This window comes from Roseofilum capinflatum BLCC-M114 (assembly GCF_030068505.1).
Taxonomy (GTDB): domain Bacteria; phylum Cyanobacteriota; class Cyanobacteriia; order Cyanobacteriales; family Desertifilaceae; genus Roseofilum; species Roseofilum capinflatum.
The window spans coordinates 57,672-115,342 of sequence record NZ_JAQOSO010000082.1 but is presented as its reverse complement, the minus strand read 5'-3'; the positions used below and the strand labels follow the sequence as shown (position 1 = coordinate 115,342).

At 42.8% G+C, this 57,671-nt stretch carries 52 protein-coding genes and 3 pseudogenes (1 of these 55 only partly in view); 38 read left to right on the top strand and 17 right to left on the bottom strand.

The genetic code is table 11. The features are described 5' to 3' along the window. The 19 genes from PMG25_RS15010 to PMG25_RS14920 all read left to right on the top strand — a co-directional run. Positions 1-784: the 3' portion of a glycosyltransferase family 61 protein gene (locus PMG25_RS15010; protein WP_283767710.1), read on the top strand. Its footprint begins 389 nt before the window's first position; the window shows 784 of its 1,173 coding nt (coding positions 390-1,173); the start codon falls outside the window, past its left edge; its stop codon occupies positions 782-784. A 77-nt stretch (positions 785-861) separates the two neighbouring features. Continuing rightward, positions 862-1,797 (top strand): FkbM family methyltransferase, encoded by a 936-nt coding sequence (locus PMG25_RS15005; RefSeq protein WP_283767709.1) that lies wholly within the window; start codon positions 862-864, stop codon positions 1,795-1,797. After that, positions 1,794-2,684: a hypothetical protein gene (locus PMG25_RS15000; RefSeq protein WP_283767708.1), complete on the top strand. Its 891-nt coding sequence runs from the start codon at positions 1,794-1,796 to the stop codon at positions 2,682-2,684. Before PMG25_RS15005 ends, PMG25_RS15000 begins: the two co-directional genes overlap by 4 nt. A gap of 290 nt (positions 2,685-2,974) precedes the next feature. Continuing rightward, positions 2,975-4,081: a glycosyltransferase family 4 protein gene (locus tag PMG25_RS14995; protein WP_283767707.1), complete on the top strand. Its 1,107-nt coding sequence runs from the start codon at positions 2,975-2,977 to the stop codon at positions 4,079-4,081. 2 nt (positions 4,082-4,083) lie between these two features. Further along, positions 4,084-5,253 (top strand): glycosyltransferase family 4 protein, encoded by a 1,170-nt coding sequence (locus PMG25_RS14990; RefSeq protein ID WP_283767706.1) that lies wholly within the window; start codon positions 4,084-4,086, stop codon positions 5,251-5,253. 16 nt (positions 5,254-5,269) lie between these two features. After that, a complete protein-coding gene (locus PMG25_RS14985) occupies positions 5,270-6,034 on the top strand; it encodes an FkbM family methyltransferase (RefSeq protein WP_283767705.1) in 765 nt (254 codons plus the stop codon). Beyond that, the gene (locus tag PMG25_RS14980) at positions 6,027-6,914 is read left to right on the top strand and encodes a glycosyltransferase family 2 protein (RefSeq protein WP_283767704.1); all 888 of its coding nucleotides are present in this window, start codon (positions 6,027-6,029) and stop codon (positions 6,912-6,914) included. Before PMG25_RS14985 ends, PMG25_RS14980 begins: the two co-directional genes overlap by 8 nt. Positions 6,915-6,940: 26 nt before the next feature. After that, positions 6,941-7,675: a class I SAM-dependent methyltransferase gene (locus PMG25_RS14975; protein ID WP_283767703.1), complete on the top strand. Its 735-nt coding sequence runs from the start codon at positions 6,941-6,943 to the stop codon at positions 7,673-7,675. A gap of 8 nt (positions 7,676-7,683) precedes the next feature. Further along, complete coding sequence (locus tag PMG25_RS14970; protein WP_283767702.1) at positions 7,684-8,682, top strand: glycosyltransferase family 2 protein; 999 nt, start codon at positions 7,684-7,686, stop codon at positions 8,680-8,682. Then, positions 8,675-9,790, top strand: coding sequence for a glycosyltransferase (locus tag PMG25_RS14965; protein WP_283767701.1), 1,116 nt, complete (start codon positions 8,675-8,677; stop codon positions 9,788-9,790). Before PMG25_RS14970 ends, PMG25_RS14965 begins: the two co-directional genes overlap by 8 nt. Then, positions 9,787-10,995: a glycosyltransferase family 4 protein gene (locus PMG25_RS14960; RefSeq protein ID WP_283767700.1), complete on the top strand. Its 1,209-nt coding sequence runs from the start codon at positions 9,787-9,789 to the stop codon at positions 10,993-10,995. Before PMG25_RS14965 ends, PMG25_RS14960 begins: the two co-directional genes overlap by 4 nt. Positions 10,996-11,204: 209 nt before the next feature. Beyond that, on the top strand, positions 11,205-12,029 hold the full coding sequence (locus tag PMG25_RS14955; RefSeq protein ID WP_283767699.1) for a glycosyltransferase family 4 protein: 825 nt from the start codon (positions 11,205-11,207) through the stop codon (positions 12,027-12,029). Then, positions 12,026-13,447, top strand: a complete 1,422-nt coding sequence (locus PMG25_RS14950; RefSeq protein WP_283767698.1) for a hypothetical protein — start codon at positions 12,026-12,028, stop codon at positions 13,445-13,447. The genes PMG25_RS14955 and PMG25_RS14950 overlap by 4 nt, the downstream gene beginning before the upstream one ends. Further along, positions 13,434-14,660, top strand: a complete 1,227-nt coding sequence (locus PMG25_RS14945; RefSeq protein ID WP_283767697.1) for a glycosyltransferase family 4 protein — start codon at positions 13,434-13,436, stop codon at positions 14,658-14,660. Before PMG25_RS14950 ends, PMG25_RS14945 begins: the two co-directional genes overlap by 14 nt. Then, on the top strand, positions 14,650-15,681 hold the full coding sequence (locus PMG25_RS14940) for a glycosyltransferase (protein WP_283767696.1): 1,032 nt from the start codon (positions 14,650-14,652) through the stop codon (positions 15,679-15,681). Before PMG25_RS14945 ends, PMG25_RS14940 begins: the two co-directional genes overlap by 11 nt. Continuing rightward, complete coding sequence (locus tag PMG25_RS14935) at positions 15,651-16,112, top strand: GtrA family protein (protein ID WP_283767695.1); 462 nt, start codon at positions 15,651-15,653, stop codon at positions 16,110-16,112. The genes PMG25_RS14940 and PMG25_RS14935 overlap by 31 nt, the downstream gene beginning before the upstream one ends. Before the next feature lie 16 nt (positions 16,113-16,128). Next, on the top strand, positions 16,129-17,664 hold the full coding sequence (locus PMG25_RS14930) for a hypothetical protein (RefSeq protein ID WP_283767694.1): 1,536 nt from the start codon (positions 16,129-16,131) through the stop codon (positions 17,662-17,664). Positions 17,665-17,766: 102 nt separating this feature from the next. Continuing rightward, complete coding sequence (locus PMG25_RS14925) at positions 17,767-18,435, top strand: class I SAM-dependent methyltransferase (protein WP_283767693.1); 669 nt, start codon at positions 17,767-17,769, stop codon at positions 18,433-18,435. Positions 18,436-18,493: 58 nt separating this feature from the next. Next, a complete protein-coding gene (locus PMG25_RS14920) occupies positions 18,494-19,963 on the top strand; it encodes a glycosyltransferase (RefSeq protein ID WP_283767692.1) in 1,470 nt (489 codons plus the stop codon). A 14-nt stretch (positions 19,964-19,977) separates the two neighbouring features. Here the strand turns inward: PMG25_RS14920 and PMG25_RS14915 are convergent, their stop codons facing one another. The 4 genes from PMG25_RS14915 to PMG25_RS14900 are packed head-to-tail and all read right to left on the bottom strand — an operon-like array spanning position 19,978 to position 21,223. Further along, the gene (locus tag PMG25_RS14915) at positions 19,978-20,292 is read right to left on the bottom strand and encodes a hypothetical protein (protein WP_283767691.1); all 315 of its coding nucleotides are present in this window, start codon (positions 20,290-20,292) and stop codon (positions 19,978-19,980) included. A gap of 26 nt (positions 20,293-20,318) precedes the next feature. After that, positions 20,319-20,597, bottom strand: coding sequence for a hypothetical protein (locus PMG25_RS14910; protein WP_283767690.1), 279 nt, complete (start codon positions 20,595-20,597; stop codon positions 20,319-20,321). Between the two features lie 24 nt (positions 20,598-20,621). Beyond that, positions 20,622-20,906 carry a ZZ-type zinc finger protein gene (locus PMG25_RS14905; protein ID WP_283767689.1) on the bottom strand — a complete coding sequence of 95 codons (285 nt, stop codon included), beginning with the start codon at positions 20,904-20,906 and terminating at the stop codon, positions 20,622-20,624. A gap of 17 nt (positions 20,907-20,923) precedes the next feature. Next, positions 20,924-21,223: a glycosyltransferase family 61 protein gene (locus PMG25_RS14900; protein WP_283767688.1), complete on the bottom strand. Its 300-nt coding sequence runs from the start codon at positions 21,221-21,223 to the stop codon at positions 20,924-20,926. Between PMG25_RS14900 and PMG25_RS14895 the strand changes: the two are divergent. The 3 genes and pseudogenes from PMG25_RS14895 to PMG25_RS14885 all read left to right on the top strand — a co-directional run. Continuing rightward, a pseudogene (locus tag PMG25_RS14895) lies at positions 21,191-21,856 on the top strand (proton-conducting transporter transmembrane domain-containing protein); the annotation flags it as partial. The gene PMG25_RS14900 and the pseudogene PMG25_RS14895 sit on opposite strands and share 33 nt — an antisense overlap. Before the next feature lie 144 nt (positions 21,857-22,000). Further along, positions 22,001-22,330 (top strand): annotated as a pseudogene (locus PMG25_RS14890) (CO2 hydration protein); the annotation flags it as partial. A gap of 200 nt (positions 22,331-22,530) precedes the next feature. Then, on the top strand, positions 22,531-22,932 hold the full coding sequence (locus tag PMG25_RS14885; RefSeq protein ID WP_283767685.1) for a fasciclin domain-containing protein: 402 nt from the start codon (positions 22,531-22,533) through the stop codon (positions 22,930-22,932). Between the two features lie 37 nt (positions 22,933-22,969). Here the strand turns inward: PMG25_RS14885 and PMG25_RS14880 are convergent, their stop codons facing one another. Continuing rightward, positions 22,970-23,380: a phosphate-starvation-inducible PsiE family protein gene (locus PMG25_RS14880; RefSeq protein ID WP_283767684.1), complete on the bottom strand. Its 411-nt coding sequence runs from the start codon at positions 23,378-23,380 to the stop codon at positions 22,970-22,972. 391 nt (positions 23,381-23,771) lie between these two features. Between PMG25_RS14880 and PMG25_RS14875 the strand changes: the two genes are divergently transcribed. From PMG25_RS14875 to PMG25_RS14855, 5 genes and pseudogenes are all read left to right on the top strand, one after another. Continuing rightward, positions 23,772-26,018 carry a transglycosylase domain-containing protein gene (locus PMG25_RS14875; protein ID WP_283767683.1) on the top strand — a complete coding sequence of 749 codons (2,247 nt, stop codon included), beginning with the start codon at positions 23,772-23,774 and terminating at the stop codon, positions 26,016-26,018. Positions 26,019-26,330: 312 nt separating this feature from the next. Then, complete coding sequence (locus tag PMG25_RS14870; RefSeq protein ID WP_283767682.1) at positions 26,331-27,281, top strand: GNAT family N-acetyltransferase; 951 nt, start codon at positions 26,331-26,333, stop codon at positions 27,279-27,281. A 68-nt stretch (positions 27,282-27,349) separates the two neighbouring features. Beyond that, positions 27,350-27,541, top strand: a pseudogene (locus PMG25_RS14865) (hypothetical protein); the annotation flags it as partial. Positions 27,542-27,782: 241 nt separating this feature from the next. After that, positions 27,783-29,408 (top strand): ShlB/FhaC/HecB family hemolysin secretion/activation protein, encoded by a 1,626-nt coding sequence (locus PMG25_RS14860; RefSeq protein WP_283767680.1) that lies wholly within the window; start codon positions 27,783-27,785, stop codon positions 29,406-29,408. Between the two features lie 272 nt (positions 29,409-29,680). Beyond that, positions 29,681-32,257: a CHAT domain-containing protein gene (locus PMG25_RS14855; protein ID WP_283767679.1), complete on the top strand. Its 2,577-nt coding sequence runs from the start codon at positions 29,681-29,683 to the stop codon at positions 32,255-32,257. Between the two features lie 184 nt (positions 32,258-32,441). On the opposite strand, the gene PMG25_RS14850 is transcribed toward PMG25_RS14855, so the two are convergent. Beyond that, on the bottom strand, positions 32,442-33,098 hold the full coding sequence (locus PMG25_RS14850; protein ID WP_283767678.1) for a DUF928 domain-containing protein: 657 nt from the start codon (positions 33,096-33,098) through the stop codon (positions 32,442-32,444). Positions 33,099-33,147: 49 nt separating this feature from the next. Further along, positions 33,148-35,469 carry a CHASE2 domain-containing protein gene (locus PMG25_RS14845; RefSeq protein WP_283767677.1) on the bottom strand — a complete coding sequence of 774 codons (2,322 nt, stop codon included), beginning with the start codon at positions 35,467-35,469 and terminating at the stop codon, positions 33,148-33,150. 505 nt (positions 35,470-35,974) lie between these two features. On the opposite strand from PMG25_RS14845, the gene PMG25_RS14840 reads away from it, so the two are divergent. Further along, on the top strand, positions 35,975-36,478 hold the full coding sequence (locus PMG25_RS14840) for a hypothetical protein (protein ID WP_283767676.1): 504 nt from the start codon (positions 35,975-35,977) through the stop codon (positions 36,476-36,478). 43 nt (positions 36,479-36,521) lie between these two features. On the opposite strand, the gene PMG25_RS14835 is transcribed toward PMG25_RS14840, so the two are convergent. Next, positions 36,522-36,971, bottom strand: coding sequence for a retropepsin-like aspartic protease family protein (locus PMG25_RS14835; protein ID WP_283767675.1), 450 nt, complete (start codon positions 36,969-36,971; stop codon positions 36,522-36,524). A gap of 379 nt (positions 36,972-37,350) precedes the next feature. Between PMG25_RS14835 and rsgA the strand changes: the two genes are divergently transcribed. The 4 genes from rsgA (at position 37,351) to PMG25_RS24690 (ending at position 39,283) form a co-directional block, all read left to right on the top strand. Beyond that, positions 37,351-38,415, top strand: coding sequence for a ribosome small subunit-dependent GTPase A (gene rsgA, locus PMG25_RS14830; protein ID WP_283767674.1), 1,065 nt, complete (start codon positions 37,351-37,353; stop codon positions 38,413-38,415). A 138-nt stretch (positions 38,416-38,553) separates the two neighbouring features. Beyond that, positions 38,554-38,811: a hypothetical protein gene (locus PMG25_RS14825; protein WP_283767673.1), complete on the top strand. Its 258-nt coding sequence runs from the start codon at positions 38,554-38,556 to the stop codon at positions 38,809-38,811. A 109-nt stretch (positions 38,812-38,920) separates the two neighbouring features. Further along, entirely contained in the window at positions 38,921-39,130 is a 210-nt protein-coding gene (locus tag PMG25_RS14820; RefSeq protein ID WP_283767672.1) for a hypothetical protein, read from the top strand. Between the two features lie 18 nt (positions 39,131-39,148). Next, positions 39,149-39,283 (top strand): NACHT C-terminal alpha/beta 1 domain-containing protein, encoded by a 135-nt coding sequence (locus tag PMG25_RS24690; RefSeq protein ID WP_430540970.1) that lies wholly within the window; start codon positions 39,149-39,151, stop codon positions 39,281-39,283. A gap of 76 nt (positions 39,284-39,359) precedes the next feature. Here the strand turns inward: PMG25_RS24690 and PMG25_RS14815 are convergent, their stop codons facing one another. The 5 genes from PMG25_RS14815 to psbH form a co-directional block, all read right to left on the bottom strand. Beyond that, positions 39,360-40,229, bottom strand: a complete 870-nt coding sequence (locus PMG25_RS14815) for an SDH family Clp fold serine proteinase (RefSeq protein ID WP_283767671.1) — start codon at positions 40,227-40,229, stop codon at positions 39,360-39,362. A gap of 54 nt (positions 40,230-40,283) precedes the next feature. Further along, positions 40,284-40,547, bottom strand: coding sequence for a DUF3146 family protein (locus tag PMG25_RS14810; RefSeq protein WP_283767670.1), 264 nt, complete (start codon positions 40,545-40,547; stop codon positions 40,284-40,286). A gap of 12 nt (positions 40,548-40,559) precedes the next feature. Further along, positions 40,560-41,219: an aminoacyl-tRNA hydrolase gene (pth, locus tag PMG25_RS14805; RefSeq protein WP_283767669.1), complete on the bottom strand. Its 660-nt coding sequence runs from the start codon at positions 41,217-41,219 to the stop codon at positions 40,560-40,562. 9 nt (positions 41,220-41,228) lie between these two features. After that, positions 41,229-41,522: a TatA/E family twin arginine-targeting protein translocase gene (locus PMG25_RS14800; protein ID WP_283767668.1), complete on the bottom strand. Its 294-nt coding sequence runs from the start codon at positions 41,520-41,522 to the stop codon at positions 41,229-41,231. A gap of 138 nt (positions 41,523-41,660) precedes the next feature. Then, on the bottom strand, positions 41,661-41,864 hold the full coding sequence (gene psbH / locus PMG25_RS14795; protein WP_283760581.1) for a photosystem II reaction center phosphoprotein PsbH: 204 nt from the start codon (positions 41,862-41,864) through the stop codon (positions 41,661-41,663). A gap of 156 nt (positions 41,865-42,020) precedes the next feature. Between psbH and psbN the strand changes: the two genes are divergently transcribed. After that, positions 42,021-42,152: a photosystem II reaction center protein PsbN gene (gene psbN, locus PMG25_RS14790; RefSeq protein ID WP_283760580.1), complete on the top strand. Its 132-nt coding sequence runs from the start codon at positions 42,021-42,023 to the stop codon at positions 42,150-42,152. A 72-nt stretch (positions 42,153-42,224) separates the two neighbouring features. Here psbN and PMG25_RS14785 read toward each other — a convergent pair whose 3' ends face one another. From PMG25_RS14785 to PMG25_RS14775, 3 genes are read right to left on the bottom strand one after another with little or no spacing between them, the layout of a single operon-like run. After that, positions 42,225-45,188, bottom strand: coding sequence for an RNaseH domain-containing protein (locus PMG25_RS14785; protein ID WP_283767667.1), 2,964 nt, complete (start codon positions 45,186-45,188; stop codon positions 42,225-42,227). A 30-nt stretch (positions 45,189-45,218) separates the two neighbouring features. Then, positions 45,219-48,800: a pPIWI_RE_Z domain-containing protein gene (locus PMG25_RS14780; protein ID WP_283767666.1), complete on the bottom strand. Its 3,582-nt coding sequence runs from the start codon at positions 48,798-48,800 to the stop codon at positions 45,219-45,221. Further along, complete coding sequence (locus PMG25_RS14775; protein WP_283767665.1) at positions 48,797-49,966, bottom strand: restriction endonuclease-related protein; 1,170 nt, start codon at positions 49,964-49,966, stop codon at positions 48,797-48,799. The genes PMG25_RS14780 and PMG25_RS14775 overlap by 4 nt, the downstream gene beginning before the upstream one ends. Positions 49,967-50,155: 189 nt before the next feature. On the opposite strand from PMG25_RS14775, the gene PMG25_RS14770 reads away from it, so the two are divergent. Beyond that, a complete protein-coding gene (locus tag PMG25_RS14770) occupies positions 50,156-50,533 on the top strand; it encodes a helix-turn-helix domain-containing protein (RefSeq protein WP_283767664.1) in 378 nt (125 codons plus the stop codon). A gap of 3 nt (positions 50,534-50,536) precedes the next feature. Beyond that, positions 50,537-51,085: an ImmA/IrrE family metallo-endopeptidase gene (locus PMG25_RS14765; RefSeq protein ID WP_283767663.1), complete on the top strand. Its 549-nt coding sequence runs from the start codon at positions 50,537-50,539 to the stop codon at positions 51,083-51,085. An 87-nt stretch (positions 51,086-51,172) separates the two neighbouring features. Here the strand turns inward: PMG25_RS14765 and PMG25_RS14760 are convergent, their stop codons facing one another. After that, positions 51,173-52,486: a flavin-containing monooxygenase gene (locus tag PMG25_RS14760; protein ID WP_283767662.1), complete on the bottom strand. Its 1,314-nt coding sequence runs from the start codon at positions 52,484-52,486 to the stop codon at positions 51,173-51,175. A 93-nt stretch (positions 52,487-52,579) separates the two neighbouring features. On the opposite strand from PMG25_RS14760, the gene PMG25_RS14755 reads away from it, so the two are divergent. From PMG25_RS14755 to PMG25_RS14745, 3 genes are read left to right on the top strand one after another with little or no spacing between them, the layout of a single operon-like run. After that, positions 52,580-55,636, top strand: a complete 3,057-nt coding sequence (locus PMG25_RS14755) for a GAF domain-containing protein (protein WP_283767661.1) — start codon at positions 52,580-52,582, stop codon at positions 55,634-55,636. A 52-nt stretch (positions 55,637-55,688) separates the two neighbouring features. Beyond that, a complete protein-coding gene (locus PMG25_RS14750; RefSeq protein ID WP_283767660.1) occupies positions 55,689-56,996 on the top strand; it encodes a sensor histidine kinase in 1,308 nt (435 codons plus the stop codon). 54 nt (positions 56,997-57,050) lie between these two features. Next, positions 57,051-57,668, top strand: a complete 618-nt coding sequence (locus tag PMG25_RS14745; protein ID WP_283767659.1) for a GUN4 domain-containing protein — start codon at positions 57,051-57,053, stop codon at positions 57,666-57,668. Positions 57,669-57,671: the final 3 nt, after the last annotated feature.

The window sequence follows — 57,671 nt, the reverse complement described above, 5'->3', positions numbered from 1 at the left end:
GTTTCCACCATTAAGAAAAATCCCAGGAAAAGTTGCTGTGTTAACAGCTACGGCTGGTCATAACTACTATCATTTTATGTTTGATGTAGTGCCACGAATTCATATTCTCAACTGTGCAGGAGTGGATATAAGTGAGATTGATTATTTTTTAGTAAACACCTTTGAACAGTCTTATCATAAAGAAATGCTATTGATATTAGGAATTCCAGAGAGAAAACTTTTAGAGAGCTATAGGTATCCTCATATAAAAGCTGAAGAACTATTTGTACCGTCTTTAGTGGGAGTAACAGGTAATCCACCTTTATGGGCGTGTGAGTTTTTAAGAAAAGCGTTTTTGAACACAAGCAATGGGAACCGATCGATAAGTTCAAGGCGCATCTACATCAGTCGCGCTAAAGCTAGTTATCGCCAGGTGATTAATGAAGCAGAAGTGATTGAATTTATCAAAAAACTTGGCTTTGAGAGTTTAATTTTAGAAACAATGACCGTATCTGAACAAGTCAGAGTTTTTTCAGACGTTGAAATTGTTGTTAGTCCTCATGGTGCTGGATTGAGTAATATAGTATTTTGTCAAAGGGGATGCAAAATAATTGAATTGTACTCTCCGAATTACGTAAGAGTGTTTTTCTGGACACTGGCAAATCAGGTAGGATTAGAATACTACTACTTAATTGGTAAAGGTGAGAGGCCACCTGAATACCTCGATCCTGATCATGTAAGAGAAGATATTATGGTGGATCTAGAGAGTTTATCAAAGCTTTTGAGTATAGCAAATATAAACTAATAGCAGTCATAAATAGATCGAGATCTCGAATATTTAATAGCTCACTCGAATTTTGAGTAAAACAACAGGAGAAAAAAATGACTATTGGAAAAAAAGGACTATCTATATTGTATTGGATTTGTAGCCAATACCCCAAAGTGGGTAAATTGATTATTACAATTTGGGTCAAAATACACTTAGTGTTTGGGTGGTCGCCACATCCAGGATTGGTCTGGGTTGCAGACAGATTGAATTATCGCTTTCCTATCCAAACCAAATTATTCAATAATATGAGAATAAAAGTGGACTGGAATGATTTAGGAGTTGGCTTTAAAATTTATCACAATGGCGTATATGAGAAAAACACAGTACAGATAATTAGCCAACTGCTAAAACCTGGTGATATTTTTATGGATGCAGGTGCTCATTGTGGACAATATACTTTAATTGCCAGTAGATCTGTAGGTGAAACTGGTCAAGTCCATAGCTTTGAGCCAGATCCTGAAACATTTAAGTTACTTTCGAAAAGTGTTCAACTCAACAATCTTGCCAATGTTTATCTTAACCAACTTGCCTTGTCTAGTCAGGAGGGAATTAGACACTTGTATTTTGCATCAAGTCATTGTACTGGTGCTAGTTCTCTCTCAACCCCCTATACTTACTCAGATGTAAATTGTGAAGTAAAATGTACTACCATTGACTCCTATATCCATCAAAATAAAGTTGAAGAGGTTGATTTTTTAAAAATTGATATTGAGGGTCATGAAATCGATGCATTAAAGGGTGGTAATTTGCTGTTTTCCAGTAAAAATAGTCCAATAATAATTACAGAATTTAACGAGCAAACACAGAACTATTTTGGATCTACCTGCAAAGATTTAGCTGAATTTTTAATTAATAGGAAGTATGAACTTTATATTATTGGAGGGGAATCACCTTTAAATGTTTTAGCTATACCGTATGATAAAAAAACACTGATAAATGATTTGAATGATGAAAACAGTGTACTAAAACCATATTGTTTGGAAACATGAAAAAAGTAATTGTCACTTTAGCAATAGGTCAGTCTTATCTGGAACGCTGGTACAGACTATGCTATACCAATTGGCAAAGATATGCTGAGTTGCAGGGCTACGACCTAATATGTATTAATAGTCCCCTAGATAAATATTCACGTGGAAAGTCGCGCTCTCCTTGCTGGCAAAAATGTTTAATTCTGGGTGATAAAAGAGTCAAAAAGTACGATCGCGTAGTTTGGTTAGACTCAGATATTTTGATCAATCCCAATTCTCCCTGCATAGTAGAGGGGGTTCCAGAAGAAAAAGTAGGTGCGGTCGAAATGTTTTCTAGTCTAAGTGAGTATTTCCCAGGGAGTGAGCCTGGAAAAATAGAAATTCTACAAGATAGAGCCATAGAGTTCTGGGGCTGGAAAAATACTTTTCGATCGAGCCAAGAATTTTACGCCATCTCTGGACTACCAGATCAATTTGATAAGATGATTCAGAGTGGTGTCATGGTATTATCTCCTCAACATCACCAATCTATTTTAGAGGAAGCTTATTACCATCACGAAGATTCAGTAGAACATGGTGGCGAGATGCAACATCTGTCCTATGAAATTGTCAAAAATAATTGTGTACACTGGTTAGATTATAGATTCAATCGATTGTGGTCTGAATGCCTTCTCAAAGATTATCCCTTCCTCCTACCTGCTGAAGCTCCAGACAATAAAGTAATAAGGGCTTGGAAGCGTTTTACAAGAGGAACTTCTATTCTACCACCTAAGAAGATGGCAATAGTTTGTTTAGCAAGTGCATTTATTAATAACTATTTTCTTCATTTTGCTGGGACTTCTGAATATATGCCATGGCTAAATACCAAGATTTTGAGTTGGTCACAGCTCCGTAACTATAGATTGTAATAGATTGTGATTTAGAGCTAATTCCCGAAGTCGCTGAAAGTGCCTAACAGCAAGAGGTTCACTAAAATACTAAGTTGTTCCAATGAAGGCTAAAACCATTGATATATACAGCACTTTCCTCTGCTATGAGGTACAACATCAATCCAGCAGTTCCAGCGATGGCGGGCTGATCGCGTACTTCATGACAGCGCGAAGCGCTGTAAGGATTCCAGTCTTTTTAAGATTTCCTTTAGGAATCAGCTCTTAAAGTTAAATTATTGAACATAAAAACCAATGTTGTATTTTCTTCTATGAAGACAGTTTATATTACTCCTACATACTTTAGTAATAAATCCTTAATTGGTGGAGCAGAGCGATACGCCAGTACCCTAGCTTCCCTTATGGCCAATCAAGTAGATACAACGTTGGTTAGTTTCGGTTCACAGCGCCAAAGTTATCAGGAAGGAAACCTAAATATTGAAATCTTTCCGGTCAAAGCTCCTATCCACGGAAGTATGATGAATGCGATCAATCTTCGCTATATCAGTTCCTTACTCAATGCAACTGTTATTCATGTTCATCAGATTTATACTCTCGTTTCTGATATAAGTTGCTTGATCGGATATACTCTTGGTAAACGCGTTTTTGTCACCGATCATGGTGGAGGAGGTTCTCTAGTTATTAATCACAAGCTGCCGTTGTTCCGTTGTTATACAAACCTAGTCGCTCAATCTGAATATACCCTGGGGACTATCCCGGATCAATTGAGTCAAAAATCAGTTGTTATTAAAGGTGGGGTTGATACTAACTGGTTTTATCCCACATCTACAGTTGAGAAAGAAAAAAAGATCCTATTTGTTGGGCGAATGCTTCCTCATAAAGGGATTAACTATTTAATTGATGGATTTAAACTCTTGGGAGCCTCGGGTTATAAGCTGACTATCCTTGGTCAGGTAAAGGGCGATTATAGTCAAAGGTTTTACAATGATCTTAAAGAATTGGCGAAAGGTCTGTCAGTGGAATTTGTTCAGGATGCAGATGAGCAACGCTTACTGCATGAATATCGGAGTGCAACTGTAACAGTATTGCCCTCAGTGCATACTACGTGGTATGGTGACTATACTCCAATTCCGGAATTGATGGGATTTACGCTGTTGGAATCTCAAGCGTGTGGTACACCTGTTATATGTACGGATGCAGGAGCAATGCATGAGTTTGTGAATAATGGTAAAACTGGATTAATTGTGGATCAAAATTCTGGTCAGGCAATAGCAGAGGCTCTGCGGCACTTTATCCAATTATTGCCCCAGAATTATGAAGAATATCAAAACCACTGTTCAGAATGGATTGAAAATAACTTTAGTTGGTCGATAGTTGTCAAAAAACACTTAGAACTTTACCAAGGTCTTAGCAATTGACTATGAAGCAATCCCTGAGAATTTTAATGATACTTCACATGCCTTGGGATCGTAATCTGGGAGGACCGAGGGTACAGCTAGAGTTAGCTGATGAATTCCACAAAATGGGTCATCATGTGGCCAAGTTTGATATTAATGATGCGTTTCCTAATGGTCAATCTTCACGATGGTCTGAATTCACTCGTCCTAGTTTCTCAAGTAAAGCCAAAGATTTCATCCTAGCTAATGGTCATCGCTTTGATATTATTGATGCTCATCAAGGCAATTTACCCTTTACTAAAGAAGAATTAAACTTTAAGGGATTGCTTGTTGCGCGATCAGTGGGGTTATACGCTTTTTGTGAAGAATATGCTAGACTTGAACAACAGAAGTGGCCCCAGACAAAAAAAGGCAATCTCATTGCTAATACCCTGCGCTCTTGGCGACAAAAACAAGAAAGTCCTTACTACCTTCGCAGCTTAGAGACTTGTGACTTAATCAATCTTCCCAATGAAGACGAAAAAATTTATGTACAAGAACATTGGGGTCTCGGTGATAAATGTACCGTCTTTCCCTTTGGATTATCAGAAAAACGACAACAGTTATTTACTCAAGCAATCGAATCAACTAGCACGCGCCTAAATAATAAACAAGTAGCATTTATTGGATATTGGATGCAACGTAAAGGATCTAGAGATTGGGGAGAAATATTACAGCGTACAAAAACGAAAATACCAGATGTGAAATTTAAGTTTCTGGGAACAGGTTTGAGCGCTGAAGAGGTTTTGAAAGATCTTAACTTACCCCCTTCTGATTGGATAGAAGTTATTCCTAAGTATGATAGTGATGAACTGCCATCGCTTTTGTCTGGGGCTACAGTTGGTGCATTTCCCAGTTACATGGAGGGATTTGGATTTGCAGTGTTAGAAAAAATAGCTTGTGGTTTACCTACAGTCACTTATGATATTCCGGGGCCTCGTGAAATGCTTAAGTATGTAGATCCTTCTCTGATGGTTCCAGTAGGTGATGTTAATGCTTTTGTAGAAAATTTGGTTAGCATACTGACACTTGAGAGAGGTGATTACGAAAAATTGTCTCAACAATGCTTAGAAGTTACCAAAACATTTTCTTGGCCAAAAATTGCTGCCGACCAAATACAACTTTATTCTAAATACTGTACCCACTTAAATTAGAAATCAGGAGGATACTATGAGCGCTTCGATACTTCAAAGAATGAGGACAGCTTATGCGGTTAATCGATTGACTAGACGTTACTATAGAGCTAACCAAATCCCTTATAGTTGTGACTACTATGTTAATGGTGATAAAATCAATCTCTCAGGGCCAGATACTTTAGTAATGCTGATTGGTATAGTTCTCAATGATACCTACGGGTTGAAGCGGTTTCAGAATCTAGAGAATATCGTAGATATTGGAGCAAATATTGGTATTTTTTCCATCTATGCAGCCACCTTATTTCCAGAGGCAAAAATTCTTGCTTATGAACCTTGCAGTGAAACATTTTCTAACTTGAAGAAGAATGTGGGTTCTTTCAATATTCAAATCTATCCTTATGCTGTTGGTCAACACGCTGGTAAAGTAAATTTAAGTGTTGAAGGAGATTTAACCGCATGTTATGTTGCTAAGAATGATAGCAGTTCTTTTAGTTCATCTCAAGTATGTGATATGATCTCTTTTCAGGAGATCGTTGACCACATGAATGGCAAGATAGAACTCCTGAAACTTGATTGTGAAGGATCTGAATATGAAATCATTGAATCTCCTAGCTTTAACTGCGTCGAGAATGTTGTTGGAGAATTTCACACTTGCGAACAGGGTAATCCTGAGTATGGACTGGAGTTACTGAAAGAAAAGGGATTTACAATAGAACAATGGTTGAAATTTCCAGATGGTAAAGCTGGTGAATTTTGGGCTAGAAATCATCAAAATCAAAAGGAGACTAATTATGGATAGTCCTCAAGAAGTTACTATTAGTGTTGCTCTCGTGACTTGCAATCTTCCAGATTACTTAGATCGGTGCTTAGATAGTATTCGCTCTCAAAGTGTTCAGCCTTATGAAATCATTGTTTCGGATGATTCAAGTCCAGACATTGCACCAAAAAATGAAGTTATTGCTCTCAAATGGGACTGTCAGTATATTAAAGGGCCACGTCGAGGGTTACAAGCTAATTTAAATAATGCTGCTGTAGACTGTCGAGGTACTCATGTTCGGATTGTCAACGACGATCATATTTTTCCAGAAAATCACTTTGGAGTTATTTATGATACTGTTAAATCAGACCCGGAAAGCGTTTGGATTTTAGGTGAATATTATGAATATCCCAATCCCCACTCTCACTTACATCTCCCAGGGGAAGTTCAACCGCGAGGATTTCACAAACCCATTACTAATTTTGATGACTGTTTTGCGATCAGTGGCGGTTCAGCAATTATCCCCAGAAAGATTTTCGATACTCATCTTTTTTTAGAAGCCTTTGGATATGTTTGCGATTTAGAATTTGGCCCTAGATTAAAAGCATTAGGATATCGAATTCGCTATACCCCAAATACTTATGTAATCCATCTTCCCACAGATGACTCCAAGCGATCTGCTAGGTATGAATATTTGATTCATAAGGGTTCATTCCTTCTTGCTTATTTAACTTATGCTTGTTACTTAAAAGATAAAATCAAAGAAATCGAGTGCTTACTTTATTTCTTCTCTCGGTCTATATTAACGTCGATCAAAATTAAAGACTATCAGTTTGGAATCATGGATTTTGTTAACGTTTTAAATAAGGGGATAATGTACAAACAACTCTTTGAAGATGGCAGGTATTCTGAAATTATTTAGCTTTGATTAATGTGAGGTCAAATATTATGTCGTTCTCAAAAAATGTAAGAAAAGTTGTCAAGAATGTTGGAGATGCTTACTTTTGGCCAGCATCAAAACGAGAGTTCTATGAGTTGATATCACGATATCCCAGTGCTAGTACCAATGATATTATGCATATTATTAACTCTTATAAGGGTCAGGGATGGTATAAGCGACTATGCGTCTTTCAAGACGAACAAGAGTTAACTAACCTGATTGATTGGGCTAGGGATCGACAGCCGAAAATTGTGATGGAAATCGGTACTGCTCAAGGAGGGACTCTATTAGCTTGGTGCCGAATTGCTCAAGAGATGGTAATTTCTGTAGATTTAGAAGATGGAATTCATGGGGGTGGATATTTTCCACAAAAACAGCGTCTTTATAAAGAGTTGGTTGCAGGACGCGAAGGAGTTCAGGTTGAATTAATTCAAGATGATAGTCAAAAAGATGAGACCAGACAAAAAGTAGAAAGTATTCTTTCTGGTCGGAGAATTGATATTCTATTTATTGATGGAGATCATCGAATTGAAGGGGTAACTCGTGACTTTGAGTTATGGAGGTCTTTAGTTAAACCTGGAGGCCATATTCTTTTTCATGATATCCTTCCTCATAAAACGGTTAAAAGTTGTCAAGTGGATGTATTATGGAATCAACTCCGACAGCAATATCCCAGCCAAGAAATTGTTACTGACTATAATCAAGGCTGGGGAGGAATTGGAATTTTGACGTTACCTGAATAGTATGGAAAATGAATAGTAAACCCCTGGTTACGGTCATTATTCCTACCTATAATTATAGTGGATTTATTGGTGAAGCTCTTGATAGTGTTTTCTCATCTAGCTTGTCTAAAGAAGAATTAGAAATTATTATCATTGATGACGGTTCAACTGATGATACGGTAGATACAATTAGAGCTTACCCAGATGAGATTATCTATATCCAACAAAAAAATAGTGGTAAAGCAAAAGCTACTAAAGTAGGTATCGATCGCGCCACGGGAAAGTATCTGTTTAACTTAGATGCTGATGATTTGTTCTTGCCAGAAAAACTGGAAAAAGTAGTTAATTGCTTTGAATCCGATCGCGATCTCGTCCATGTCTCTCATCCTGCTATTTACTGGGATGTCAATAATAATACTAAAGAAGGCGAGCCAATTCCAGAGTGGATGAAGAATACCAAACTGAGTGGAAAAGAGTTGCTGAGATATTTCTATCGGCATCAAATCTTGTTTGGTGGAGGATCGACGTTTGCGACTCGTACCGAAATTGCCAAGAAAATACCGATTCCTGAAGCGGTTGATATGTATATTGATGAGCATTTGGTTCTCTTTGCTCTCCAGGATAAATATTGCTATTTTATTGACGAACCCCTTTCCCTGTGGCGAATTCATGGAAGTAACTTTTCTGTTGGTGAGGCAAAATCAGAAAAGGCGATCGCCAAACTCAAACGCAGTCAATCCAGCATGGAAGCAGTGTTACAGACGTTAGAAGCAGAGGCATTCGATCCAGAAATCATTGCCCTGTATGCGTTGAAAACGAAAGTGTCGATCGCCTCTATTAAAGAACAGCTTGGAGAAAAGTCTGTCAGTGATATCATAGATATATGGCACTATTTATGGCACAATTTTAGCCAAGATCCAGAGCTGTTTAAGCTGATTCAGACTTACAATGTTTTGAATCGGACTCTGCCCACCCCGATGATTAATGGACTGAGAACCCTAAAATCTAAACTTTCGCGTCATGGATAATCAGAGCGATCGCCAAAATACCCGAATCATTATACTCCTCGGCCAGCAACAAGCATTGGCTGATGGCGTGTTTGACTATACGGAAAAGCTAGAGCAAAGTTTGGCTCAAAAAGGGGTTGAATGCGATCGCATTCCCATGCAGTGGCGCGAATGGGGATGGTTGAAGGCGCTACAATGGCTGTGGGTAGAAAGTGGACAATGGCGCGATCGCTGGGTGATTGCCCAATTTACAGCATCCGCTTGGTCAAAGTTAGCGTTACCCGTGATGTTTGTTGTCGTGGTGGGATTGCTCAAAATCAGAGGAGTCAAAACCGCCATCATGTTCCATGAAGTTCAAGGGTATTCAGGAGAACGGCTAAAATACAAAATCCGGCGCTGGGTACAACTGTGGACAATTCGCACAGCCATGAAATTAGCCGATCGCTCAATTTTTAATGTCGATCTAGAGCAATTAACCTGGCTCCCCATTGCCTCATGTCAAGCAACATTTATCCCTGTGGGTTCCAATATGCCGGAACCGGACTTAATGGCAGTGAAGTCTAAGGGAGACTATTCTCAGAGCAAGACAAAGACCGTGGTAGTATTTGGGATGACCAGTGTAGACATTACAAGAGACGAAGTAGAGGCGCTCTCGGCTACGATTGTCCAAACTGCTAAACACATTGATTTCTTACGTCTGGTGACTCTAGGACGAGGCTCAAAAGAAGCTGAACCCGAACTGAGAAAAGCACTAAAGGATACTCATGTGGAGATTTTGGTGCTAGGATTGCTGGAGCCAGAACAAATTGTCCAAACCTTGGTTACATCAGATGTGCAATTGTATGTTAGAGGAGATATCTCCACTCGCAGAACTACAGCGATCGCCGGACTAGCTTGTGGACTCCCGATCGTTGCTTATGCAGGGACAGAAACAGGATATCCCATTCCAGAAGCGGGAGTTTTGCTCGTACCTGAAGACGATAAAGAGGCTTTAGCCAGTGCCCTGATCCAAGTTCTCAAGGATGACAAACTGCGCTTAGAGCTTCAGCAACGAAGTTTAAATATCTATAAAAAACACTTTGCTTGGGATGCTATTGCCAAACGTTTTATAGAAGAATTAAACCTATGACTCCATCCAAATACCGCGTTCTGCTTGTATCTTCACAACCCATCCAAAATCCAGCATCCCTGCGATTGATGGCCGTACATCCCCAGTTAGAAATTCTAGTCGCCTACTGTAGTTTACCAGAAGACAAATTACACGCGAGTTCTCTGGCTCAAAATCCTGAATACCTGACCAAAGATGTTTTTGATCTTCCCTTGTTAGAAGGCTATCCCTGGGTGTACGTGCCGAACAAGTCTCCTCGACCTAATTTAAATAATCCTTTTGGTCTCATTAACCCAGGATTAACTCAATTGGTGAGGGAATTTGACTGTTGTGTAATTTACGGTCATAATTACGTGAGCTTTTGGATGGCAATCCTAGCGGCTAAAACCGCTCGCAAACCACTGCTCTTAACTACTGATGCCACTTATCTGGAAACTCCAGAAGGGGGAAATTGGAAAAAACCGTTTAAAAAAAGACTTCTCCCTTACTTATACAATCAAATTGCCGATCGGGTATTAGTCCCCTCTACGGCATCAAAACGGTTTCTTCATTCCCTAGGTGTTCCAGAAGAACAGATTACGATCACACCGTATGTGGTCGATAATCATTATATTGCCGAAATCGCGCAAAAGAGCGATCGCCTGAAACTCCGAGAAGCCTGGCAAATTCCCCCAGAAGCACTTATTGTCGTCTTTTGCGCCAAATTTCTACCTCGCAAACGTCCCCAAGACGCTATTCAAGCCTTCGCTGCCGCCAATGTTCCCAACAGTTACTTAGTTATGGTCGGGGACGGGCCTCTAAGCGAATCCTTAAGAAACCAAGTTAAACAGTTAGGAATCGATGAAAAAGTCCGATTTATCGGCATGGTTAAATATTCCTACTTACCAGAAGTGTATGCAGCTAGTGACTTGCTAGTATTTCCCTCAGAACACGAACCCTATGGTTTACCCGTCAACGAAGCCATGATTTGTGGTATACCGGCCGTTGTCAGCGATCGTATCGGCGCTCGTTACGATCTGGTAGAATCCAACGTAACAGGCTTAGTTTACCCCTGTGGCGATATCAACGCTTTAAGTCGTATCTTCAAGGATCTCTTAACCCAACCTCAAACCCTTAAACAAATGGGAATGAACGCCAGGAAACGGATGGAAACTTGGTCTCCCCAGCAGAATGTGGAAGGATTAGTCAAAGCCGTAGACACTCTAATTAACGCTAGGAAAAACTAACAGGATAGTAATTGATTCAAACTCTGATGAAAATCCTCATGTATTCCCCATTTTACCCTAGCCTAGGCGGACTAGAGAATGTCATCTCTACCCTCGCCCATGAATTTTTCAGTAACGGCCATCAAGTCAAAGTTGTATCCCCTACACCAGCAACAGACACAAAACAGTTCCCCTTTGAAGTCATTAGACAACCTTTACCCCACCAATTCTTGCACTTAACTCGTTGGTGCGATGTATTTTTTCAAGGAAATATTAGCCTTAAGGGAATTTGGCCCTTATTACTTATACACAAACCTTTGGTGGTTACTCATCAGAGTTGGTATCAGCGTTTGAATGGAACCTTAAGCTGGCAAGATCATTTGAAAAACCTGGTAACTCGCTTTTCCACCAACATTTGTGCTAGTCATGCCTTAGCAGAGCGAATAACAAGCCCTTCAACCGTTATTCCCAATCCTTATCGCCAAGATATATTTTATGAAATACCAGAAATTACACGAGATAAAGAACTTGTTTTTTTAGGACGCTTAGTCTCAGATAAAGGAGCAGATTTACTCCTGGATGCAATAGCTAACCTTAAACCCTTCGGACTCACTCCTAAATTAACCATCATTGGTAGCGGCCCTGAAGAAGCAAACTTACGTCAACAAGTCAAACAATTAGATATAAACCATCAAGTCGAGTTTGCTGGGGTCAAATTGGATCGAGAACTCGCTCAAGCATTAAATACCCATCAAATTCTTATTGTTCCCTCTCGCTGGGAAGAACCATTTGGGATTGTAGCACTAGAAGGTATTGCTTGCGGTTGTGTTGTTGTCGGGTCAGATGGAGGAGGATTAAAAGAGGCTATTGGTTCTTGCGGTTTGACTTTCCCCAATGGAAATGTACAAGCCTTAACCGAAATATTGATAGAACTCTTGACAGGTAAAACTCCACTCTCAAAATATCGGGAAAATGCTATATTCCATTTGTCTCGTCATACTAGCACCGCCGTGGCAAAAGCATACTTAGAAATACTAGAGAGGGTAGTAACGTGACACTCATTATTGCTTTAATTGTTGTTTTAGTTATTGTATATCTATCCTGTCTTGACTGGCGGCGTTCTGTCAAAACCGTATTGCTCTTAGTCGTAATTGAAGGAGCATTACGAAAATGGGTATTGCCCCAAGCCAGCGAGCTTATTTACTTTCTCAAAGACATTGTATTATTTGGAGCTTACATTCAATACTATGCCTTATCCAAATCAAGTAATAAATTTCCCATCATTAAGCAACCCTTTGTTCATATTTTTCTTTTTCTGATATTTAGTTGGTGTCTGTTTCATACTTTTAATCCTAGTTTAGGGTCTCCTATAATAGGACTGTGGGGCTTGAGAAACTATTTTTATTATCTTCCATTGATATGGATGATGCCCAATTTGTTCCCATCTGAAGAAGAACTATACAATTTTCTGCGATCTCATCTGCTTCTAGTTATTCCAGTTGGACTTTTAGGAATTGCACAATTTTTTAGTCCAGCTTCCAGTCCACTCAATGTATACGCTCCTGGACAAGAAGCGTCAACAGGTATTGCTACATTCGGTGTTTCTGGTACTGCCCGAATTACTGGGACATTTTCCTATATCAATAACTATGTACCCTATTTATTAGTATGTTTTGCTTTATTGATTTCTTTGCTCTCGCAAAAACTAGAAAAAAAACAGTACAAAATATTAATAATTGAGATGCTTCTGGTAGTTATAAATTCGTTTATGACTGGTTCTCGTACCATAATTTTCGGTTCATTTTTATTTGTTATTGGCTATGTCTTTATAAAAGGAATTAATCAGTTTTCAAGCATCCTACGACTTCTGAAATGGATTGCACCTCCAGGTTTGATTTTCTTGGTAATTGTATCCATGATATTTTATGAAAGAATTAATCAAATCTTGGACAGAATATTATTAACTAATGATGTAGTGCTTAGGTTATCCTTACTTTTTCAAGAACCAATTCATAATATAGGAATTAAAGTATTAGATGGTTTTGGCCCAGGTTCCACTCACCAAGCAACTGGAATTTTACGATCCGTTCTGCGATTACCAACTGGTGAAGTGATTCCGGTAGGCTATGAGTCAGAAATGGGCAGAATTATTCTAGAAATCGGGCCCATAGGATTTATTTTTTGGTATGGATTGAGAATTGGAATTATGATAGCCCTGTTAGTGTTAGTGTGGAAGTTGAAACGGCCCTTGCTACGGGATTTAGCTCTATCAGCTTTCTTGATTCACTTGATTTGGCTACCTGGACAATTAGTTTTTAATAATACCTTCTCGCTTTATTATTGGTTCCTGAGTGGGTTTATCTTTTTATTACCTTATTTAGAACGGGTTGAAAACTGGCGAAAACAACACTATCTATTGCATCAATATGATCAATTTTCGTATTTCTCTGATTCATCCTATGGGGAATCCTAATTCTCGTCAATCGGCATTAGCGTTAGAAGAAGCTGAATTTTTGCATGAAGTCATAACCACTATAGCCTATAATCCCTCATCTAATAATTGGAAACTCTTAAATAGACTGCCCACAGGTCTTAAGAAACGAATTACTGATGAATTGAAGAGGCGAAGTTGGGTGATGCCAGGGGCAACTCCAATTCGCACTCATGTGTGGCAAGAAATTCTCCGAGTTGCCCTAGTTCGCAGTGGTTTACCCCGCCGTTTAGGGATTAACAATCAGCGATTAACCGATTGGATCTATACCTCGATAGATCGTCATGTTGCCCAATCTCACCTGAACGGACTTGATGCAGTGTATGCTTATGAAGACGGAGCTGCTAGCACATTTCAAGCCGCTAAATCACAAGGAATTCTCTGTTTATACGATCTGCCGATCCTCTTTTATCAGATGAGTCGGCAGATTCAAGCCGAAGAAGCTGAACTTTTTCCCGATCTTGCTCCTGCCTTACAAGCGGCTAAAGAACCCGAATGGAAACTGAGACGTAAAGAACAAGAAATTGAACTAGCTGACCAGATTTTTGTAGCTTCCTCCATTACCCGTAAATCCCTACTCAATTTTGGTGTAAATCCAGAAAAAATAAGCGTCATTCCCTATGGCGCTCCTCTAGATTATTTTCATCCCCAACCTAAACAAGATACTTGTTTCCGCGCCCTCTATGTGGGTAGGGTAGAACCTCGAAAAGGGATTCACTATCTTTTAAGCGCTTGGAAAAATTTAAATCTCTCTGATGCAGAATTATGCTTAATCGGGATCAATGAATTTCCTTCTGGCTGGCTGGATCAATATCAAGACCTGTTTCGATATATTTCCCCCCTTCCCCACTATTCTCTGAACCAATATTACAGTTCAGCTAGTGTTTTTGTCTTTCCTTCCTTGGTCGATGGATTTGGCTTAGTCTTACTGGAAGCTATGGCCTGCGGTATCCCTGTGATTACTACACCCAATACGGCAGGGCCTGATATAATTACAGATGGAGTTGAAGGATTTCTTGTACCCATTCGGGATGTTGGAGGTATCCAAGAAAAACTCGACTGGTGCTACCACCATCCTTTAGAGTTAGCTCAGATGGGAAAAGCAGCGAGGAAAAAGGCAGAACAACTCACTTGGTTTCAATATCGAAAAGGGCTACAAAAACACATTCATAGTTTATTCAAAAATGTCAAATAATGTCATGAATACCCATGGGTTAGACTATGGTAAAACCTCAAGATATGATCCAATTGTGATCTTGATTCCCGTGTTTAATGATTGGGAAGCTTTAAAACGATTACTACACTATATTGACCATACTCTAGTTAACTTGTCCCCAGATCACAAGAGAGTAGATATTATTATTGTTGATGATGCTTCTGTATCAGAATTTACCGATAATATCAATTCTGAAGAGTTGGGCTATATTTATAACATTTATCTTTTAGAGCTTCGTCGTAATATGGGACACCAAAGGGCGATCGCGCTCGGTTTAGCCTACGTTGAAGAAAATTTACCCTGTCAAGCTGTTTTAATTATGGATGGTGATGGAGAAGATGATCCAAAGGATATTGCAAGCTTAATTGAAAAATATCAACAAGAAGAACATAAAAAGATCATATTTGCTCATCGTAGAAAACGTTCCGAACAGCAGTCTTTTAAATTCTTTTATGGAATATACAAGCTATTATATAGAATTTTAACAGGTCAACGAATTCAATTTGGAAACTTCAGTATTGTCCCTCGTAAAATATTGTCTCGATTAGTTGTTGTTTCTGAAATTTGGAATCATTACGCTTCTGGAGTCTTAAAATCTAGAATTCCCTATGCGGAAATATATACTACTAGAGGTCACCGTCTGGCTGGAAAACCTCAAATGAATTTAGTGTCATTAGTCACTCATGGATTAAGCTCTATTTCAGTATATGCTGAAGTTGTGGGTACAAGATTATTAATTTCAACCTCTGCAATTACATTGTTCAGCATGATAGCAATTGCTATAATCGTCTTTATGCGGTTAGCAACTAATCTAGCTATACCTGGATGGGCTTCATCTATGGTAGGCATATTTTTCATTATTATCATGCAGGCTGTCGTATTTTCTTTAATTTTGAGTATCTTAGTTTTATCAAATAGAAACAATTTTAATTTTTTACCTAATCGAGATTATAAATACTTTGTTCTCAAATGCTCTACTCTGGTTTCAAAAAAAAAGTAACTTGGTTAATGGGCAACTTCTCTAACTACCCTGTTTATTTTATGGTCGGTGTCTTCAATACACTGTTCACAATTGGATTGCGGTATATTATTGGTCTTAGCTTAGATGATCAAGGTAGCTTGGCTTATGTGGCTTCCATGGTTATGTCTTCTTCGATTGGAATTTTGGTAAGTTTTGTTGCTCATAAGAAAATCACTTTTCCTAATCCCCATAAGCTATCTATAAGGCAAGAAGTAAAACAACTAGGACTATTTTTTGCGAATCAATCAACAGGAATGATTTTAGCGATTATCTTGTCGGTAACATTGGTTAGCCTGATGAACTTACTGCCCTTTCATTGGCAAAATAGCAAAACACTAGCCTTTGGGTTCTCTAGTTTCTTGGTCTCATTTATAACTTATATATTAAATCAGCAAATAGTGTTTAAGTAATTCTAGAGGAAATGAGATGAACAAAATGATTACAAGAAGACAGCAGAACAATATTTCAATTAAGGAACTGGCCAGCGTTATTGTAATACTTGCCATTATTCACTTATTCTTATGGTGGAAGTATTTACCAATTTCCCACATTGATCTCAACTTTTATACTGAACCAGCGTTGATGCTTGCTAGACATGGCGTTATTTCTGGCCCAGGTTCTCAGCATTTAGACCTTACCTATACAAAGGGTATTTACTTCTATCCACCAGGTTACGCTCTAGTAGTAGCTGGTTGGATCAAACTTTTTGGATTTAGTATTCGCTCCTTGCTGGCCTATACGAATCTCATTCATATGCTATATTTGTGTGCGCTATGGCTTCTAATGCGAAAACGATTTTACTGCACAAAACTAGCTGCTTCATTAGTCTTAATTTCTACTTTCCCGATGTTTAATCACGGACGACCTGATTTAACTGCACTACTTATAAGTGCTATAGCTTGGATAATAATCCCTAAAGAGTTTAAGCTTCCTAGTCTGATGTACAGCGCCATTCTCATGGGAGTTGCCATTTTGATCTCGCTACCTTTTGGTATTAGTTCTACTGCAACAATCATTACTTTTTATTTGGTTTCTCCTAGCTTGTGTTTGTCTGAAAAATTGAAAGGATTAATATTTATAATAAGCATTACGACATTAACAATATTAAGTATCTGGGCTGTTGTTTTTACCTGGCAAAATGCTTGGATGTTCGGCCCAGAACAGTTTATAGTGAATTTAGCGAATCGAGGTCAAGATCTAAATCAAATAGTCTTACCTCCTCTATCATACGGTTTGGCCTTTATTATAGTTCCTCTAGGATTGGTAATACTTACGCCTCTAGGAGTTGGTTTATATTGGTATCGTTGTTCGCTGAGAAATATTTTCGTGCAAGTATCACTGTCTTATTTAGGGGGTTTTACAACCTGGTTTTTCCTAAGTAAAATGCCTTTGCTAATGATCTATCATTTTAATTTCATTGCTCGTCCTATTTTGCAGGGTGTATTAGTATCATTTCGTCAACCAATCCGCTTTATAGCTATAGGGCTTCTAGTTTTGTTCACAATGATTAATTTTTACTTTCATAAAAATGAATTTTTGTTACTAGCTAGTAACCCTTCTGAATCTTATAAAATAGTAGAAAATATATCCATAGAACCGCATAAGATTGCAGCGATTGACAGCTATTTTTTTCCCATATTATATAGAGATAAAAAGACTATTAATTACGAAATATTTCATACCAACTTATGGGAAACTTACTATGCTGCAACATCGCCTAAAACTCTCGATGTACTTTTCAATGCTGAAACTCAATCGCTGAAACCTTGGAATCCTGATATCATAGTTGTTTCTGCAATGACCTTATATTTTATCGATACTGCTGATAGACTCTCTGGTTTTAGAAATGTAACTGATGAGGAATTGGTGATACCACAGCTTAAATTATTTGGACATACTATCAAGTTTCCTAATGATCCTCTCAAGCCTTACATTTTTGAAAGGATTGAAAAGGAGGAATAAACAGTATTTCGATTATAGCGTTTCTTCCTTTAAGAAACGCTGTATCTTGCTACAAACCATTGAAAATTGCTATAATAATTGAACCGTTAGAAAAATAAAAATATGACTCAAAATATACATCAGTTAGAAATTTGCTTGCATATAGGCTGTGGACTCAGAGCTGTCGAAGGATGGAAAAATATAGATAGCTCGCCTAGTCTGCGGCTGTCTAAAGTTCCCTTTGTTGGCCGTAGTATTTGTCAATTAGTAGGCGCTCCAGATTGGCCAACATCAGCTCAGTGTGGAGATATTCTCAAAGGACTGAATATTCCGAATAATAGCTGTGATCTGATTTATTCCGCTCATGTTTTTGAACACTTGAGTTATAAGGATTTTTTTCAAGCCTTAGATAATGTTTATAAATACTTGAAGCCTGGCGGTATTCTCCGCATCATTGTTCCTGATTTAGAAGTATATATACAAAGATACCTGGAAAATCGCTCGGACAGCCAACAAGAAGATCAGGCAGCTTTTGACTTTATGTACCATTCCTTTGTTGGACATCAGGGAAGTCGTAGTCGGTTTGATCATAGAATTAAGGAGATTTTCTCGAATTACAGGCATCAGTGGATGTGGGATATTCCCTCATTGAAAAAAGCGTTTTCTAATCAAGGTTTAACTCAAGTTCGTCAGTGTAAGTATGGAGATTGGTTAGATCCAAGATTTGCATTGGTTGAAGTTGAGGAAGTTCATATAGGGTCAATTTGTATTGAAGGAATTAAACCCAACTGAATTGAACGTAGTGAAAAACTTTGTAATCTTGACTAGCAAGAGGAAAGATAAATTATTGATGTATCAGTCTAAAAGTGCTAGTTCTTGTCATTTGTGGTTTCCCAATATGTTTGGGTTTAAGGGCGGTATTCAAGTTTATTCTGCCTTTTTACTGAAAGCTTTACAGAATTTTTATCATGATGTTCATTATCAGGTATACCTTAAACATGATAGTCAATCTTCCCCCGATCTAGGTGATTGGCATCAAACAGATTTCCATTTTACAGGTAAGATCCCTCTATCCTTGAGAACGCCGGCTTTTGCGGCTCAGATTATGCTAGGGGGACTATGGCATTCTCCAGAGTTAGTGATAACCAGTCATTTGAATTTTACACCGATCGCCTACTGGCTGAAGCAGTTGAGAGGTATTCCCTATTGGACGATCGCCCACGGAGTAGAAGCCTGGAACATCGAGCGTCCCCTACTGAAAACGGCTCTGGGTCATGCCGATCGCATTCTCGCCGTAAGTCACTATACCCGCGATCGTCTCCTCAAAGAGCAAGACTTGAATCCAGAACAAGTGTTACTCCTTCCCAATACCTTTGATAGCGATCGCTTTACCATTGCCCCCAAACCGCCTTACCTACTGCAACGCTATGGTTTTTCTCCAGAAACGAAAATCCTATTAACCGTTTGCCGCTTAGATAGCCAAGAACAATATAAAGGCTACGATCGCATTCTAGAAGCCCTGCCCACCATCCTCCCACAGGTTCCCAACCTTCATTATCTGATTGTCGGCAAAGGGGATGACCGTCCCCGCGTGGAAACCCTAATTCAACAACTGAATCTACAAAAGTACGTCACCCTAGCCGGTTTTATTCCCGATGAAGAATTGTGTGACCACTACAATACCATTCCCCTAGGCGTGGACATTCCAGAAATCCAACCGGATGCTAAAGCTAAACTACGAGCAAAATATGATATTCCTTTAGACGCGACAATTATCTTATTTCTCTCGCGCCTGCATTATAAAAAGCGCCCAGATCTGTTAATCGAAGCACTCCATCAAGTTCAATCTAAACGTCCTAATCTTTATCTCCTGCTTGCTGGTTCTGGAGATTCTGAATATATTGAACAATTAAAACAATTACTCCATCAGTTAGACTTACACCATTGCACCCGATTTACCGGATTTGTGACTGGCGAAGACAAAGATTTAGTCCTGCAAGGCTCAGATCTTTTTGTCCTTCCTTCCTTTTCCGAAAACTTTGGGATTGCCGTTGTAGAAGCCATGGCTGCTGGTTTACCCGTAATTATTACCCCAGAAGTACAAATTGCCCCAGAAATTAAGCAGGCAAACGCTGGGTTAATTGTAGAGGGTAATAGAGAATCTGTAGCCAGTGCAATTGCTCAGTTACTGACATCGGAGAAGCAAAAACTGAGTCACAATGCTCAAACTTTAGTTAAACAGTGCTATTCTTGGCCAGCCATTGCAGAACGGCTGGCTGATGTCGATTGTTCTCTAATTCAGAACCAACTTAATGACTAAGTTGAGCAAGGATATTAGACCAACCTTCCACTTTCTCCATTTGCGCCAACATCCAAGATCGCCATATCATCCCTATCAAGCAGTTTTTTCCACCACTTCAACTCAGCCCATTCATATTGTCCCCTATAAAAGAGTGAGCCGACACTTATATCTTGCGGTTGAGCTTCTATCTCAAATCCATATTCGGTTTCAAATCTCAACAAAGGCTGACGTTCAGCATAGAGCTTCCAAACTAATCTTCGCCACAAGGCCATGATAGGGTTTCTATAAAACTGTGGATGCTTAAGTAAGCCTATTCTCATGTTAAGCCATTCATCATTTATCTTCATAGTTTAGATAATCCTTAATTAGGTAGTTATTTACGAGCAATCGCCCAAACCGTAATCGGAAAATTTTCCTCGTTATGGAGTTTAGTAAAAATACCCCATCCTCGTGCTGACCATTTTCTGAAATTGGCATTAATGCAAGCACGATTTACCCATGATCCTGTTTTAATTTTATCGAGTTCAAAACCACATTCTGCTAATAGATACTTCAAACCCGTTTCTGTCCATCTAGAACAATCAATGGGGTCGTTATGAATACGAACTAAAAATGGGGTGCTAATAATAAAATATCCTCCTTCATTGAGCATTTTATAGACATTTTGACCTGCTCTTTAAGGCCACAGTAAATGTTCAAATACTTGATCGGCCATAATTAAATCGAAGCCTTGGTCTAAACAATCTTTACAAATGTCATATTCTGGACAGTCAAATTTTGTATAAGATTTGAATGTTATATTTTCTAAGGTGTTTCCTGATATTTCTAAAGCATTTAATGTAGAAGGATCAAGCGATTCAATGAAGTTAAAGCATTCTTTCAACATGACCACTTTAGACCATAAAGTTAAGTCATACTTTGCAATTCTTTTTAGTTTATCTTTGGAATCTTTAGATATCATAATTTATAGAACTCTAGTTACAACTTCTGAGGTAGATTTATCAACTGAAAAAACTGTTCAATATTAACATCTACATTATCCCATATCCAGTGCGGATCTTGATATTCCTTGGGTTGTTTCCCTTCTCCCATCAAGTAATAATAATCTAGATCCAATTCCTGACTCAGAACCCAGTAATGAGTCTCTACATAGTTGGGGGAAAATAACTCAATCACTTGAGTACCGGGCGAACAGAATACTAAGTTACTGAGTCCGGCTCCGTGGGGAGCAACAATTTGATGAGCCAGCGCATGGTCGCCTATAGTTCCATTGGTCACATGGGGTATATCCTCGTGGCGGCGGCTGCGGGGACTGAATTGAGTGTATTGGGGGCGATCGCCCAAATGATCGCCCACGGCCTCATTCTGGCTCTGCTCTTCTTCCTCGTCGGTATCGTCGAACAAACCACCGGAACCCGCGATCTTGATGTCCTCAACGGCTTAATGAACCCCATTCGCGGCCTACCCCTCACCAGTGCCCTCCTGATTTTAGCCGGAATGGCCAGCGCCGGTATCCCCGGCTTAGTCGGCTTTGCTGCTGAATTTGTCGTCTTCCAAGGCAGTTTTGCCACCTTCCCCATTCCCACCCTCATCTGTATCCTCTCTTCAGGATTAACAGCAGTCTATTTCGTCATCTTGATTAACCGCACCTGTTTCGGCAAGTTAGACAACCAGAAAGCCTATTATGCCCGCGTTACCCTGAATGAACAATGGCCAGCCCTAGTGCTAACGGCCATTATCCTCTTTTTAGGCATTCAACCCAACTTCCTCCTGCGCTGGATGGAACCCACCACCAACCGCATTGTCGCTGAGTTGCATCAACCCCAAGTTACACTAGCATTTGCCCCTCATCCCCCAACCCCCTTCGGCTTCGCTCAGGGCAAGCCTTCTCCCGCAGGAGAAGGGGAGTAGAAGTCCCTAACCCCTTCTTCCATGAGAGAAGAGGGATCAAAAGTCCCTCTCCCCTGGGAGAGGGATTTTCCGCAAAGCGGACATGAAAGGGAGAGGGCATTCCCCATTCCCTATTCCCTAATTACCCATTCCCTATAAAAAACCATGACTACAACTCTAGATTCATCAACCACAAAAATCCCTCCTTCAACCCACAAATACGCCGAAGTCATCCATCGCCTAGAAGCCGGTGGCTCCATGTTGCCGGACACCCCCGAAAACCTGATGCAAATTATCGGCATTTATAAAGCCTATGCCGTACCCATGGATTTCTATTGGCGGGATTTGCTCTACATTGCCGAGCGGGTGTTTCTAGACCCTTTACCCTTCTTTAAATACTTCTTACCCCAAGAATATTTAGACCTGCCCAATCATTACGCTGGAGACACCGCAGATTTTCGGGTTTGGCAAAAGGGAGAAGCCAGCGCTCACCCCTTAAAAAATCGCCAATTCTTTGAAGCCCAAATGGACAGATTCCTGCGTCCAGAAGCCCGTTTATCTGATATCCAAAGCCAAGATTATCGTTGATTTTGTGAATCCCTAGAAACCGGGTTTTTCATCCTTGAGTAAGTCATCCTAATTCATGGGCAAAAACCCGGTTTCTCCATTCCCCATTCCCTATTCCCTCAGACACTATGCCTAATATTGTTGAAATTGCCGTTGGTAATGAAGCCTTCTCGACTCTTGTCACTGCGGTTAAAGTGGCGGGGTTAGTCGAGGCCTTGCAACAACCTGGCCCCCTAACCGTTTTTGCCCCCAATGATGATGCCTTTGCCAAGTTGTTACCGGGAACGGTGGAGAGTTTGGTGCAGAATGTGCCTCAACTCCAACGTATCCTCACCTATCATGTGGCTGCCGGACGCTATACCACGGCAGAATTAAAGGATCTAGAGAGTGTAACTTCTCTGGAAGGTTCTCCTATTCCCATTCGTTGTGGTGACATTTTTGAAGTGAAAAATGCCACAGTTTTAGCCCCAGATATTGAAGCTACGAATGGGATTATCCATGTGATTGATACGGTGATTTTGATGGGGTAAACCTTGATGGTAGGGGCATAATGGCTTGCCCCTAAACTTATTTAGGTTTCAGAGTTTTGATCAGAAAGTAGAAGCCGATGGTGAGAGCGAGGATAATCGAGGAAATGCCGAAGAGGACGAGGGGATGATATTTGGTCACATCTAGGATAATCACTTTCCGGGCGATCGCCACCATGGCCACGAGGAAGATGATTTCCACGTGGATAACTTCTTCTTCGAGATAGACTTTGGTGGCTTCGATCAGCTCTAAGCCAATGATAATCAATAAAAAGTAGTCAAAGATCTTCAGGACTTCTTCAATGTTGAGCAACAAAAAGTGAGGGGTGTCCTGCATTTGCTCAAATAAGATATAGCCCAATTCAATTGTGCCCAAAAGAACCACAATCACCAGCATTAACAACAAAAACAAAGCAATGATGCGTTCAAAGGTCTCTAAAAACCTTTTCATGATTTTGATCAGGCGATTCATACTCTCCTCTTAAAGGTGCTAGTTTTTTAAAGTTGTTAACGGGTTTATCGTGCCTATTTTAGGGGATTGTGACCCTATTCCCTATTCCCTAGCGCGAAGCGCTATAAGAGAGAACTTTTAGTTGGAGATCAACATCAGTTAAATTAAAGATATAGCAAACTTAAATGAGTTATAAACGACTGCCCCTCATCCCCCTACCCCCTTCTCCCGCAGGCGCTGCCCTGAGCGAAGTCGAAGGGAGAAGGGGAAAGTCCCTCTCCCGTGGGAGAGGGATTGAGGGAGAGGGACTTTCCTGTTGCACAACTCATTGAGACTCGCTATAAGTTTGTCCCTCTTCCTGATTGATTGCACAAGTTAACTAAGCTAACCTATGAGTTCTCAACCTCCTGGCCCTCCGAAAACCCTGATGGGTACGCTCACTCAAGTGGCGCAAACCATCCAAGCGAAAGTTAAGCTCACCCAACTGGCGCTGAAACCAAAGGCTAGGGTGGCGAAACTGATGGTGGAGGAAACGGAAGGACAAGGGCCCCAAGAATATCCCCTATTGGGCGATCGCATCCTGATTGGACGTTCTTCAAAATCCTGCGATATTGTCATCCGTAATCCGGTGGTGAGCCAGATCCATTGTTCCCTGATTCGCGACACGAAACAAGGGTTTACGATTAAAGATGAGGGGGCGACCAATGGTATCTATCGAGGACGGCAGAAGGTGCGGGAAATGCGCCTAGCTCACGGCGATCGCCTGACGCTGGGCCCCCCAGAACTGCAAGCTTCGGTTACTCTGCGCTATACCAATCCTCCCTCATGGCCGATTCAAGCGCTCCGTTATAGTGCCTATGGATTTGGTGGTCTAACGGCTTTGCTGACGATCGCCATTTTAATCGAATGGCAAAAATTTAATATCTCTCCCCTACCGCGCAATATTCAAGGCCCTGTGGTCGTCTATGCCAGGGATAATGAAACGCCTTTAGTGCCTCCCACCAATCAAGCGCACTTAGAGCGAGCGAGTCTATCTGATTTTCCGCCCCATCTGGCTCAAGCTCTAATTGCCTCTGAAGATACCCGGTTTTATTGGCATTTTGGTGTCGATCCCATTGGTACGCTTAGAGCTATTTTGGTGAACCTGAGAGGGGGAGGCATTCAACAAGGAGGCAGCACGATTACCCAACAGGTGGCTCGCAGTTTGTTTCGGGAGTATGTGGGCACATCGGATACAGCCGGTCGGAAGCTGCGGGAGGCGATCGTGGCTCTGAAATTGGAGACCTTTTATAGTAAGGATCTCTTGTTGCTCACCTATCTGAATCGGATTTATTTGGGCAGTGCTAACTATGGATTTGAGGATGCGGCGCGGTATTATTTGGGTAAGCCCGCCACAGAGTTAACGATCGCCGAAGCTGCAACGTTAGTGGGCATTTTACCGGCTCCCAATAGTTTTAATCCGATTCGAGATTACGATGCGGCCATTCGTCAACGGGATGGGGTGTTGTATCGGATGGAAAAATTGGGGATGATTTCCGCAGAGGAAGCCAACCGAGCCAGGCGATCGCGCATTGAAGTGAACCCGAAAGCGATCGAACAGTTTAATCGCTCCATTGCGCCCTATTTCCATGATTATGTGTTTATGGAATTGGAGGAATTGTTAGGCATTGGTTTGGCGCGAGAGGGTAATTTTATTATTGAAACTGGACTCAATCCCCAGATGCAAGCAACGGCGGAACAGAGTTTAGAACAGGCGATCGCCACCACCGGAGCCGGTTTTAATTTTGACCAGGGAGCCGTCGTCACTCTGGACAGTCAAACCGGGGAAATTTTAGCCCTATCCGGCGGTAAAAACTATCGCGAGAGCCAATTTAATCGCGCCGTGCAAGCCTATCGTCAACCCGGATCGACGTTTAAGGTATTCGCCTATGCTGCGGCTCTCGCTGAGGGCATTTCCCCCTGGAAAACCTATTCCTGTGCCCCCTTAACTTGGCAAGGGCAATCCTATAGCGGCTGCGAGCGCAGTGGGGGGGCGATCGATATGGGGGTAGCCATGGCTCAATCCGAAAACTCCGTAGCTCTGCGTATCGCTCAAGACGCGGGCTTAAGTGATGTGGTACGGATGGCGCGGCTGTTGGGTATCAATGCAGACTTAAAGCCAGTCCCCGGTTTAATCCTCGGTCAAAGTGAAGTTACTCCCCTAGAAATGACCGGCGCTTTTGCAGTGTTTGCCAATGCGGGGGTTTACCATCGCCCCCATGCCATTCGCCGCATTCTCGACAGCAGCGACTGCGCTGTACCGGATCAGCCGGATACCTGTCGAGTCATTTATGATTATGCCCAAGATCCGAAGGCCAATCGCACCGTACTTTCACCAGATGTGGCGCAAACCATGACTTCTTTATTACAAGGAGCAATCAGTCAGGGAACGGGTGGCAATGCCTATTTAGGATGGGGAGAAGCGGGAAAAACAGGAACGACTAATGATGGGGTAGATTTGTGGTTTGTGGGATATCTCCCTAGTCGCAGTTTGGTGACGGGAATTTGGTTAGGAAATGACGATAATACACCGACTTATGGCAGTAGCGCTCAAGCGGCTCAGGTTTGGGGGGATTACATGAAGGATTTGATTGAGTAATACAGCACTTTGCGCGAGGTAATGGGGAATAGGCATTGGTAACAAGTTGTCGCTATAGCGACCTTTTTCGGCAGTCATATCAAGTTCGCTTAAATACCCTAATTAAAAATCCAGGGAGCAAGATGCTCCCACTCCAGTCATATCAAAGAATTCGAGGAGTGCGGGCATCTTGCCCGCTTCTTAACAAATTAACCGGACTTGATATCACGCTCTTTTAATAAGTAATTCTACTCATTGCTGTTGAAATATGTGTATGCTACAAATGTAGCATATTTCGTAATCAGCCCATGCTCAATGGGTTTCAGCTTGACTATGCTCACATTGACCATGCGTCCCTATCAGGGAGAAACGGATCTACCTCCCCTGGCCGATCTGTTAAATCTTTGCAGGAAAGTAGACCAAATTGACTATACGACTTCAGTTCAGGACTTACGAAGTTGGTTTAATGCACCCAAGGGCGATCCGAAAGATAACGTACGACTCTGGGAAAATGAGACAGGTCAAATCGTTGGCTATAGCCACTGTCAGAAAGGGAGTACTGAGGAAGTAGAGGATGTTTTTTTTCGTTTTGTGGTTCATCCCAACCTCAGAAACCAAGGGTTAGAAGAGGATATGCTGGCTTGGGGAGAACGTCGTGTAGTGGAGATAGGAAAATCCTTAATTCGCACATCTACCCGCAATACGAATCGCGATCGCCAACACTTTCTCGAAACAAACGGCTATCAACTTCATCGTCGATTCTTTTCTATGGAGCGATCGCTTCATCTCCCCATCCCAGAACCCTCTGTTCCCGATGGATTTAGCATTAGATTATATAAGGGAGAGTCAGAAGCAGAAGCTTGGGTAGAGATGTTTAACCAATCCTTTATCGACCATTGGAACTTTAATCCTTGCACCTTAGAAGAGCAACTCTATTACATACAAGCCCCCGATTATCAAGCAGATATGGACTGGGTTGCAGTTTCTCCCAATGGTCAACTCGCCGCTTTTTGTTACTGTAATATCGATAAGGAAGATAATCGCCAACGTAACTGTCAAGAAGGCTGGGTCAATTTACTGGGGACTCGCCGGGGTTTTCGTCGCCAAGGACTCGGTCGCGCCATACTTCTGACGGGTTTACACAGTTTACAAAAAGCTGGAATGAAGGTTGCAAAACTGGGAGTCGATTCTACCAATCCTAATGGAGCATTGCAACTTTATGAATCCGTCGGATTTCAACTCCTGCATACCAATTTAATTTATGGCAAAGCGCTTGGGAATTAGGAGTTGGGATTTAGGGGAGCGATCGCCTCTGGTACTTCAGTCAACCCCAAATCACTCAAATCTAGTATTTAGGATGGGGAGAAGCGGGAAAAATGGGAACGACTAATGATGGGGTAGATTTGTGGTTTGTGGGATATCTCCCTAGTTGCAGTTTGGTGACGGGAATTTGGTTAGGAAATGATGATAACACACCGACTTATGGCAGTAGCGCTCAAGCGGCTCAGGTTTGGGGGGATTACATGAAGGATTTGATCAATTAGGGGTGGGGATTAGAAACCCGGTTTCTCCAAGAAACCGGGTTTCTGGTTCTCAGGGAATTGATGCAGGGGATAGTAACAGAAACTGCTGTAGGAAAAATTTGATTATTGGTGAAGAGTAGGGCATAATTAGCCGTGAAAGAATTACGGGCTGTGCCTGAATGCTAATCTAATGCTGGGTTTTTCGAGGCGATCGTATTTATCCCTGATTCTACTGCTCCTATTATCCATTTTATTACCTGAAATGGGAAGAGGGGAAACACCCCCAATTAGCAGAGAAAGTGATGGGGAAACCTTTGAATGTGCAGTAAATACGGGGAAAAATGCCCAAGATTTGGCCGTTTCTCCTGCGACTGAATCCCAGAGTGGGGAAAGTTTAGAGCGCTTGCAGGTGAGTCGCTTCGAGTTTGTCGGGGCTACGGTTTTTTCTCAGGATCGGTTACAGGAAGAGATTGCGGAGTTTACAGAGCCAGAGATTACGTTTACCGAACTCATGGAAGCGGTTTCTCGGATTACGGGACTCTATAATCAGGAGGGTTATATTAACTCCTATGCGGTTCCCTATCCGCAGAAAATAGACGATGGGGTGGTGAAAATTGCCGTTATTGAGGGAGGGTTGGGGACAATTTTCCTGACGAGAGAGGGTAGGGGAAGGCTGAATCCTAATTATATTTGCAGTCGATTGGCGATCGCCGCTACGCCCCTAAATTTAGATAACCTCCTCAATGGACTGCGACTGTTGCAACTCGATCCCTTAATCGCTAATATCTCCGCAGAAGTCGTTCCTGGAGCAACCATCGAGCAAAATAACCTGAAAGTTCGCTTTCAAGAAGCCAAAACCCTCAGCCTAGAGATCGGTGGAGATAATGGTCGTGCCCCTAGTGTAGGCAGTTTTCGCCGTCAAGTCCAGCTCAGACAAGCCAACCTATTGGGATTGGGGGATAGTTTTCGCCTCGGATATGCCAATACTGATGGTAGCGATACCTTTTTTGCCGATTATACGATCCCTATAAATGCCCGCAACGGAACCTTAAGTGTTTCCTATGGAACCAGCTCCAACCGAGTGATTGAAGAACCCTTTGACGCGATTAATTTAAGGGGAGATTCCCGCTATTTTGATGTAAATTTCCGTCAACCCATTTGGCAAGAACCCGAAAAAGAATTTGCGTTAGGATTGGTCTTTTCTCGGCGAGAAAGCGATACTTATATTTTGGATGAACCCTTTCCCCTAGCCGAAGGTGGCAGCAGTCGCGGCAAAACCCGATTATCAGTCATCCGATTTTATCAGGATGGGTTATGGCGGGGAAACGATCGGATTTTGGCCTTCTATTCCCAGTTCAGTTTAGGTTTAGATTTATTTGATGCTACTGTCCGATCTGAGGCTCCCGATGGGCGCTTTTTTGCTTGGCGGGGACAAGGGCAATGGGTACAGCGATTTGCACCGGATCAAATCCTATTATTGCGCGGGGATGTACAATGGGCAACTCGCGCCCTAGTGCCCTTAGAACAGTTTAGTTTAGGCGGTTGGGAAAGTGTACGGGGTTATCGTCAAGATACCCGATTAACGGATAATGGGATGTTTGGCTCGGTAGAGTTTCGCTATCCTTTGATGGGTAATTCTCAAGAGCGCTGGGGGGTGTTACAACTTGCCCCATTCCTAGATTTTGGCACAGCTTGGAATAGTAGCGATCGCCAGAATTTACAGCCCCAAACTTTGGCTTCTGGCGGTTTGGGCTTGCGCTGGCAACAGGGAAATGATTCTAGTGCTAGTTTATATTGGGGTATTCCTTTGGTTGATGTGGAGTCGAGCGATCGCACATGGCAAGAAAACGGTTTATATTTTACTATCCAAACCCGCTTGTTTTTCTAAGCAAGGTTAAAAAATGGGGAGTTACAGCGATTTCCTCTGCTATGAGAGATAGAGTCGATCCCCCTTTCATATCCGCTTGCAGAAAATCCCCCTTAAAAAGGGGGACTTTCTTGATTCCCCCCTTTTTAAGGGGGGCTAGGGGGGATCTTTCGACCATACTTTCTAACATCTGGAAACGATCTAATCGCCATCTGATTTGGGTAATTCTGGCGGTATTTGTGGCGAGTTTAACGGTGATCTTGCCTGGGTTTTCTCTGGAGTCTCCCCCTATCATGGCTCAAGTCTCCTCAGAGCATTCCGATCGCTCCCCGGAATTTTGGCGACAGGAAGCTGATGAATATGCACAAAACGGTGATTTTGTCAATCAAGCGGTAGCTTTGGGTAATCTTTCTCTAGCGCTGCAAGAGCGAGGGGAATGGGAGCAAGCGAGAGAAAGCAGCACTCAAGGCATTCAGATCTTAGAGCAGTTATCAACAACGAAAGAACGGGATCAGATTTTGGCTCAATCTCTGGATATTCAGGGTAAGTTGAGCTTTTCTGTGGGTGATTTTTCGGCAGCGCTTGTCAGTTGGCAAGAAGCGGGAAAACTCTATCAGCAGCTAGGGTTAACTGAGGCTGAAGATCGCAATCGACTCAATCAGGTGCAAGCGATGCAGGAGTTGGGTTTATTTCAGTCTGCTTGTGAGGCGATCGGCGCTCGAATTGATGAGAATGTCTCGTTTTGTGCTGGAGTAGAGCAAGAAAGTTTACAAAAAAGTTTGGGTAGGGTTTCCGGCGATCGCCTGACGGTGTTGCACTTGCAAGCATTAGGCGATGTTTTGCGGTTGATGGGCGATATGGAGGTTTCAGAAGCTGTGCTGAAGCGGGGTTTAGCGATGGCTGAAACCGATCAAGAAATGTTAGATAGGATGCAGTTGAGTATGGGGAATACGCTGAGGGCAAAAGGCGATCGGCAATGGGCAATTGCTCAATCTGCCACCTCCACCATTCAATTTAACTTTGAATTTTGTCCCATATTAGAAAATCAAGAAGAGTACAATTTAGCCTTAAAACACTATCAAAACGTTTCTCAAAATAACCCTTTACTCAAACTGCAAGCTAACCTCAATAAACTTAACCTACAAGTTGCTCTAAATCAGAATATCCTTGACTTCAACCCTTTAGAAGAAGCCCAAAATCTCAACTTATTCAACACCCAATCGGGAAATAACCTCATCCTCAACACTCTGCAAACCGCCACTTGTATCAGCACCATCCCCTGGCAGAATATCGCCCAAAATTTGCAAACCATTATCGATGTTTCCCAACAAAGAAAAGACCTCAAAACCCAATCCTATGCCCTCGGATATTTAGGCAGACTCTACGAACAACATGCCCAAGACTCTAAGGAATACCTTCAAACCGCCAAAACCCACACCCAAAAAGCCTTATCCATCGCCCAATCCCTCGACTTAAACGCCCCCGAACTCGCCTATCAATGGCAATGGCAACTCGGCAGAATCCTCGAAAAAACCCAATCCCCCCCCCACAGCAGCGAAACCCTATCCGCCTACAAAGCCGCCTTCAACACCCTGCAATCCCTCCGCCAAGAGCTAGTTTCCTCCAACCGCGACTTACAATTCTCCTTCCGCGATGAAGTCGAACCCGTCTATCGAAAATACGTTGATTTATTACTCCAAAATAATCCCAGTCAAGACAACTTAAAAGAAGCCCGCAACGTCATCGAAGCCTTGCAACTCGCTGAATTAGACGACTTCTTCAACGATGCCTGCATTACCGCCAAACCCGAACAAATTGATACAATTTTAGATAATGCTGATTCAGAAACCGCTTTTATCTACGAAATCATCCTAGAAGATCGCGTAGCTTCAATTATCAAGCTTCCTCAACAGCCATTAGAATACTATCCGGCTCAAGTTCAGCATACAACACTGCAAGGCGAAATTCAACAATTGAGAAGATATGTCAGCGATCGCCCCATTTTTCCAGACGAAGTGCTTCAAGCAGCAAAAAAACTTTATCCTTGGATTATTGAACCCTTAGAAAAACGACTTGCTGAAGAAGAAAAAATTAAGACTTTAGTCTTTGTTCTCGATCGCCCCTTACAAAATATTCCTCTTGGAGTTCTCTACGATAAATCCAACCAAGAATATTTTCTAGAAAAAGATTACACCATCGTTTTATCTTTGGGATTACAACTCATTCAAGCTCAACCCTGGCAATTAGGGAATCAAAATCTGATGCAGGCATTCACAGGAGGAGTCGGAATTCCCCAAAAAATTGGTGAGTTTGATTTTGAAGCAATCAAAGAACTAGAGCTAGAGCTAAATACGGTTTCAGAAATACTGAAAACTGAACAACCCCTAATTGATGAACAGTTTACGCCTGAAGCGATCAAAGATAAAATCTCTGCTGCCGACTTAGATATTATTCATTTTAAGACTCACGGACAATTTAGTTCCGATCCAGAAAAAACCTTTATTGTTGCCTATAACGATTTAGTCAACAGTGAAGAATTAGGCTCCTATCTTCAACAAAGTAATCCAACTGATGAGGACAACATTAAATTACTGGTTTTAAGTGCTTGTGAAACCGCTCAAGGTGACAACCGAGCAACCCTAGGGTTAGCAGGAATGGCCGTTCGCTCTGGTGCTGGCAGTATTATTTCCAGTTTATGGGTTGCCAGAGATGAACGCAACACAGAACTAATGGAATATTTTTACACTGAACTCTTAAAACCCAATACCACCAGAGCAAAAGCTTTTCAAAAAGCCCAAAAGATGCTCTTTGAACAACATCAAGAACCCCATTTTTGGGGAACGTATGTTTTTCTGGGTAACTGGCTTTAAATCTGCTACAGTATAGTCAATTTGTAGTGGACCGGCAAGCTTAAAATTGGGGGTAAGAGTGTAGGTTGGGTTGAGGAACGAAACCCAACACCCGTCTGACGAAAGTTGGGTTTCACTTCGTTCAACCCAACCTACAGTTTTAAGCTTGCCGGTCCAGTAGGGTGGGCAATGCCCACCGTACCTCTTATTCTATTAATTGAACTGGGCCAATGATGGGTTTAGAACTAATATTTGGATAACGAGATTGTTGCAAAAGCTGATTCCACTGGTTCTTGATTACTTGATCTCCAGGGGTATTGAGAATACGATACCCTAAATTGGTTAAACTATCATACCAAATATCCGGTAGACCTGACTCAATGGACTGTTCAGTTTCTGGAGTTCTAGCAACTCGCTGAAGCCAACCATTAATATCTATGTCAGGAGAGTTTTGAGCCGGTGAGCAAAAGAGTTCGATATACCACCGATAATATTGATTATTTTCTAGAGGCTCGGATGCTTGTTCCGGAATGGTAATACTGACAATTCCAGGGGTATTGGGCAGAGTAAACTGAGTTCGATAAATTCGCTGCTTACCATCTCTCGTTAGCAGCGAAAATTCACCAAATTCAATGGTTTCTGATGAATAAGGAACATAAAACCAAACGGTAGGATGAGCTTGAATGGTTTGACGATTTTGATTGTTTTTGGGGATTAATGCGGTTAATGTTTCGGGTGTTTGGGGGCAAGAAGAATTACGAGGATCGAGTGGCCCTCCGGGTACTCCTTCATCGTCTGGAGGAGGATTAGATGTACTTAATATAGGATTAGGACTTGAGGCTAAAGAGACGGATTGGGTCACCAGGGATGAGCCAGAGTTCATGAGGAGTAGGACTAAGAAAAGGATTAGTTTAGGATTTAACATTTGATTTCTGTGGGTAAACAACAACCATATATTCAGTGATTAGCATGGATAATAGGGAAGGAATCAATGGCATCCATCCGCCCAGTATTAAGAGTTGTAGACACAGTTGATATAAGCCAAAGATTATAGCTATATTGATTAGGGTTAATATCCACAGCTTTCGAGGGCAAAAGCAGACAATCGCTCCGCCGATCAAAGACCAGGAAAAAATCCAGAGTGCATCTCCCCATTGAACCTCTTTCCATTGTGGTAAAACCCAGATTAAAGGGCGATCGTCTTGGATAGAATGAACAATTTGACTGACCATATGGGCATGAATCAAAACTCCTGCCATTTCACCGTAGGGAGTTGGATAATAATCTTTTCCAATTCCGGCAGTTACACTGATTAAGACGATTTTATTTTGGATGATACTCGGATCAAATTTTCCTTGGAGAACTTCAGTCAGAGTGATTTTTTTAGTAATGCCTTGATTGCCCCAAGGAGAACGATAGTTGATTAAAATTTGATTGCTTTGACCATCAAGGGTTTGATAGCCTCCAACTCGTTGGGATAGCCTTGGGTACTGAAGGGGTTCTAAAGAATCAAGTTCTAGAAATTTTAGGGCTAGTTGTGTACTAAAGCTCCATGAGGTAATACATTGAGCGTTTTTTGAGGATAACTGAGGATTGGATGAAAGTATCTGGCGACGAATCACGCCATCATGACTTTTCGTGCCATACAAATCACTGAATCCAATTTGTTGCTGAATTTTGTTTTGAGATAATCCTAGAGGCGGGGAGTAGATTTTGTCTGAACTATTATGGGAGCATAAGCTAATCAAGTTAGGGTGTTGGTTAAATAAGTTGATTAAAGATGGATAACCTTCATCCCTGGGTTGGCCGCGATGCATGTGTAGTCCAATGACTTTAGGATTATGGGGGATGATTTTGGTAAGGGTTTCGGCTAAGATACTGTCACTTAAAGGATAACCGTAATCATTGGTGTCAGAGTCTGTGGCTTCGATGACTAAAATGGATGAATCAATGATTTCTGGAGGGCGTTGTTCCATTAAGCGATCGAAGGCTTTTAGTTCCATGGACTCCAGGAGGCCAGAATATCGCACTCCCATGACTACAGTGGTTACTGCTAGAGAGATGCAGAGGGTGGTTGTTAAGGCTTTTTGCCAAGAGAAATGGGGAGGGGGAGATTGTCCTACTAACTCGTCCCAGGTGGGGGAGATGTAGTCAGGATGCTGCCAGATGACGGGTAACCAGGTGGCGCAGGGAATTTGATCTTCGAGTCCCTGGAGCTTTTCTCGTGCCTCCCGTACTGCGACTTCAAAGGAGTATCCTTGGGAAAAGTTGAGGAGGAATGATTTGAGGAATTTTTGGGCGACGAGATCGGGAACGTAGTCGCGCATGACGATCATTTGGGGAATGTGGGGATCGTCGAGTCTGCGGGCGAGTCCTAGTCCGTCACAGGAGTTGAAGATGGCGAGTTTTAGTCCTTGGGCGACGGCTTTTCGCAGACCATACCAGATGTCCTCAATGGCTAAATATTCGTTGGGATTGATGTAAATTTTGCCGGTGTCGCCGTCGGTTTCGCTGTGGCCGGCAAAGAAGAGGATATCCCAGGGTTGTTCCCATATTGAGTCGTTGATGTCTGCTCTTTTGGGTTCGATGAGAAAGGTGACTTCTGCATTGGGTAGGGAGTCGAGGATTTCCTGGTCTTTGTCGGTGTCGATGCCTTCTTTATGTCCTAGGATGGCTAAGATTCTGACTTTTCCGGGTGGGGTGGTGCTGAGGGGATCGGAGCGCCTAAAGTGGGGATGGCTGAAGGAGATTTCAGCATGGGTGTATCGGGATAGGAGTTGCCAACTGTGCCAAGGTAGTTTTGGCAAGTCATTACATTTGGTACGGACAATGAAGCGAATACGATCGCTATAATTAAGCCTCTCGCGGATCTGAGTGTCGATCGCCCGAAAATCCGGAGAACTGAGCCATTGATTGAGGCGATCGCACAGGCGATCGCCGGATTCTTTACACTCTTTGATCCGATTCAGAACTCCATCATATTTAATCGCTTTGGGTTTTAACCCCCGTGTATTAGGCAGTCCCAAAGGGCGATACTTGTCGATCCAATGACTTTCTAGCAATTGGGCTAGATCGGGTTCTGAGGGTAAGTATCCGGATATATCCAGATCGGGGCGCTTTCCGTCTTCCCCCATTTGTAATCTGACCCGAAAGCCCTCGGTGCTTAAACTGCCTTCAAGCTCCAAAACTACCAATTTACCCACGTCTGTCGCCTCCTGATTGCCTAATCTCACCTTTGCTCGTCCTCAATGGCAGGGAAATAGAGAGATAACCCCCCTATAGGGTTCTCAGATTTTAGGGGGCAATTTTATGCAAACTTTACAAAAATTTACAATTAAGGCAAGATTGTGGGGGGCGATCGCGGAGCGAAACGGAGTTTTATCGCGAAGCGAAACGGAGTTTTATCGCGAAGCGAAACGGAGTTTTATCGCGAAGTGAAACGGAGTTTCATCGCGGAGCGAAACGGAGTTTCATCGCGGAGCGAAACGGAGTTTCATCGCGCCAGGGATGGGTAGCATTATCGCCTTCTAGAGCCAACAAGGATGGATTGCAACTTGGTACAGCTAAAGTTAGAATCATTTGTGCATTCAGCTCTGGTGGGATTAGCTCTCTAGAGACCCTTGTCCACAAACCGGATACAGACCCATACAGAGGTTCCCCAAACCTCAGACCAGACCAATTCATCGCCCAGTCAACGTACACAACTTAACCTTATCAACCGATCTGTAGGAGGAAAACGTGACCGCAATTAGAGTGATTCCAGCGAGTGCTGCCGGTTCAACCATGGGGATTAATGTCATTATCCGGCTCTTGTTTGACTATCGCCCTCATTTAATCAAACTCTTTAGAATCAAGAGACAAGACCACTCCATCACTCGTTATACCTTCATTGTTGTTTTCCGGGAACCTGGCTCCATCGGGCAACTGGTTGCCTTTATCCACGAATGGGGAACTGCCAGTGGACAGGGAGAGGGAGAGGAGAATACGGCCGAAACCTATGGATTTTCGGAAATCATGACCACCATTAAGCAGCTTAAAATCCGACTGTTAACAGTAGATTGGCATACAGAAATTCATGAAGGTTGGAAGCAGAAACTGGAAGTGCGTCCCGATCCCACGGTTCTTAAATATCGGCTCTCTGACTGGGAAGGTTGGCTCTTAGAACAGATCGATACCCCTTGGTTCCCGATGCAGCATCTGCACGAGGACGATCTGGATCTGCGCTGGATGGAACATGAATAGATGGGGTAATGGGTAATGGGTAGTTACCCTATCCCCTATCCTATTAACGCGGTCGAAACTCGACCACATCTTGCTTGATTTGCACATCATAGTTGCCAAAGAAGTCATGGCCGAGTAAGCCGATCGCCATTCTAGGGGCGATCGCCACCGGAATATCCCTGACTACAGCACCATTGACAGCCATTGATTGGATATAACCCAAGGCAAACGTCACCTTAGACCCATCAGCCACCACACTGGTGACAGAATCTACGGGTTCCACTTCCAACACCTCCGCCATCTCCTGAGTAATCAGAGTCCCACTCGCGCCCGTATCCACAATCATCTCAAAGGAATACTGGTCATTAAACATCACCTCAATCACCGGAATTCCACCCAACCGGCGCTTAATCTGCGCTTGAAACACCCCTGGGTTCACTGGACGAGAACGGGGAGCCGAAGTCCCCTCACAGACTCCACTCAAAGGAATCGAGCGTCCAGAAGAATCCACCATAAAACATCCTTGCACTTCCTGGGCGATACTACTGGACCGGCAAGCTTAATTTTGTGGGCAACGCGATCGCTGTAATTTATTCCATTAGTAAATTGTAGCACATAGCTTACCCATGATTTTAAGCTTGCCGGTCCACTACTCTCTGCTCCACCCATGATTAAACCTATACCCAGGGCAACGGCTACCCTCAAACCCTTATCCCATAGTCGTTTATTCATAAACTTCTGGCGATTGATAAACCCTACTTTCTAGTTTACTGATAATTAAAAGCATAACCCCCCATAACAGCCAAACAACCTTCGCCCCCATCAACCTTTTAACCGGACATGATAGAATTCATAGTTAGGTACAGCATAAAAAATAAGATCTAACGTTCATCATGGACGATCTGAAAAGCCTGGGGTATGATGACTGGTTTAAGAGTCGAGTCGATGATCAAATGATTGCTGCTCACGACATTGCACGGGTAGTTTCTGTGCATAAAGACAGCTACACTGTCACCAAGGGAGGGAAAGAAATATTTGCTGAATTATCAGGAAATCTTCTTTACCGCACCGAGTCAGCATACGATCTTCCGACTACAGGTGACTGGGTATATGCCGATTTCTTCGATGATGATACCCATGCAATTATCTATGGTGTTTTCCCAAGAAAGACTCTACTACAGAGAAAAACGGCTGGAAAGGTGGTAGATTTTCAGTTAATAGCCGCCAATATTGATGTTGCCTTCATTATTCAATCTTTGAATGAAAATTTTAATCTACGAAGGCTAGAGCGCTATCTTGTTATGGTCAATGAAAGCGGAATTGAGCCGATTATTCTTCTGAGTAAATGCGATCTGATCTCCAAGGAAGAGATCGATGAAATCAAGAAAAAAATTCTGAGTATTGCTCCTCATACTTTGGTGATGCAGTTTAGCAACTTAAACCAGGAGAATCTTGTCTCAGTTATTGGCTTGTTAAAGCCAGAATTTTCATACTGCTTGCTAGGGTCTTCTGGTGTGGGTAAAACCACTTTACTGAACCACATCATCGGTCATGAAAAATATGAAACTCAACCCGTAAGTAAAATACAGAGCAAAGGCCGACACACGACAACAAGCCGTCAGCTAGTTTGCTTAGAAAATGGAGCGATGATCATAGATACTCCAGGAATGAGAGAGCTGGGTAGTCTGTCGATAGATGAAGGTCTGGATGAAACTTTCTCAGACATTGTTGAGCTTTCGCAAAGCTGCAAATTTTCTAATTGTTCTCATACTCATGAAAAAGGTTGTGGGATTCTTGCTGCGATAGAAGTTGGAGATTTGTCCGAACAACGCTATCAAAATTATCTGAAGATGAAAAAAGAATCGGAATTCAATCAAATGTCGTATCTTGAAAAACGAAAAAGAGATAAGCAGTTTGGCAAGATGGTCAAATCGATTATGCAAAAGAAGAAGAGGTAAGGCCCCGCAGGAGAAGGTGAGAAGAAGTCATTGCGAACGGAACGCAGTGAAGTGAAGCAATCTCGATCATCTCGCTAATCACCATCCCAATGATAATTCTACCTCAGCTAGAATAATGACAGCGTTCAGGGAATGATGATGGATGTCAGGTTCTCTCTCCTAAAATTAACCATTGGTGGCGGCTGTGTGGTTGGTAGCACCGTATTTCCCCTATTGCTTGCTGGGGAAGGGATTGCTTGGGGAACTGTGTTGGCAGCTACTTTAGCGAGTGTTGCAGCAGGGAATACAGCTAACGCGATCGATGCCTTAACGGAGGGAAAAGACGGCGATCGCTACCGCTTCATCCATCGCCTGGTGCAAGAACACTTCGCCAAATTGGAAATCCAGAAAGAGTAAAAACTGGGGAGTGAAACTCAACTGTCGGTGAAGCCGAAATTCATTGGTATGAAGCCCACGGCATTGGACGCAAAGAATTCAAGATTAAATACCTACTGGAGTAAAACCTATGGAATTTGTTGTTTGCATTAAAAACACAGACTATACAGCTTCCCTAGAAGTTCGCAAGATTTATCAAGTTTTACCGGACTCAAAAGCGAATAGCCATCAAATGCTGCGGATAATTGATGAATCAGGGGAAGATTACCTCTATCCTCACTCCTATTTTATGCCGATTGAACTATCCCCTCCTCTACAAAAAGTTCTGGAAATGTCTTAGGTTGCGTTAAATCCAAGCATCTGTGAAAAACTCACCGGAGTCATTGCCGTTGCCTTCCTCTCCGACGCACCCCTAGACGCGCCATTAAAAGGCTTTCCCCCGAATCAACCCAATCTGTTATCTGCCATTCAAACTTGGTTAGAGGAGATTTGAGAATTTAGTATCAATGAACAATGAACAATGAACAATGGGGATCGGTTGAGTTGCTAAGTTTCCCATGTGAGCCAAGCTACTTTTCTGTATTTTTGGGGATAGGTAATGTGGGGGTACGTTCGTAGGGCATGGGAATATACTGTACACTGGGCCGGCGATTGGTCGGTTGAGGATACAAATCCATTAATCCATAAATTTCTTTCGGTAAGCCTGTAACGATGGGTAACCCTAACGCTTTTGCTTCCTCTGGAGGAATGGGATAATCATGGGTAACTTTGCCCGTAGTTAACTCTTCAATAATTCGATCCATGTTTTCTGGAGCGATTTTTTGCTGGGGAATATCATCTTCTAATAACTCGCGCACAAACCGTTTAACTTGTTCAATGGCTTTACGGGATAAGTCGGCCATAATTAAGGTTTGATCGTCTATATCGCGCAGGGGTTTATCCTCAACGACTTTGAGAATACTGGCGGCGGGAAAATTACCCAATTGCGGATCGACGGGGCCTAAAACGGCGTTTTCATCCATGACAATTTCATCGGAAGCGAGGGCTAACATGGTTCCGCCACTCATGGCATAGTGGGGAATAAAAACGGTAACTTTGGCTTGATGACGAATGAGGGCGCGGGCGATTTGTTCGGTGGCTAATACTAAGCCTCCTGGGGTATGTAATATGAGGTCGATGGGAACATCGGGAGGGGTTAACCGAATGGCTCGCAGAATTTGTTCTGAGTCTTCGATACTGATATAGCGAGATAGGGGAACGCCGAGTAAATTGATGGATTCTTGGCGATGGATGAGGAGGATAACGCGACTGCCCCGTTTTTGTTCAAAGGCTTTTAGGGTTTGGATGCGTCGTTGAATGATTTTCCGTTGTTGCCAAGCGGGTTGTAGTGAGATGAAGAGGAGGATCAGGAGGATGATATCGAAGACGCTAAAAGACATAATCAATTAACAATTAATAATTAACAATTAATAATGAATGAGGGTAAGACGGGGTTAGAATTGGGCGCGGACGGTGAAGGTGTAATCACCGCCGGGTTCGAGTTGATAATCTCGTTGTTCTAAGAATCGCCCTAGGGGTTCTTGAATGAGGGCGCGTCCTAGGGAGGGTTTGACGAGGAGTTGTCCATGGCGAAAGAGCCATTGAAATTCCCATTGATATTCGTTGGCTAAGACTTCTCCTTCGAGTTTGCCTTGTTGCCAGGAGTGGCGCAATACGCGGACGTAAACGGTGGTTTCGGGTAGGCGCTGAGAACTCATATCAATTAAAAATCACGATCGCTGTTCCAATGCTGCAAAGAGTCGGTTGTTGTACAGGTTCATGGCTTGTTCTACTCCTTGTTTGAGGCTGGTTTCTACGGCATCGGTTGCCCCTGGAATCACGTCGTTAATGATTTTGGCTTCCGATGGGGAAAATTTGCCTAAAACGTGGGATACGGTGTCTTTGCTGCCGGTGTCTGGAGATTTGGAGGAGCCGATACCGACTCGCAGACGGGGGAAGTCTTGGGTTCCTAAGTGGGCGATCGCACTTTTCATGCCGTTATGACCTCCAGCCGAACCGGATAAGCGCAGCCGTATCCGTCCTACGGGTAGATCCATATCATCGTAGACAATTAGGACAGAATTCTGTGGCAGTTTATACCAATCGAGAACTGCACGAATGGATTGCCCGGAGCGGTTCATATAGGTGGAGGGTTTGAGCAGGCGCAGTTTCTGCCCGTTAGCAAAGGGCGCTTCCGCGAACCATCCATGAAATTTTTTGTGGGCACTCCCGGAGGCATTCCAGCGCCGGGCGAGTTCATCGACAATATCAAAGCCGATGTTATGGCGAGTGCCATCATATTTACTGCCAGGGTTGCCTAAACCGACAATGAGTTGGGGAATGACGAGAGCGGGTTGCTCTTTGGGATTGGGCGATCGCTCGCTATTCATGGATCTGGGTTAGCTGGTAGGTGTCGAATTATTACTTACTGTTGTACTGTCTTGGGGTTCGTCTTCGGAGGTGTGACTGACTTCAACCTTCGATTCTAAGCTAGGTTGCTCTTTTACTGAGGCTTCGAGTTGAGAGGCTTCCCGCTTAAATTCCTGTTCAAATTCTTTCGAGGCTTGCTGGAAACTACGGATAGTTTTGGCGATCGCCTTACCCATCTCCGGTAATTTCTTCGGCCCAAAGATCAACAGAGCCACAATCATGATCACAGCCATTTCCGGTAAACCAATGCCAAAAATATTCATGTTCTTCTGTTCTCCTAAATTAACCGTACTCTAGAGGGGATCAACTTAAAAAAACCCGGTTTATGGACTAAACCGAGTTTTCAGGAATCAGTAAACGTTCTCAGTAAACGTGGGTAACTGTAATATGATTGCCGTATCCTACCGACCGAGAGTCGTCCAGTCTACGTCTAATCCTTCCAGCAGGAGGGAGGAGTTGTAGATTTGGAGAATAATCAGCAGGAAGACTAAGAACAGTAGCATAAACACTCCCATTAATGGGGTGGTTCCCCAGCCGGGGGCTACCTTACCATATTCCGAGTTCAGGGGTCTGAGGATGTCTCCTAAACGGGTACGTTGTGCCATGGGTCTCCTATATTCCGTTTCAATTTTCTGATTTTACACTGGTCTGGGTCTGGCAGAACTGCGAATCCGGAAGGAATCGCGATCGCCGCGATCGCCACCAAATGTAAATTTTTGTAATACTATATTTAAGGATAGTATATCTTAGTTCAGAAACCTATGGAAACTGCAACGGTTCTTAATATCGGCATTGTGGCGATCGTCCTGGCCCTAACAGGTGTTTCGTTATATACATCGTTTGGCCCGCCCTCGGAAGTCCTTGACGATCCCTTTGAAGATCATGAAGATTAGGAAGATCGAGCAATTCTAATTAAAGTTAAGACAACTGTAGGGGCTTTCCCGCCGGAAAGCCCCTGTGTTGCATTAAAATTTTTCCGTAACTCCAAGGATACACAGTCGATCTTGAATTAATTGTTCCCCTAAGTGCATGGGATAAGGTAAGACAATATTACCCATTGTCCATGCAGGAGAGAAGCGTAAATAATGGGGAACTCGACAAAGTACCTTGCGCTCCTCATTACCTTGAAAATCTGGATAAACAAAGAACGGCAGCATTTCAATTGCTTGTGAATGTTTAAAAGGAATTCCACCCGCGTCTGCAATTTTGTAAGGATCTTCACGACCTTTAGTACGCTGATCTCCTTTAATCGTGCTTGGAAGTCTTCCAATCGAGAAGTAATGAAAAACTTCGTTATGCGATCGCTCGACAAAGCCAGAAAGCTCGTATAAATCACGCGAGAGGCGATCGCCATCTTTCTGCCAGGTTTCTCGATTGGTAATATATTGAGGAGTTTCATCCCCAGTCCGAAGTCGAATAACCCCAAGAAGATGACTCAGTTCAGAATCGTCTCGTTCGTATACTTCCCCCAGTTCCAGTCTATCTAAGGCTTCAGATAATCGATCGTTTTTCAATTGTCCCCACGCACCTTGGTTGCGCCAGTTTTCTGCTTCTACAATGGCAATCGTTGGGCGATCTAACTTCTGAGTTAACGTATCTTCAACAAATTTCACCAGAGTCTTAGAGTTTAGACTAACGGGACGGTCTTTTTGCATCTTCCCATTGTTAAAATACGATCTTGCCTCAGCAAATATCTGTCCTAATTGATATCCAGCTTCAGCATAAGGTATCCAGTCTTTTGCTTCCGGGAGTAATACATCCACTTCTCCAGATGCTCGCAGACGAACGGCTAGTGCGTATGTAACGCCAATTTGTTTTTTAATTAAAGCAAAAGCAACCACATCTAATTCTCGTGCCTGTTGTTCTGGAATCCCGATTTCTTGATAAATTGTATTCGGGGGATCGTATAATACACCGAGTTGACGGATAATTAGGTCTTGCACAGCATTGTGAGTGCGACCTTTATCGGCTGGTCTTAAGGTTCGTTCTTTAGTCTCCTCATCTGTTTTCCATTGTACACCGCGTATCATTTGAGAGAGGATTCCTTCGCGATCGCACGCTTCCCGAATGCTTCCTTTAATTCCTTGGTCTGGATGAAACTTTTCCCACAAAGTGGGTTCTTCCAATCGCTCAATGATAGCTACACAAAAAGAATCTTGTCTAATCTCCTCTTCAGTTTTGATTTTTTTCAAGAAATTTCGCCAAGCCTCTCGTTTTTCACGATGTGCTTTCTTAATTGCCTTATTCCATTGATCTTCAAAGCCTTTCTGTCGAGATGAGGGAGATTTATATCGCATTTCAGGTTTAAGGTCTCCAACCTCTAAGTGTTGACCAAGTTGAAGATCGAGAATAGGTGTTTTAATAATGGTAAGATTTTCAGGAAAAGAATCTTCCTCATTCAACAAAAATGTTTCTCGCAATTGTTTGTAAATCGCATCACAAGTATCTTGTTCTTGATAAATAATCAAAATGGTTAGAGATTTTCCTCGTAATGCTCTTTTTACAGCTTCCGCAGGAATATATTGCTGTTCTCGCTTCTTTTGACGAGTTTCGCGATCGCGCACTTCATAGCGTTGCTCGTCTGTCAATCCTTGTGTTTTAGCCTTTTGTGCGCTCATTAAGGGAGGACTTTCAGAAAGATTCTCAAATGTCCATAAAGCAAGAGGAAGAGGCTTTAGAGGAAATATCTGTAGATCGGGTTCAAGCGCACGATCGGGTTGCAAAACACCTTGCAGCAGATTGCAACAAGTGCGATCGATAATTTCACTCTGTTCGGCTAAACCAAAACCTGTTTGTACTTTATGCGTACTGCGACCATATTTATATCCTTCTGTATGAATAACATAATACTCATCATCCAAATTATTAGTCTTCCAAAAATTTTGAGGATTTGCGTAAATTTCAACAGGAGAAACCAGAGAACGCGCTCCAAACTCTTCAAGTAACTGAGGAAGTTTATCTAACCAATCTCCTTTTTTTACATTAGCTTTAGCTTTCAAGCTAACTAAAGTTGAATCAATTTCCCATCCATCCATCCTTTGCCGATTCATTCCCAATAAAATCGTAATATCGTTCCATCTTTGATTGCGCGTTAATTTTTTCTCTGCATAGCGCTGACAATGTAGAAAAGCATAAATCCAAGGTTGATCGCGTCCCGCTTGTGTCTGAACTTGGAACTCAAGTTTATAGGAAAAGAAGCCTTCTTCTGCTGATTCCTTAAAACCGCTCTTTCGCATAAAAGATATGGGGAGAGGCTGGCTCACTACGCAAAGTCGATTCGAGCTATTTTGTGCCTTACGCCAATATACTTCTCTATCGGCGATTGTGGAGGTTTGACCGTGTAGTAAAGTTGACAATAAACTGGGAACTGCATTAAAAGCTAAACCTTTCTCTGCATAAAGATCGTTAAGAAAAGTTTTTGGGCTAATATTATACCATTGGGTTTGAGGCTTATCCTGTAAAGCTGTTAACAACTCCTCCCAAATTATTTTTCCTTGTCCTGTAATGATTTCTTTGAGCCACGGTTGTCGTCCCCAAATTTGAATCCAAATTAGAATAAGTTCAGTAATTTGCTCCTCAGTAGGATGTGTTAAAGAAGAACTGATTATTTCTCCTTTAGAATTGCGTTCGATTTTGCCAATTGCCAACATCCTGCGGATTTGTTCGTTCTTTACGCCATATTTTTCAAATCCATGTACGACGGTTGGAGAACAGGCAACGATAGCATTATTGAGCAATCGATAAGGTGGATATTGCCACCACTCTAATCTTTTTTTATTTAATAAACCTTTAAGTTGTTGTGTGAAACGATCGATCGCATCCTGAAAAGGGAAATCAAAAACAGCAATCTCTAGATCGTCAAATGGGTTTTCATTTAAACTCATGCGAGCGGGTAAAACTACCGGTAAAGAATTGGATCGTGTAGGCATTTTTTCTGTCTCCTAAATCTCAAAAATGAGTTACCAATTTAACTCCATATTTTCCAATGCATCAATTAATGGTTTATACAGTGCAGAACCGACTGTATTTTCGTCGCAAGCATAGTCGTCTAAACAAAGAATCATGGCAACGAGCAAACTGGTTTTCTCCGTGTCTGGTTTTTCGGAATCTGGATTGGCGTTCTCAGGGGCCCATGCAGAATCCACAAAATAAGCATGAAAAGGTACACCTCCTCTAAGTAATCGTCCGACGGCTTGAATGATGTATCCGGCTGTTGTTGCGGCTAAATCTCGGCGAGGACGAGCGCGTAATTTTTCATCATCGCGCAATGTACTATAGTAAGACCTTTGCTCGACCGATCGCCAATACTCAGCAGCGAGTTTTCGCACTTCTCGCGCCCTTTGCAATATCCCGTCACCTTGCAGCCAGGCGATAAAATCGGGATCGTTTGCCCAGTCTAACGCACGGCGGTTGACTTCTTGGGCGATCGCCTGCGTATCATGAGGATGGGGATAAGGACGAGTGAGAAAATACACTGCACCAAAAGCCGCTTTTCCTCGATCGTTGAGAATATTAAACCCCCGTCCTATGGCGTGCATGGGAGCAACGAGAATTTTTCCTTCAGTTTGAGCAAAGGTTTCGATATTGGCTCGCGCTAACCCATCCGCCTCATCCCTTTCCTTAAAATAAGAACCCAGTTCGCTATCATCGGTAACACCACCGCGTCGCAGATGAAAAATTTTACTGCTCTGACTTGACCATTTTTGGCGAATTTGATCGGCGACCCATTTTGACTGATCGTAGGAGTTGACTAAAATAAGCAAGCGATCGCGATCCCTCCATTTTTCATCGTTTTCTCCAAGGTCTTTTAATTCCTCAATCTCTCGACTCAATAATCCCGTTCCTCGATTGCCAACCAGTTTTGTAGCAAGTTCCTTAAACGCACTCATTTTTTTATGTTCTGCCACTCCAGAAATACGGATCGGTTTACCATCAAGATCGTACTGAGGGATAAATGCAAAACGACTTTCTGCGATCGCATTGCGTGCTGTTTCCTCTGGCATCAATACTCCTTGAGGATCGCCAACGTGAAACTTTGTTGAATCTGGCAAATAGGACGTTCCAGAAAGTGCTAAAACATTAGGGCCGCGCAGACCGTCAAGATCGGTTAGCAAGCGATGGGAATTTAACACATAACAGCGACCGATATTGGTGTAGGAAAATATCGATAAGTTGTTGTTATCGTCCTCATTTCCTCGTGAATAGTATGTCCCAAATTGCCTTCCTGTAGGAGGTAAGGGAAGAATATTCAACATTGCACTTGGCATCCTCCGGTGAGGTTGTTCTCCTTCGATGGAGTTTGGACGACTGTACCATTCATAAAAAACAATATGAGTATGCCGATCCAACAACGCCGCAGTTAGGGCAAATTGCAACCGACGTGCTAAAGTTTCTAGGGTGTCCGCGCGATCGCCATCCTCATTATTTTTGCGTTTGCGTCCTCTCTTTTTGGGTTGTTGAGCGTTACGTGCATCGATCGCATTTTGCAAACGTGCTAATTTTTGTTCGATATCAGGGAAAAATTCCAGAATCCATGCTTGACAATTAGCCAAAATATCGTCATCAAAAGCACTCTCACCCGCACTATTGATTTCTTGTAGGAGTGAAGCCAGTCGAAACGCTGAATATTCAACTCGATTGTCAGATTGCCGAAGCCTTTGTGGTCGTAAAGGATCTGTTTCATTAATAAAGAGGCGATCGAAAATGGATACGGTTTCTGCGGTTAATTGCTCATTTTCTTTACAAGACTCTTCAGGAGTATCGTCAGGATCGAACTCTTCTAACCCAGAAAGGCGACGAGATAGCTTGTAAAACAAGGCATTGGGTGTAAAATAACTCTTCTTGACCCATTGTCGCAGAATTTCATTTTCTGACAATAACGTTAACGTTACGGTGATAGCTTGTTGCGCTGCTCGTTGCGCTCCCACCCATCGTTGCGTTATTTGTTGATTGGGAGTTCGATCCTGTATCATGTGGCGTTCTGTAGCCAAGCCAACGGTATCAAAAACCCCATCTTTTCCATTGGTTAGTAATACCTCTTCGGCATAAACATCATCAAACCACTTCACAATTGTATCGGCTTCATCGAAAATCACGATATCGGATTGTTCGTAAACCAATTCACCAACTCTAATGGGTCGAGATTCAAGCTGACGCGGCATTCTTCCCATTGCCATTGCACCGGGAGTGGTAATCCAGATTTGTGCTGTGGGTAAATCTCGATAGAGTTGATGAGAAGGACAAATATGAAACAAAGGACAGAGATAAGAATAACTGCGAGCATTTCGTTGGGATTGGGATGGAACTTGTTTGAGAGAGTGACAGGGTTCTTCTCCAGGAATAATAGGTTTATTACTCAATTTTTGAGCCAGATCCTTATCTGGAATTAAAGCTTGCAATGGACATTCAACGCGCAACCAACGTTCTCCCCAGTGAGTTTGTCCGCGTTCTTGATGTTCTAAATAATCGCGAGAGCCGTGAAATTCTCGCAGGTGGCGATCGCGCCGACTGTGACCCAATAACGGCACAGCAACGGGATTATCCGATTCTGGATCGCTGCGAAACCACCAGTTAATCAAATTGGCTAATTTGAGCGCAGATTGTACGTCACCTACGACCAAAGTCATACGGCGATCGCTCTCTTGTCTGATGAGATAAGCCGCAAGCAGAAGGGATAAGGTCGATTTTCCCGAAGCAACCATCCCAGCAATATGGGTGAAACCATCAAGTTCTAAGTTGGGTGCATCATCGGCACTCAATTGATCGCCTACGACTGGGTGAAAGTGAATTTTTCGATAACGCTTGAGCCAGTTTCCTTTCTGCTCGTTTTGCCAATTATACTGAGTGGCTAGACGATCTTCGTGATCGTCAAGAAATTGGGCAATTTTCTCCAATTCGATAAGATTCAGAGAGAAAGGAGTACGATTCTGAGCGCGATCGAACCAGTCACCGCGAAACTGCGATCGGATCTCTAAATGTTCGTTCTCAAATTTTACTTGTACATTAACAATTTCATCGAAAGTACGAGCATCAAACTGATAGGATTGATCGGGTTCTTCACCTGGTTCTATGTTTATTTGCTGGATCTCTCGAAAACACAATGTTTCACCCAACCAGGTTCTGTATAAATGCTGATGATTTTTATGTCGAATTCGTTTGCAAGCATCGATAATGATTTCATCGAAATTCCCTGGGTTTTCTACAGTATAATTTCGCTCGTGTTCGGGAATGTCTCGAAAGTAAACTCGCAAGGCATTTTCCCAAGCCGAACGACTGGATAAGGGAATAATTTGACGAGCATTGGCGATCGCTCTTCGTTGCTCTGGAGTCAAGTTTTGTAAGGTAGGATAGCGCAAAGGCATCCCGCTTAAAATTACCCAAACTGCCGTCACGGGTTCGCCATCAAGTTTTAGGTATTCCATCAAGGCAAAACCGAGTTCGACGTTAAGTAATATGGCTGCATTCTGGTTCAATCTTTCTCTGAGTGCTGACAGACGCTCTTGATAGGATTGAGGTGGAGCGAATAAACTACTATGTCTCATTTCTTTTTCTCCTGGGCTAAAGATTGAATTTTTTGCTCGATACGTTCCTCAAAGCTGGGAATACTCAGAAGATGGGTTGCTTGAGATAAATTTGTGGCGCTACTGCGAACAATTTGGATATAATTTTCTCGCCATTTGAAGCGACGATTGGGAAAAACATAGAATGCTTCTGTATAACGTAAATCTTCAGTAATTCCCGGAATGTTTTTCAGTTTTTGACCCAATCGATGAGGATTGCGATAGTCTTTGACATCCACAGCCCAAACCGAATTATCGCTAAAACGAAGTTGCATATCGTAGCTATCGAGTCCCGGCCACAAACGAGTATCAACAAGTTGTTCTGGATATCTTTCTTGCAATTTTTCCAGCGATCGCCAAAGATCCATTTCCGGTATTCCGGGTAAACAAACCCGGCTGTGAATTCCAGACTTGAGACGACGCAATTCCTGTTCCCAAGGGACTTCTCGAACGTAATCGAGTTCCTGACGATGATCTCGGCAGGCTTCGGGTTTAATCCCTTGTAATCGTCCATGTTTCTCAACTAAAGGCCCACAGCGATCGCAATTCCAGTACGTGCGTCCTCGATCGCAATCCTCGTACAGATCCCCTACTTCTTTGTTAGTAATATAGTGGGTTCTTGTAAATTCTTCCCGTAATTTACTGGTTGTGGTGTAAGGGCGATCGATGAGGAAAGAACGCAATTTAATGTATTCGTCTTGGGCGCGATCGCTGTCTCCACTGAGATATTCTTCGTTTAATCGCAGAAATAAATCCCGAAACTGTTTATTTTCGACAATAATTTGGATATTTACCGCATTCGGAATTTTATCTACATCCAACTCTCCCTCAAACAGTGCATCAAGATAATCAAAGGTTTCTTCGCTTGGTTTTCCATCATACAATAAGCCTGAGCTGCGATCGAACTCTTCAGGGATCTCCAACCCATTCGGCCACCAATTTTCAACCGGTTGCTCGAATAGTTTGAAAAGACCTGTTTGAGTGCGTGGATAGGTTCCGTAGGGCATCTTTAGAGCTAATTCATTGCAGGCAAGATGAAATATATCTGGATAAGGATATTTGGACTTCTCTCTACCATGTTTTTGCTCTTCTTGGCAAAATTCATGCAAACCGATGACCAGATAACTAAAGGTTTCAAATTTCGGCATAGTTCCCCCTCTAACTGGTAAATTACGGGAGTCAATATCGCGCGAACCGTTCTGTTGTGTTCGACATGAGATACAATTGGTTTATTAATCATACAGTAGCGCACTTTCTCTGATCGTGTCAAGCAAGAGACACTTTTTTCTTATGAGCAACACTGGCGCAGTCAATCTGTCAAGGAAGAGGAAACGGTTATGGGTAGCTCTCTGAACATGAGTCGGTTAGCAACGCTCGTGCGGACTAAGCGCGGTAATAAAGGACTGCGAGAAACGGCTCGCCAAATTGGGAAGGTGAGTCCTTCGACTCTCTCTCGCGTCGAGAACGGCAAAATGCCTGATATGGAGACCTTTTTGTTATTGTGCGATTGGCTGCAAGTGCCGCCAGCCGAACTGATCGAGAATAGTGAAGAACCACAAGTCTCTACGGATATGGATGCATCCGAGGCGATCGCCATCCAACTTCGAGCCGATAAAAACCTCGATCCAGCAACAGCCAATGCTTTAGCAGCTTTGGTTAAAGCAGCTTATCGAGATCTGGCACAGAGTAATCAATCAGAACAGGAGCCTGAATAAAGCATGTCGAGCTTAGAAAGTTTATCGCCTGAATTTCGGCAACGATGTGAGGCGATCGCCACCGAACAGCGTAGTTTATTGGATTTGCGGGCCTTCGAGCCACTTCCTGCACGAAATTTAGCCGCCAAATTAGGCGCAACGTTATGGACTCCAGAAACCGTTCCCAATGCCGATCCCGAACAGGTTAGACATCTGCTATCTCAAGGTCAATGGTCGGCTGCTATTATCTGCATCGATCCATTATGTATTGTTCACAATTCTCAACATTCACCTCCTAGACAAGAATCCGATTTGATGCACGAATGCGCTCATATTCTACTCAAACATCCGATGGTTTGTTTCAATCCTGAAACGGGTTTGCCCCAACGAGAACAAAAATTTGAAGAAGAAGCCACGTATTTAGGCAGTTGTTTGCAAATTCCCCGTCGTGGCTTGCTGTGGGCAACCCAGAAAAAGATGAATGTAGCTGAAATTGGAGAGCATTTTGGGGCAAGTCAAGAAATGGTGAGCTATCGGAGCAACTTAACTGGAGTTGCGATCGCACCATTGTAGTGCTTCAAGTTTGTAATTGTCGCGGCAATCGCCAGAAGCATCACAATACTTAATCCGCAGAGCAATCATCATCAGTTCGTTATTCTCCTAAACAACCACTTTTCCGAGTAAAATTTTATTCTCAAATTCAGGATACTGGGCATCTAAATAATAGGCAAACTTGCGAATTAAGGGAAAAGCAGTTTTGGCTAAAGTTAACTGTCTAAACACAGCTTGAGGATCGGATAAATGGGTTGTGGGTAAGTCTTGCCCCAGCTTTTTGAACACTAAGCCGATGGGGATTTTAATTTCTTCTTGTAGGCGCAAACAGTTGACTAAAAATTGGCCGTAAGCGCCAATAATTGAACCAACACCGCCTCGCGCTTGCCCCCAGCCAATATAGTAAATGCCTTTATAATCGTCTAAAACAGTGCCCGCATAACATTGAACAGTTGCCCCTTTAATCCGTTGCAGTTCATCGGATAAAAAGGGATAGGCAAGATGATAGCCGGTTGCACAGACGATCAAATCTACATCAGCAGAACTACCATCGACAAACTCTACGGTAGAATTCTGTAAGCGATCAATACCGGGCTTGGGTGTTATTTTCCCTTGTTTAATATAATAGGGAACTTCATTATTAATGGTAGGATGTTTGGTAAATAGGCGATGGTTGGGTTTCGGTAAGCCATAGCGTTTATGGGGGCCAAAGGTAAAGTTAATAATGGTGTGAGCCATGGCTCGCTGTAACCATTCCGGCATCCACCATTGAACGAGATTAACAACCGGAATTCCGGCAAAGGTTTTGGGGATAAACCAAACGGACTCGCGCAAGCTCAAAAAGGACTTTTCGGCCACTCGTGCGGCTTCGGCGGCAATATCACAACCGGAGTTCCCCCCGCCAATGACAAGGACTCGTTTACCGCGCAGTTGGTCGGGATGTTTATAATCTTTAGAATGGATAATATCTCCGTTGAATTTTCCCTGAAATTCTGGAAAGCGCTTGCACCAGTGATGACCATTGCAGAGTAATATTCCTTTGTAAATTCGCTCTTCTCCGTTGGCAAAAATGACGCGCCAGAGATTATTTTTAGTGGGATGAACGGCGGTGACGGTGCGGTTGAGTTCGATATTTTTTCGTAATTGAAAATGCTCGGCAAAATTACGCAGATAGGCTAACATTTGGGCGGCACTGGGGAAGTCGGGATAGTCATCGGGCATGGGAAACTGGGGAAATTGGGTGACTTTTCGAGAAGAAATAATATGGGCAGTTTCATAAACGCCGTGATACCAATTGCCGCCAATATCATCGCTGGCATCGACTTGATCGTAGGGAATTTGGGCAGATTTCAGGGCTTGGGCGATCCCCAGACCAATAAAACCGGCCCCAAGGATTAAGTATTTCTCACAGGTGTGGGACATAGCAATTAGGCTCTATTCTCTAGTAAGAATAGACGGTTTTTGGATAAAATACATCAATTAGGCGGTTTCTCTGTTTCTTCGCTCCCAATAATAATGTCTATCTGGAATTTTTTACAAAATGTTTTCTCTCCGAGCCAATACATGCCCCATGGCTCGTGTTATTTGTGGCAAACTCCGTTAATTTGGCTGCATGTAGTGAGCGATGGGTTGATTGCGATCGCCTATTTTTCCATTCCCGCCCTCCTCATTTACTTCGTCCGCCAACGCCGTATGCCCTTCATGGGCGTATTTTACCTGTTTGGAGCCTTTATCGTTTGCTGCGGCATCGGCCATTTACTTGAAATTTGGACGCTCTGGCATCCCGCCTATTGGCTCTCTGGTATCGAAGACGCAATTACCGCCCTAGTCTCCTGTTGGACAGCCGCTCACATGGTGGTTCTGCTGCCCCAGTTCCTGTCCCTGAAAACCCCAGAAGAACTCGAAGCCGTCAATCGAGAATTGCAACAAGAAATTCAAGAGCGCCAGCGCACCGAAGACATTTTAAGCAGTATTGTCACCGGAACCGCCGCCGCTACCGGGGAGCAATTTTTCCCCGCCTTAGTTGAGCATTTAGCCACTGCCCTCAATGTCCATTATGTGGGGATTGGCCAAAAAATCGAGCAAAATTTGCAAACCTTAGCCCTGTGGATGGACGGGCAACTGCAAAATAACATCGAGTATCCCCTCGCTGCCACTCCCTGCCAAGTCGTAATCGAGCAGGGTAAACCCTGTTGGTATGGCGATAATCTCCAAGCCCTCTTTCCAGAAGACTCCCTCCTCCCACCCATGAACGCCGTCAGTTACCTAGGCGTACCCCTGATTGATGAACAAGAAAAGGCGATCGGTAACCTCTGCATTGTCGATTCCAAACCCCTACCCAAAGACGATCGCACCGAAGGCCTCCTGCAAGTCTTCGCCTCCCGTGCTGTGGCTGAACTGCAACGCCAAGAAGCCACCCAAGCCCTCACCCAAGCCAAAGCCGAACTCGAACAGCGCGTTGCCGAACGTACCGCCGACTTAGAACAAGCCAATACCGCCCTGCAACAGATTGCCGAACGGCAGAATACCATCAGCCACATTCTGGAGCAAATGCGCCGCACCCTTGATGTACAGGCGATTTTCCAGGCTACCACCCAAGAACTGCGTTTAGCTCTTGGGTGCGATCGCCTCCTCGTCTATCGCTTCAACCCCGACTGGAGCGGCGAAATCGTCGCCGAATCCGTCACCCCAGGTTGGACTCCCCTACTCTCCTCCGACTGGCAAACCCTACCCGAACTCCATCAAACCACCCATAGCCAAAACTGCCGACTTAGCACCCCCGAACCCTTCATCGAAGACACCTACCTCCAAGAAACCCAAGGCGGAAAATTCTACGAAACCATAGCCTGTAGTTGCGTCCCCGACATCCAAACCGCAGGCTTCAGCCAATGCTACTTAGAACTATTGCAGAAAATGCAAGCCCGCGCCTATCTCATCGTCCCCATCTTTGCCCAAAATAAACTCTGGGGATTACTCGCCGCCTACCAAAACTCTGCCCCCCGACTCTGGCAAACCCCAGAACTAACCATCTTCTCCAAAATCAGCAATCAACTCGGTATTGCCGTCCAACAAGCCGAACTCTTCGAGCAAACCCAACAGCAAGCCCAGGAACTCACCCAAGCCAAAGAAGCTGCTGAAGCAGCGAATCGGGCCAAAAGTGAATTTCTCGCCAACATGAGCCACGAGTTACGCACCCCCCTCAATGCCATTTTAGGCTTTACTCAACTCATGAGTGCCAATCCCTCCCTGCCTCAGAAATACCATCAATATATCGAGATCATTAATCGCTCAGGAGAACATCTCCTCGCCCTGATTAACGACATCTTAGAAATGTCCAAAATTGAAGCCGGGCGCACCGTATTCCGAGAAAATGATTTCAACTTACATCGGTTGCTCAACAGCCTAAAGGAGATGTTAGCCCTCAAAGCCTCTTCCAAATCTTTAGACTTACAATTTGACATTGCTGCCGACATTCCCCAAACTATTCGCACAGACGAGAGTAAACTGCGGCAAGTCTTAATTAACTTATTGGGCAATGGGATTAAATTCACCCAAACTGGTTCAGTTACCTTACGAGTTCAGTCCATCACCCACCCAGAAACTCTCCGTTTGTGCTTTGAAGTCGAAGACACCGGGCCAGGCATTGCCCTAGAAGAACAACATAAATTATTTCAAGCCTTCGAGCAAACTCAAACCGGACTAGCCTCAGAAGAAGGAACCGGTCTCGGATTACCCATCAGTCAGCAATTTGTCAACTTGATGGGAGGTGAAATTACCGTAGAGAGTTGTTCCGGTCAAGGGGCAAAATTTAGCTTTATCATTCCCGTCACTCCCGTCAGTTCTGAATCCATATCCAAGGAAGAAAAACCCGGACGTATTGTCGGATTAGAACCCGATCAACCCACCTATCATATTTTAATTGTGGAAGACAATGCGGCTAATCACTTGTTATTATCCGATCTCCTAGAGCAGGTGGGTTTTACTGTCCAAGTTGCCACGAACGGTAGAGAAGGCGTTGAACTCTGGGAATCTTGGCATCCTCACTTGATTTTTATGGATTTACAAATGCCGCAAATGGATGGTTATGAAGCACTGAGAGAAATTCAACAGAAACAACAAAAAAATCCTCAACTCGATACCATTCCCATTATTGCCATCAGTGCTAGTGCATTTGAGGAAACTCTCCAGAATGTAAGGGATGCGGGATTTAGTGATTTTGTCCGCAAACCCTTCCAAAAAGAGGATATATTCGACATCCTTCATCAATATTTAGGAGTGAGGTATCTCTATGAGCAACAGGAAGAGCAACAGGAAAGTCAAGCCAGCGATCCATCTCCTGAAAAGCTCGATGAGGACTCTAGCTCAGAAGCAGAAGCTAATAAGGTTGCCCTCTCCCAAATGTCGCCAGAGTGGATTGAACAGATCTATAATGCAGCCTGTCAAGGGAGTGACAAAACTATTCTTGACTTAATCGATGAAATTCCTGCCGAACAAGCCATGCTCGCTTCAGAGCTGACAACTATGGCAATTGATTTCCGATTCGATCTGATCTTGCAATTAATTGAGCCATAGCTTCTCTAATTTCCTTTAAAAATGAACACCGTCAAAATCGTAAATACTAACCATGATTTTATCCACACTTGAACCCAATGAAATTGACATTTTAATTGTTGATGATACACCGGTTAATCTCCGCTTACTCTCGGATATGCTAGAAGAGCGCCATTACAATGTGCGTAAAGCGTTGAATGGCAACATGGCATTACTAGCAACGGACAGAAAACTTCCCCATCTGATTTTACTCGATGTTAACATGCCAGATATGAATGGCTATCAGGTCTGCCAGCAGTTAAAAAAATCTGAAACAACTCGCCATATTCCTGTGATTTTTATTAGTGCTTTAGATGAAGCGAGGGATAAAATCAAAGCGTTTCAAGCTGGAGGTGTTGATTATGTCACAAAACCGTTTGCTGTGGAAGAAGTGTTAGCCCGGATTAATCATCAATTAGAGTTACAACGACTGAATACCGATCTGCGCGATCGCAATCAGGAGCTAGAAGACGCTTTGACTCAATTAAAACTCACTCAAGCCCAACTCATCCAAAAGGAAAAAATGTCGAGTTTGGCTGAGTTGGTTTCTGGAGTTGCTCATCAAATTAATAATCCGGTCAGCTTCATTTATAGTAATTTAGAACCAGCCAATGAGTACATCAATAGCTTGTTAAACATTATTGCGTTTTATCAAGAACACTATCCAGACGCTCTCCAAGATGCTGAAAATCCCTTACAGGAATTGGATTTTGATTTTTTGGAATCTGATTTAAGAGATTTAATGCAATCTATGTATCATGGAGCGGATCGGATTCGTTCGATTGTCTTAACTTTGCAAAAGTTTTCTCATTTAGATGAAGCTGAGATAAAATGGTTGGGAATTAATCAAGAACTTGAAAGTACCTTAACTTTAATTCAATACGATCTAGAGTCTCGCAATATTCAACCGATTAAATGGGTAAAAAGTTATGGTGACATCCCTGATATTATGGGTTGTCCTAGGGATTTGAATCAGGTTTTTCTGAATTTATTCAATAATGCAATCGAGGCTCTAGAGGATGCCAAAGAATCGGTCGATCCTACGGTTTGGATTGAAACTAAACTGGTAGATGAAGATCGTGTACAAATTTTGATTAAGAATAATGGAGTGGGGGTTTCTGAGGAGATCCGATCGCAGATATTCGATCCGTTTTTTACGACTAAACTAGACCGTAATTCTCAAGGTTTAGGGTTGTCGATTAGCCATCAAATTATTGTTGAGCAACATGGAGGATGTTTAATCTGTGAATCTTTACCGGGAGCGCAAACGGCTTTTATCATTGAATTGCCGATTCAGGGTGAAATGGAACAGTCTAGCCCTAAGAATGATAAAGAAGTCTAAAAAAGTATAATGGAAATGTAAAGAGTACAATTATCCAAAACTGACTTCAATCCTATGACTAACGAACCCTCGAATCAACCCGAAACTCCTGATTTAGAAGCTCGTATTTCTGAGTTAGAAACCCAAATGGCTCAGTTGAGTGGGTTAACTTCCCTACCCCAGAGAGTGAGTCAATTAGAAGAACAGGTGGAAAATTTACTGAATGTCGTCACTGATGTGGAGCGTTATGGTCAGTTGCGTGATTGTTTAAGTGCGGGTCAATGGAAGGAAGCAGATCAAGAAACGACTGCCTTGATGCTAGAAGCGATGGGGCACACCCGTCATGATAAATTAACTCCGGATGATGTGCTGATGTGTCCCTGTAGTATTATTCGGGTCATCGATCGCCTCTGGCTCAAGTATAGTGACGGTAAATTCGGCTTTAGTGTCCAGAAGCAACTCTATCTGGAAGAGGGCGGAAATGATGATATTTCTAAAGTGGATATGAAGATTTTGGAGAAAACAGCCGCTAAGGTGGGTTGGTTTAAGGAGGGTAAGTTTTTGCCCTTGGAGAACTTAGATTTTAGTTTGGATGCGCCTGCGGGGTCTCACCCTTCGGGATGGTGGCGATCGCCCTATGGGGGAAAAATGGCCACCTATTTCTTTGCCCGGATGATTCGCTGTGGGATGTAAAGT

Coding starts and splice junctions, on each gene's coding strand:
- PMG25_RS15005 (WP_283767709.1), top strand. CDS start 862: ATGACTATTGGAAAAAAAGGACTATCTATATTGTATTGGATTTGTAGC.
- PMG25_RS15000 (WP_283767708.1), top strand. CDS start 1,794: ATGAAAAAAGTAATTGTCACTTTAGCAATAGGTCAGTCTTATCTGGAA.
- PMG25_RS14995 (WP_283767707.1), top strand. CDS start 2,975: ATGAAGACAGTTTATATTACTCCTACATACTTTAGTAATAAATCCTTA.
- PMG25_RS14990 (WP_283767706.1), top strand. CDS start 4,084: ATGAAGCAATCCCTGAGAATTTTAATGATACTTCACATGCCTTGGGAT.
- PMG25_RS14985 (WP_283767705.1), top strand. CDS start 5,270: ATGAGCGCTTCGATACTTCAAAGAATGAGGACAGCTTATGCGGTTAAT.
- PMG25_RS14980 (WP_283767704.1), top strand. CDS start 6,027: ATGGATAGTCCTCAAGAAGTTACTATTAGTGTTGCTCTCGTGACTTGC.
- PMG25_RS14975 (WP_283767703.1), top strand. CDS start 6,941: ATGTCGTTCTCAAAAAATGTAAGAAAAGTTGTCAAGAATGTTGGAGAT.
- PMG25_RS14970 (WP_283767702.1), top strand. CDS start 7,684: ATGAATAGTAAACCCCTGGTTACGGTCATTATTCCTACCTATAATTAT.
- PMG25_RS14965 (WP_283767701.1), top strand. CDS start 8,675: ATGGATAATCAGAGCGATCGCCAAAATACCCGAATCATTATACTCCTC.
- PMG25_RS14960 (WP_283767700.1), top strand. CDS start 9,787: ATGACTCCATCCAAATACCGCGTTCTGCTTGTATCTTCACAACCCATC.
- PMG25_RS14945 (WP_283767697.1), top strand. CDS start 13,434: ATGGGGAATCCTAATTCTCGTCAATCGGCATTAGCGTTAGAAGAAGCT.
- PMG25_RS14940 (WP_283767696.1), top strand. CDS start 14,650: ATGTCAAATAATGTCATGAATACCCATGGGTTAGACTATGGTAAAACC.
- PMG25_RS14935 (WP_283767695.1), top strand. CDS start 15,651: ATGCTCTACTCTGGTTTCAAAAAAAAAGTAACTTGGTTAATGGGCAAC.
- PMG25_RS14930 (WP_283767694.1), top strand. CDS start 16,129: ATGAACAAAATGATTACAAGAAGACAGCAGAACAATATTTCAATTAAG.
- PMG25_RS14925 (WP_283767693.1), top strand. CDS start 17,767: ATGACTCAAAATATACATCAGTTAGAAATTTGCTTGCATATAGGCTGT.
- PMG25_RS14920 (WP_283767692.1), top strand. CDS start 18,494: ATGTATCAGTCTAAAAGTGCTAGTTCTTGTCATTTGTGGTTTCCCAAT.
- PMG25_RS14915 (WP_283767691.1), bottom strand. CDS start 20,292: ATGAAGATAAATGATGAATGGCTTAACATGAGAATAGGCTTACTTAAG.
- PMG25_RS14910 (WP_283767690.1), bottom strand. CDS start 20,597: ATGCTCAATGAAGGAGGATATTTTATTATTAGCACCCCATTTTTAGTT.
- PMG25_RS14905 (WP_283767689.1), bottom strand. CDS start 20,906: ATGATATCTAAAGATTCCAAAGATAAACTAAAAAGAATTGCAAAGTAT.
- PMG25_RS14885 (WP_283767685.1), top strand. CDS start 22,531: ATGCCTAATATTGTTGAAATTGCCGTTGGTAATGAAGCCTTCTCGACT.
- PMG25_RS14880 (WP_283767684.1), bottom strand. CDS start 23,380: ATGAAAAGGTTTTTAGAGACCTTTGAACGCATCATTGCTTTGTTTTTG.
- PMG25_RS14875 (WP_283767683.1), top strand. CDS start 23,772: ATGAGTTCTCAACCTCCTGGCCCTCCGAAAACCCTGATGGGTACGCTC.
- PMG25_RS14870 (WP_283767682.1), top strand. CDS start 26,331: ATGCTCACATTGACCATGCGTCCCTATCAGGGAGAAACGGATCTACCT.
- PMG25_RS14860 (WP_283767680.1), top strand. CDS start 27,783: ATGGGAAGAGGGGAAACACCCCCAATTAGCAGAGAAAGTGATGGGGAA.
- PMG25_RS14855 (WP_283767679.1), top strand. CDS start 29,681: ATGGCTCAAGTCTCCTCAGAGCATTCCGATCGCTCCCCGGAATTTTGG.
- PMG25_RS14835 (WP_283767675.1), bottom strand. CDS start 36,971: ATGGTGGATTCTTCTGGACGCTCGATTCCTTTGAGTGGAGTCTGTGAG.
- rsgA (WP_283767674.1), top strand. CDS start 37,351: ATGGACGATCTGAAAAGCCTGGGGTATGATGACTGGTTTAAGAGTCGA.
- PMG25_RS14825 (WP_283767673.1), top strand. CDS start 38,554: ATGGATGTCAGGTTCTCTCTCCTAAAATTAACCATTGGTGGCGGCTGT.
- PMG25_RS14820 (WP_283767672.1), top strand. CDS start 38,921: ATGGAATTTGTTGTTTGCATTAAAAACACAGACTATACAGCTTCCCTA.
- PMG25_RS14815 (WP_283767671.1), bottom strand. CDS start 40,229: ATGTCTTTTAGCGTCTTCGATATCATCCTCCTGATCCTCCTCTTCATC.
- PMG25_RS14810 (WP_283767670.1), bottom strand. CDS start 40,547: ATGAGTTCTCAGCGCCTACCCGAAACCACCGTTTACGTCCGCGTATTG.
- pth (WP_283767669.1), bottom strand. CDS start 41,219: ATGAATAGCGAGCGATCGCCCAATCCCAAAGAGCAACCCGCTCTCGTC.
- PMG25_RS14800 (WP_283767668.1), bottom strand. CDS start 41,522: ATGAATATTTTTGGCATTGGTTTACCGGAAATGGCTGTGATCATGATT.
- psbH (WP_283760581.1), bottom strand. CDS start 41,864: ATGGCACAACGTACCCGTTTAGGAGACATCCTCAGACCCCTGAACTCG.
- psbN (WP_283760580.1), top strand. CDS start 42,021: ATGGAAACTGCAACGGTTCTTAATATCGGCATTGTGGCGATCGTCCTG.
- PMG25_RS14785 (WP_283767667.1), bottom strand. CDS start 45,188: ATGCCTACACGATCCAATTCTTTACCGGTAGTTTTACCCGCTCGCATG.
- PMG25_RS14780 (WP_283767666.1), bottom strand. CDS start 48,800: ATGAGACATAGTAGTTTATTCGCTCCACCTCAATCCTATCAAGAGCGT.
- PMG25_RS14775 (WP_283767665.1), bottom strand. CDS start 49,966: ATGCCGAAATTTGAAACCTTTAGTTATCTGGTCATCGGTTTGCATGAA.
- PMG25_RS14770 (WP_283767664.1), top strand. CDS start 50,156: ATGGGTAGCTCTCTGAACATGAGTCGGTTAGCAACGCTCGTGCGGACT.
- PMG25_RS14765 (WP_283767663.1), top strand. CDS start 50,537: ATGTCGAGCTTAGAAAGTTTATCGCCTGAATTTCGGCAACGATGTGAG.
- PMG25_RS14760 (WP_283767662.1), bottom strand. CDS start 52,486: ATGTCCCACACCTGTGAGAAATACTTAATCCTTGGGGCCGGTTTTATT.
- PMG25_RS14755 (WP_283767661.1), top strand. CDS start 52,580: ATGTCTATCTGGAATTTTTTACAAAATGTTTTCTCTCCGAGCCAATAC.
- PMG25_RS14750 (WP_283767660.1), top strand. CDS start 55,689: ATGATTTTATCCACACTTGAACCCAATGAAATTGACATTTTAATTGTT.
- PMG25_RS14745 (WP_283767659.1), top strand. CDS start 57,051: ATGACTAACGAACCCTCGAATCAACCCGAAACTCCTGATTTAGAAGCT.